Genomic DNA, 57,671 nt, shown 5'->3' with positions numbered 1-57,671 from the left:
AGTAGTTGTTTAAAAATGCAGCAGCCAAATATTATCGAACCACTGAACTTTGAAGAGATTTTTTCTCGGATGAAGGAAGAGTTAGTGCGTAGAGATGAAAGTTTTACAGCATTAGTAGAAAGTGACCCAGCGATGAAGGTATTAGAAGTAGCAGCATGGAGGGAATTGTTACTAAGACAAAGAATAAATGAAGCAGTAAAGAGCAATTTACTAAAATTTGCAACGGGAGAAGATCTTGATAATTTAGCTGAGTTTTATGGAGTGGAGAGGCAGAAAGAAGAAGAGGACGAACGATTTAGAAAAAGAATCAAAGCAAAAATAAAGGGGTGGTCAACAGGAGGAAGTAAGGAATATTATAGATATCATGCACTGTCAGCAGATAAAAGAGTAAAGGATGCGCTGGTTGAGTCAAAAGTGCCAGGAAGTGTAGAGATCTCAATTTTATCCACAGAGTTATCCACAGTGCCAGAAGACCTACTTGAAATTGTAAAAAAGCAGGTTACCAGAGATGATATAAGGGTTTTAACAGATACGATAACAGTAATTGGTTGCAATATTACGGAAATAGATATTCACAGCAGGATCAGTGTTAATTCACAGGCACTACCAGAAATTATTGAAATAGCAAAGAAACAATTTATCGAAAAATTTGAGTTAGCAAAGAGATTGGGGTGGAGTGTGACAAGATCATGGATAATAGCGAATTTATTTGTAGATGGTGTAGAAAATGTGGAATTAATCGAGCCAAAAGAAGATGTTGTGGTGCTAGGTAATGAGTGTGCTGCTTTAAGAAACTTAAAGATTGAGTTGAATTAATGTTATTGCCACCAAATGCAACAAAACAGGAAAAAGCGCTAGTAGATGCAACGGATTATAAAGTTGATCCAAGTTGCATCAGAGGGTTTAAGTTTAGTCTTAAAGAAGAAACATTGCCGTGGTTGATTGAGGAATATGAATTGGGGGAAATTCTACGCTGGGTAAAAGATAAAAGAAGGGCGATAGTAGAAGGAGTAAAATTTCAGCGTTTAAGAGGAACCCCAGAATCACTCAAAATAGCACTAAAGTGGGCAAATATAGAAGATATTACAATCATTGAGGAGCCACCTGGAAAACATTTTTTTGAACTGCAGATAGGGATAAGGGATGTTCCAAATAACTTTTTTGTGGATGCAGTAGTAGAACTTGCAAAACTATCGTTACCAGCAAGATCGCGGCTAATGAGGATTTTCAATGATCACTATAACGTTGATAGGTTTATTTTAGATGAAAGTTTATTTGGAAGTTTGTTATCAGACTACTCTGGTATAAAAGTTGAAAAAAATGGGCCAGTGTTATCGTTTGGAAGAATAAATTTTTTCAGTTCTAGAGGTCCGTTAGTAGAGATTGTAGACAACTATTTAAGAGAGCATTATGAACAAGCATTTAGTAATGACATATATCGGTTGAATGTAGCAGTACTTGGGGAAACAGAGCCTCACACAAAGGATTACAAAGGCATTTATGAAAGAAGTCATCAGTGGTATAACTTAAAAGCCCTGTATCCTCTAACTCAAAGCTTATTACCATCGATTAAATTTGCAAAAGCGCAGATTGTACTGTCAGATAGCTGGAAATTAGGAGAAATAAATAGCTGTTTTCCGGTTGGTAGAATAGAAGAAGAAGGAAATAAATTTGTATTGGGAAGCGATAAACTTTCAGGGCAATATTGGAATTTAAAACACAAGCTAATTTTAGAAAGGTTTAGCGTTACTCACCACTACAAAATAGAAAACTATACAGATCAGAAGATTACAAAATATGGTTTAGCAGAACACAACGTTTACTATAAAAATGATTTAGAGCAAAAAGACTCAATACACGAGTTAGAAAAGCACATTTTAGTATTTTACCCGGGAGTACTGAAGTGGCACGAACATCGACATTTGCACAGAAGTTGGAAAGATAGTCGAATAATATCTCTAATAAGTTAAGTACTTATATTTAGATACTCATATATTATATTAATAATAGGTAAAAGTGTATGAAATAAAAAGAAAAGGACTTGCTTTCTTATGCTAAAAAGGACATGACTTGAATAGCAGCAGGTAAATATAAGAAATTTGTCTGGCGCTAGAAAAGCTAATTTTGTGAGGTAAGTATGAAGTTTAGCAAAGAATCTTTTAGTAAGTTTTTTAAAGAAGTATCAAGTAATGATATTAATAAAAGAAATGAAGAAGGAGAGACGATCTTGCATCAAGCAGTAGAAATCTCCGATTACACAACAGTGAGGTTATTAATAAAAAAAGGGGCAGAGGTAAATGCAAGAGATAAAAATGGTTATACAACACTACACTGTGCAGTATTTGCAAAAAGCTTAGAAAATGTAAAAGTGCTGCTAAGGTCGGGAGCAGAAGTAAATGCCACTCAATATGTTACTGGATGTACGCCACTGCACTCTGCGTGCAAAATAGGAGGAGTTGAAATAATAAAAGAGCTAGTAAAGGCAGGAGCTGAAGTTAATCAACTGAATAAGTATGGTGCAACACCAATGTATTACATATGGGAAAGTGAAAAGTATCGTCTATGTGATAGCAAAGAGAGTGAAAAGGCGAGCAAATTTCTGAGAGAAAAAGGTGGAGTAACAAAAAGTAGAGAACTGACCTGCTATGGAATAGAGAGGCTAGTGGGAGAAATAGCAGACATGTTGAATAGGAGTTATTTACCGGAGTTAAAAATAATAGAGATAGGAGAAATAAGGAAGAGAGACAAGTCGCTAATAAAGAAAGAATGTCAAAATTTAGCAAGCAAGATAATGGGCCAAGTGAACGAAATGATAGATGAGATAGAAAATGTAGTGAGAGGGAAGGCTTAAAAAAGGGATTTAAATTTTTTAAAGAAAAGATGGGGTGGATTATGTTAAAGCTTGGCAAGAAAGAGAAGTCAGCAAAAGAATTATTAGAGAACTTATATAAAAATATTTATGCAAGAGACGAAAAAGGAAGAACAGTTTTGCATTATGTGATAAACGCAAAAACAGTGAAGTTATTAGTCGAAAAAGGAGCGAATGTGAATGCAGCAGATGCAAGAGGATATACAGCACTGCATCTAGCGGTAACGGAGAAACGTCTAGAAATCGTGAGAGAATTGATAAAATCAGGAGGGAATGTAAATGCGGAAGAATATGGAAATAAATGCACACCGCTGCACCTTGCATGCATGATAGGCGAAAAAGAGATAGTGAAAGAATTAGTGAAGGCTGGAGGAGAAATAGAACAAGCGGATAAATTTGGAATGACAGCAATGGATTATGCGAAAAACAGTAAGGAGATCACTGAAATATTGAAGAAAGAAATAGACAGAATTGAGAAGCTATTTATGAAGGGCTAAAAATATGGAGGAAGAAATAGAAAAGAAAGTAATGAATTTAGAGAAAAAACCTTTGAATGAGCTGAGAAAAATATGGAAGAAGGTATTTGGAGAAGAAGCACCTAGATACTCAAAGAAATATCTGATACCAAGATTAGCTTATAGAATGCAGGAAAAAGCGTACGGGGAGATGTCAAGAAAAGGTGCAAAAAGACTAGAATATCTGGCAGATCGGCTAGAGAAGGGAAAAAGAATAAGTAGTGACAAACTTCCAGTAGAAGGAACAGAGTTGATATTGGAGAGAGGTGAAGAGACGCATGCGGTAATGGTAACAGACAAGGGTTTAATCTACAAAGAAGAGTTTTATACATCATTGTCAGCAGTGGCAGGAAAAATAATGGGAATGAGCTACAACGGACCTTTATTATTTGGAATGCGTGATAAAAATGGAAGTTGAAAATGCTAAAAGAAGTAAGATGTGCGATATATACGAGAAAATCAAATGAAGACGGACTAGAACAAAAGTTTAACAGTCTTGATGCCCAGCGAGTAGCATGTGAAAAGTACATAAAGAGCAGAGAAGGCTGGGTAGCATTGGCCAAAAGGTACGATGATGGAGGCTTCTCAGGAAAGAATTTAGAAAGGCCAGCAATAAAGGAATTATTTGAAGATGTTAAAGGAGGAGAAGTAGATTGTGTAATAGTATATACGCTAGATAGGCTCTCAAGAGAAACAAAAGACAGCATAGAAGTTACATCATTTTTTAGAAGGCATCGAGTAAATTTTGTAGCAGTAACACAGATATTTGACAATAATACGCCAATGGGAAAATTTGTACAAACAGTATTGTCAGGAGCAGCACAACTAGAAAGAGAAATGATAGTAGAGAGAGTAAAAAACAAAATAGCAACATCAAAGGAGCAGGGATTGTGGATGGGTGGAACTTTGCCGCTTGGATATGATGTAAAAGATAAAGAATTAATAATAAATGAGAAAGAAGCGAAAATAGTAGGGCACATATTTGAAAGATATTTGGAGCTGAAGTCAATGGCAGAACTAGCAAGGGAATTGAATAGTCAAGGTTACAGAACGAAATCAGATATCTTTAAAAAGGCAACGGTGAGAAGAATAATAACAAATCCAATATATACGGGAAAAATCAGACATTATGAGAAAGAGTATGAAGGAAAACATGAAGCAATAATAGAGGAAGAAAAGTGGCAAAAAGCGCAGGAATTGATAAAGAATCAGCCATATAGAAAAGCAAAATATGAAGAAGCTCTGCTAAAGGGAATAATTAAGTGCAAGAGCTGTGGTGTAAATATGACACTGACATATGCAAAAAAGGAGAATAAGAGATATCGATATTACGTATGCAACAATCATTTAAGGGGAAAAGGTTGTGAATCAGAAAACCGAAATGTAATAGCAGGAGAAGTAGAAAAAGAAGTGATGAAGAGAGCTGAACAGCTATATGAAAATTGGACAGAAAAAGCAGAAGAATGGAAAAATTTAAGTTTTGGAAAGCAGAAAGAAGTAGTGAAGAAGTTAATAAAGGGAGTGATGGTAAAAGGAGAGGTGATAGAGGTGAGTTCAGAGAATAAGGTAGAATTTATACCAATAAAAAAGAAAGGAAACAAATGCACATTAATCGAACCAGAAGGAAAAACAAATAATGCGTTACTGAAAGCAGTGGTAAGAGCCCATTCGTGGAAACGGCAACTAGAAGAAGGTAAATACGCAAATATAAAAGAGCTGAGTACCAAAATTAATATAGGTACAAGACGTATACAGCAAATTTTGAGGTTGAACTATTTAGCACCAGAAATTAAAGAAGATATAGTAAGTGGAAGACAGCCAAGAGGTTTGAAGTTAGTGGAATTGAGAGAAATACCGATGCTGTGGAGTGAGCAGATGGAGAAGTTTTACGGGTTTAAGCAAGCTGTCTGCCAGTAAAAAATAAGATAATTTCTTTAAAAGAAGCTATAAATTATTAACTAAATACTCAAATCCCCTGCCATTTTCCCCTTAATTTAAGCTTATAAAACTTTTAGCATTCCAGAGAAATCCTTACCTATTAAGAATTTAATAAACTATCCAAAATAACGACAAAGAGGACACATAATATTACATACCATAACAAAAGCCTCTTTTCTGACCTCCCACATTAAAACTGTATACCATACAGATACACTTTCAAGTTTGGTATGGGAGGTACAGTAACTATTTATTTCCACATTCCAGTCTTGTTACCACTGATTTTCACTTCATCCATGTCAGTGTTAGGATCTCTAAGATCTTCTTCAGCCTGTTGTATAGATCTTATAATCATGTTCTCATCTATGTTATTCAACCTCATCGACTGTTCTCTTGGTGACAAAAGATTTTCATGAATTGGTTGCTTATGTTGTGTTTTGTTAAACAGACCAGTGGCTAGAATGCCTAGCATGATTGTGTTATTTACTACAGTAGTATTTATTTCCGGTACGGCTGTAACAGTAGTATTATCATGCCCTCTAGAAGTAAGTAGAGCTGGAGCTTCTGTAGAACCCTTAACCCAATTGACAATACTGCTCATCCATAATGGTAGCTTACTTGTCCCATTTATGGGCTGACTCAAGTCTTTAGATTCAATACTACGGCGGTTACGACTAGCACTTAAACCTCGTAGATATTCATCAATGTTGCTCTTCTTTACAAGGTCTAAAGGTGTTTTATTATCATCGTTTTTAGCATTAACATCAGCCCCTTTCTCTACAAGGTATCTCACTACATCTAAGCGGCCATTGTTAGCGGCGTTATGTAAAGCTGTGTTTCCATAGCTATCTTTAGCATTAATATCAGTACCATTTTCTATAAGATACTTCACCATATCTAAATTACCATTCATAGCGGATGAGAGCAAAGCTCTATTGCAATGCCCTTCTCGAACGTTAATATCAACTACTGACTCTATAAGATATTTTACTACATCTAAGTGACCTTTTTCAGCAGCTAAATGTAAAGGTGCATCTCTATATACATTCCTAGCATCTAAGTCAGCCCCTTTTTTTACAAGATATTCTACTACATCCAAGTGACCTTTTGCAGCAGCTAAATGTAAAGGAGTGTAGCCATAATCACTTTTAGCAGCCATTAAATCAGTGTTTTCTACAAGATATTCTACTACATCCAAGTGACCTTTTTCAGCAGCTACGTGTAAAGGAGTGTAGCCAACATTATTTTTAGAATAAATATAAGCTCTTTTTCCCATAAGATACTTTACTATATCTAAGTGACCACATCCAGCAGCTAAATGTAAAGGTGTATCACCATATCTATTTTGATCGCTAACATAAGTACGTTCTTTTTCCACAAAATATTTTACCATACCTAAATCACCTAGCGCAGCGGCTGAGTGTAAAGATACGTATCTATACCTGTCCGCAGCGCACTTTCCATCTGTAACACGTGGCGCTTCTGTAACTTGTTGTACTTCTGTCGTAACATGCTGTCCTTCCGTAGTATGTTGCCCTTCTGTAGCCTGTGGTACTTCTGTAACTTGCTGCACTCTCTCCGCAAGATATCCAACTATATCTAAGTGACCTTTCTGAGCAGCCCTTTGCATAGGAGTTTTGCCATTACTATCAGTAGCTTTTGGGTTAGCGCCCTTCTCTATAAGGTATTTTACTATATCTAAGTGACCTTTTGCAGCAGCCAAGTGAAGAGGAGTGCTATAACCCCATCCGCCTTGATAAACATCAACATCAGCCCCTTTTTCTATAAGGTATTTTACTATATCTAAATTACCTTGCTTAGCAGCCAAATGCAGAGGTGTGTAGCCCATTTCATTTTGAGCACCAATGTCAGCCCCTTTATCTAATAAAAACTTTGCTATATCTAAAAGACCTCTCCTAGCAGCTATATGCAAAGGTGTTTTACCATGATTATCTTTAGTATTTATATCAGCTCCTTTATTAATGTACTCTTTAACCTCATTAAGATTAGATCGTTTTACAGCATTAATTAGCTCTAAGTTAAGCTGTTCTAGAGACATCACTGTTTGGCTATTTTGAGTAGTAGCCCCCTGTGACGTTCTGTTGTAAATAAGTTGATCTTCATAACCATCAAAATAATCTGCAGCCTCGCCTACTATTTCCCGATCTCTCTCCCTATTCTTCTTCGTATTCCACCTATTCCGTACACGCTGTTTATTTAAACCTTTCTTACCTTTTTTACTTCGCTTTGAACGACTAAGTTTAACTGTATCATCTATTAGCCCACTTACCCCTACATCACTAATTTTATCACTAAGACTTTTTTGCTTTAAAGTGCTAGACCGTAACAACTGAATGGTATTATCTCTTGTAGCTGTGCCACCAGTTGACTGTTGCTGACCTATACCCATTTCACCCTCCCTTAAGTGTAACTAAAAAATTACCCCCACTATAAAACTAAATGATTGTAAACAATTTATGTAAATACTAAGTATAGCCTTACTTGTAACGCAGATATTTTTAATGTCAACAATTTTTTTTGACAAATTCCACATGGATTAGAAAATTGATTTTATTGCAAGAAATCACGTAGTTTATTTGGCATTGAAAGAATCACATCAACCACAGTAGGCATGTAACGTACAGCAAGGAGAAAAATTATCTTGAAGATTTGTGATATATTGCCACTGTCTTTGCAATTTTATCATGAAAAAACTGTTTACGTTGATCAGATATTGCACACATAAAAATTAGCATTATGGTCATAAGGATTAAATCTGGTAAAGGATCAAACCACCATTCATAAGCAAACATAACAGAAAATCTCCTCATAATGAATATGGATGAGCAAATCACTTCAAACGAAACGCACCGGATTATTGCTTGTGTTAGAGTGACATTTTCAATTGTATCTGCATCTTTTATACGAATACGGCACAGCAATTGTCCTGGAGTGCCACCAAATCTTTTCACCATTAATACTTCTAAAAGAATTGATAGCAAAATACGTAAACACATGATCAATACTTTAAATTTAAAGGGTAAAAAAGTCATTTCTGCAAGAAAAAAAACAAAGACTAAAAGAGTTCCCTTAATAATGAAATGATCAATAATATATGCTATAGCGCGTCTAGTGATCCCCACATATACACAGTTTAATTTTGGATAGCATTCTTCAGATCTATAATCCATTACTACTGTTTTTGCAATTTTATCGTAGAAAAACTGCTTACGTTGATCAAATATTACAGGCACAAGTATTAGGATCAATATTGGTAAAATTAAAAACCACTCATAAGTATCAAAAAATACAAACAAAAACGTCTTGAAAGTGCTTCTTATTACTACTTGCATAAAAGCAATATTTTTCAGTGTGGTTGCATCCTTTATGTATATACCAAATAGTAATTTTCCTGGAGTCCAACCAAGTTTTGTTATCATTAATACTTCTAATGCTATATATACTAAATCTTCCAATAATATATCTAAGTCTTCTAATATTTCATATCGCTCTGATATAAGGTCTGTATCAGTATCAGTATCAGTATCAGGAAAGATATAATTAAAAAAGTTAGTAAAAGATTCTTCTGGTAATATAAATGAAATTAATAAAAAAAAGAAAGAACAGCAGACTAGGAATATTGCTTGGTCAACTAAATACGCTGCAATACGTTTAGTAACTTTTGCATAGTTCATTCTAACACCCATTTGTGTACCCAACACCATTATCTAATGTTATTATGTTAGTGCTTAAATAATAGTAAAATTGCTGCTGGTTGAAAGCATGAAAAATATTTACATTCATATAGAGAACATGGGTTCCTTTAGCATCACAACAAATTGAATTATTTACTTCCTCCAAAAGACATAAAAAATGATCGTGTATTTGTGAGAACGCGTTGTGTAAAAATGGGGTTATAAAAGTAAAAGCTTGAAATTATTTGCACCGAAGCTAGGTAAATTAGTTCATATGTGAATTTAGCTGAAGTAGGCTATTATAGCTGGTTTTGCGGTATAGTAAAATTACTATATAGAAAAGTTCGCACGTATCGTTTGGTAGACCAACCCATCCCAAAAAAACTTGTTCTCGCGTATGCTGATTGTGGTTATTAGAAACAGCTAGATCACTTAAATTTTTAACACTAATTAGTTTTAAATTAACACAAAATTTATGATAATTTTCTACTTTAAATAGATAAAGTTTTTCTCCCGTTATCCTTCTCAAACTCTACTGAGAAATTTACTTGATCCAGAGTGCTGGTGTAATGATACATCCGTCACTTTTGTAGTACTTAACATACTTGCAATTCCCATACGTCCAGTTTCTCTAGCAAGATCTAAAGGTGTTTTGCCATTATTATCTTTAACTTGAGTATTGGCACCTCTATTAATTAGAAACCTTGCAGTGATTTCTTTAAAATACCCATCAACACCAGCAGTATAGTGTAGCGGAGTCAAACCATTTGCATCAATTTCATTAATGCTTACTCCCTTATTTAAGAATAGCTCTATAATATTAGGAGTTGTGCGTCCTCCTCCGCGAGCGGCAAGATGTATAGGCTTTTGACCATCAACAGTTTGAGCATGAATATCAGCCCCTTCATCTATTAGCAGTTTTACAGCCTCCAATTCAGCATGTTTAGCAGCATAATGTAGCGGAGTTAACCCATTTGTATCAGTATCATTAATACTTACTCCGCTGCTTAAGAAGCACTTTACAATATTAGCAGTATTAGCAGTTTTGTATCCTCCGCGGGCAGCAAGATGTATAGGTTTTTGACCCTTAATGGTTTTAGCATGAATATTAGCTCCTTTATTAAGTAGAAATTTTGTAAGATCTAAGTGATCAAATCGAGCAGCATAGTGTAGTGGGGTTAAACCATTTTTATCGGTATTTTCAATGCTTACTCCCTTACTCAAGAACAAATCTATAATATTTACGCGCCCTGCGTAAGCAGCAAGATGTATAGGCTCTTGACCACAAGTATTATTAGCATAAATATTAGCCCCTTTATCAATTAGAAATTTTGCCACTTCTAATTTATTCTCGGATGCAGCATAGTGTAATGTGGTCCTACCAATTTCATCAGCATCATTAACACTCACTCCCTTGCTTAATAAGAACTCCACAATATTTTTATGACCTCCAATGATAGCATCATGTATAGGTTTTCTGCCACCAATGCTATTCTTAAAATTAATGTTAGCTCCTTTGCCTACAAGAAACTTTACAGTATCTAACTGACCATATCCAGCAGCAAAGTGTAGTGGTGTACTGTCATTACTGTTAACATCATCAATACTTACTTTTTTGCTTAACAAAAACTCTATAATATTATTACGACCAAACTTGGCAGCTGAATGCATAGGCTTTCTGCCACTTACATCTCTAGTGTGAATACTTGCTCCATTTCTAACAAGCTCTTTAACCTTACTAAGGTTGTTTTGTTCTATTGCATTATGCATAAATCCTCCCAAAATATTATACTACTACTAAAATAATAAAATAAAGCAAGATGTTTTTGAAATAGCAAAGCCAATATCTTTCGCTTCATTTTTTGCTCATAAATTTAATATCTCCTCACGCTGACTTTTCCTTGATTCTTGTACTTTATCTGCCCAAGTTTTAGATGTACTATGAGATTGACTAGGTTTTCCATACCTTTTAAAATACCCCTGCTCAATAGCATCATAAACCGAATATCCACCAAGTAAACAATTCTTACCTAATTTTTCTCCACAATTTTTTAATTGCTCTAGCAGATCTTGATTATTTACTTCTACCCTTATTTGACCTTCATTTTGCTTATCAGGATATAATCTAACTTCTAACTCTCCCTGACTGGTAGGGAAAGTTAACACTATATCACTATTATCTGCAAGGTTAGTGTAATTCCTTATACCATTTTCTGTTATAATATCCACCTCGCTTTTTCCGATCTTTATTATACTTCTTCTATATCCTACCTCTTTCTGATTTAGCTCTAGATCTCTTACTTTATCTGTGATCATTGCAACATTTATTGTGCTATCTTTTGAATATTCCAAATAAAGAACAGAGTTATCCATTCTTACATCATTCAGCTTATTATTGGCTGCACTTCTTGCAATTTTAACAAGTTTATAAGCATTATCGACGTAGCTCGCATAAGCATCAAAGATATTATTTTTATGATACTTAAATTCTAATTCCAGTTCGTTAATTACATTAATACTATTTTCATTATACAATACTGCCCCTGCTGATACCAAATTATACACTATATCACTAGCAACTTCAGAATTCCTTTTTAACTTATTTAACTCACCAATTCTTTTTATCACATAATCTGTGAAACTATACCAGTTACATGCAATAGGGTCTTCTGGAGAAAAGTCTTTGTTAAAATTTAGCCGCACTCCAGATCTGATTGCCTCATCTACAACTTTTTCTAGTTTGTCCATATCTTCAGCTTTAGATACCCTGTCTAAAAAATCATCTAATTTTTTCTTTTGATCTGGCATTAAATGGTGCCATAAAACGAGGGGACGTTTTTCCTCTGCTATGCAATGAGGTACATCACATGATGCACCTGCCTTCAAAAATAAGTCTCTTATTTCTGCACCAATAGCTTCATTAACATCAGAAATACCTGCGTTACAATAACAAATATCATCAGCGTATTTAAGAAATAACGCTCCCCAAATATTTAATACCACTTTTAGGTCTAGGTTACTCTTATGTTCATCTAAAAACTTTTTTACAAGCTCTTTTAATTTATTTAAGGCAAAAAAATCTGAATGATTGAACCAAATGTTGCATAATTCTTGTTTCAATTCCTCTTGTTCTTTAGTTAAAAGAAGCCCTGCCACATTGTAATGACCATTATCAATTGCAACCTGTTGTGGAGTTTTTCCTTGTCTATCACATATATTTGGATTAGCACCTCCCCGAAGTAGTGAGCTTACACCTTTACTATTACCACTAGCAGCAGCATAGTGCAAAGGCGTCTCTCCTTCGATGTTTTTTGTGTTGGGATCTGCTCCTGCTGCCAAGAGCAAACTTACAGCTTGATCTTCCTGATTGCGACCCACTTCATATATATGAGCCCCTGAAACCGCATGCAGTACTGTTGCATCAGATTCCCCTCTTTTAAGGTTAAGAACAACTTTTAGATCCGGATTGCTTTTATTATTTTTTAAAAATTCTTCAAGCTCATAAACACCACCATTATCATAATCAAAGGGAACACTTTCATCATACCAGTCTAGATACTTTAAAATATTTAGTAGCTCTTTGTTTAACTCCTCTTCACTTTCTGTAAGTTTATGTTCTTCAGTAAACCAAACACACACTTGTTTACGTAATGAATCTCGACTATCCATCAAAGATGGTGGCACCATATTATAACTTTCAAATGGCGAAATGACTGTTTGAGTCCACCAAGAATCACCCTGATTGTATATTTCATCTATCTCACTCTCTGAGTATCCTCGCTTTCTTAAGGTTTCTAACGGATCATTACACAGAACTTGTGATAGATGTTCTGATTTAATTAACTCATATTCATCATCAAATAGTTCATCTGTTTCAAAATACTCTTGCTCAAGATTTAATTTATAAAAATACTCTTGCTCAGGATTTAATTCATAATTTAGTTCTTGTGCGTTAGTTTGTTTATTACCCACTGGCAAGATATGTTCCACAGATTCTTTAACCCCAACCATACTCCCCTCCTAGTATAGATAAATAATATATTGTATATAATATATAACATGAGTCAAGCTAATTTCAACATAATATTTTTATTATTTTGCAATGTTTGAGTTTTCATAGAAGATCAGCAGTCCATATGGCAAAAGTAGGCCAATTCTGCGTTATGCTGGATTACTACAAAGAAGAGCTTGTTGTGTATACTTAATCATTTGGATGAAGCCTGCAACGTTGTAGAATGCTTAGCAGTAGATATACCAGAAAGTGTACTCTTAACAATAGCCCATTTACCTACATTAGAATCCTTTTGCTTCTCTTTACTAATTTTTTCATTCCATTCCAAATCAAGAGAAGTAAGATTTGAAAGCTTACCATCTTTTAATGCTTCACTTAAAGCTTTTACACCTTCAGCACCAATTTCATTCCATCCCAAATCAAGAGAAGTAAGATTTGGAAGCTTACCATCTTTTAATGCTTCACTTAAAGCTTTTGCACCTTCAGCACCAATTTCATTCCATCCCAAATCAAGAGAAGTAAGATTTGGAAGCTTACCATCTTTTAATGCTTCACTTAAAGCTTTTGCACCTTCAGCACCAATTTCATTCCATCCCAAATCAAGAGAAGTAAGATTTGGAAGCTTACCATCTTTTAATGCTTCACTTAAAGCTTTTGCACCTTCAGCACCAATTTCATTCCATCCCAAATCAAGAGAAGTAAGATTTGGAAGCTTACCATCTTTTAATGCTTCACTTAAAGCTTTTGCACCTTCAGCACCAATTTTGCTACCCCTTAAATTAAGAGAAGTAAGCTTTGTAAGATTGCCGTTAGCTAAAGCTTTTACACCTTTATAATCAATTTCATTTCCTATCAAATGAAGAGAAGTAAGATTTGGAAGCTTAGCTAATTTTTTCAGATCTTCAGCACCAATTTTATTCCTTACCACATAAGAAGGAGCAAGATCTGGAAGCTTAGATAAAACTTTTGCACATTCAACACCAATTTTATTCATCAAATGAGCTGATTCCTTTGCGCTTTTATCATCGATTTTTACCTCTTGTAAACTAAGTTTAGTAATATTTGTTCTATTTTGTAAAAAGCGTACCAATTTACTTATATTTATTTTAGTACCTATTATGATTAAAGAATTACCTCTAACATGCTGGTCAAGAGTCATTCCAAAATCAAGAGAAGTAAGATTTGGAAGCTTACCACTCTTTGATGCTTCACTTAAGGCTTTTGCACCTTTATCACCAATCTTGCTACCCTTTAAATTAAGCGAAGTAAGATTTGTAAGATTCCCGTTAGCTAAAGCTTTTGCACCTTTATCACCAATTGTATCCCATTTCAAATCAAGAGAAGTAAGATTTGTAAGATTGCCCTTGGCTAAAGCTTTTGCACCTTTGGCACCAATTCTATTCCCTATCAAACTAAGAGAAGTAAGATTTGTAAGATTCCCGTTAGCTAAAGCTTTTGCACCTTTATCACCAATTGTATCCCATTTCAAATCAAAAGAAGTAAGGTTTGTAAGATTGCCGTTAGCTAAAGCTTTTGCACCTTTGGCACCAATTGTATTAAGTTCCAAATGAAGAGAAGTAAGGTTTGTAAGCTTAGCTAATTCTCTTGCATCTTCAGCACCAACCCTTGCGCTTTTTAAACTAAGTTTTGTAATGTCTGTTCTACTTTGTAGAAAGCTTACTAGCTCGTTTATATTGATTATAGCACTTGATACTACTAAAGCGTTGCCATTCACATATTGGCTAAAATCCTTTTGCTTCTCTTTACTAACTTCATCATAACCTACAACTGCACCAGCCTCTTGCTGCTTTGCTCTTTGTATAAATTTGTTGAAAGATTCTATAGATACTGGCTCTAAGGAAAACCTTCTATTTAAAGTATCTCTAGATGGCGTAGTTGCCCATTTTTTATTCTCTATTAAATGAAGAGAAGTAAGACTTGTACACTTAGTTAAAGCTTCTGTACCTTCATCACCAATTTTATTCCCTACCAAACTAAGAGAAGCAAGATTTGGAAACTTACCCTTCTTTAATGCTTTCCTTAAAGCGGTTGCACCTATATAACCAATTTTATTCCGTTCCAAATGAAGAGAAGTAAGATTTGTAAGATTGCCTTTAGCTAAAGCTTCTGCACCTTCATCACCAATTTTATTCCCTACCAAACTAAGAGAAGTAAGATTTGTAAGATTGCCGTTAGCTAAAGCTTTTGCACCTCTATGATCAATTCCATTCACCATCAAATGAAGAGAAGTAAGATTTGTAAGATTGCTGTTAGCTAAAGCTTTTGCACCTTCAGCGCCAATTGTATTCAATTTCAAATGAAGAGAAGTAAGGTTTGTAAGATTGCCTTTAGCTAAAGCTTTTACACCTATATAACCAATTTCATTCCATCCTAAAGCAAGAGAAGTAAGATTTGTAAGATTGCCGTTAGCTAAAGCCTTTGCACCTTCATCACCAATTTTATTACATTCTAAATGAAGAAAAGTAAGATTTGTGAGATTGCCTTTAGCTAAAGCTTCTGCACCTTTAACACCAATTTCATTCCCTACCAAAGTAAACGAAGTAAGATTTGAAAGCTTAGCTAAAGCTCTTGCACCTATATAACCAATTTCATTCCCTACCAAAGTAAGAGAAGTAAGATTTGTAAGATTGCCGTTAGCTAAAGCCTTTGCACCTTTATCACCAATTCTATTCCATTTTAGATGGAGAGAAGTAAGGTTTGTAAGATTGCCGTTAGCTAAAGCTTTTGCACCTTCATTACCAATTTTATTCCATTCCAGATGGAGAGAAGTAAGATTTATAAGATTAGCATTAGCTAATTCTCTTACACCTTCATCGCCAATATCTGAACTGGCTAGAGAAAGCTTTTTAATGTGTGTATTATTTTGTAAAAAGCTTACCAATCTTTCTATGTCCACTACAGTACCTTTAGTATTCATTATTAAGGAATCACCTTTAACATATTGGTCAAAATTCATTTTATCCTCCATTCAACATTACATAATAAATATACTTGTGCTAATACTATTATTAGGATAGAAAACCATAAATCAACCACTTTTTTAAAAAATATTTTCAGCAAAAACATCATGCTAATTAGCTTCACAAAAGATTTTATTGTTTACTTTTTCCAAAAATCACAAAAAAGTGAGGGTTTGCAAAGCTAATTGACAGGGTTTGAAAATATGTCTATTAAACTATTAGTTTTTTATGGTATATACAGTGTTTTTTATTCATAGATATAAGGGGTAACTATGCCAAATACTTCAAAACCTTCCTCTTCTTCCAAGGGAGATGAAGCATCTAAGCCGGTCAAAAAAAGGCAAAAATCTTCCAAGAAATCTGCTAAAGAAACTGGAAGTAAATCTACTGATAGATGTGAACCACTAGCTACAAGTTCTGCAAAAGTGGTTGCGGAAGGAGAACGTTGGTATGAGTTATTAAAAGAAAAAATAGGTTTAGATATTAATGCAAAAAAGTGGATGAAAGAACATCCAGAGTTGGCTTCCCAAAATAAGTCTGAACTACTAATAAGGCTAGCATACGAACTATGTTTAGCTAAAAATACAGAATATGATCCAGAAAACGAAAATGAAGAACAGGATAATAAATACGCAAAGTTTGATGCAAAAAGGATATTTGCATTATTTGAAGTGGCTAATGATCTAATAGAGCAATCAGATCGTAAGAATTTCGTGGAATTTGTATGTCAAAAGGGTAACGTGCAGTTATTGGAAATGATTTGTCAAAGAGAGGAGAAGGATAAAGGAGACAAGAAGTTAGAAAGGCAATACAAATGGAAAGGAACTTTTACTGGTTATTCAAAACCAATAGACTTATTACAATATGTACTTAAGCAGCCATGTCCTCCTGAAATAGTACTATGTATTGCAAAAAAAATATATAGAAGAGCACATATTTTGTGTAATGGAGAACAATATCTTGGTAGCAAACAAGCTGCAAGGATAAAAGGAAACTTGCATTATGCTGTACAAGATTCAAAAGAGGTTTTAAAGCAAGCAATAAAATTAGGTTACAAAGATACAGTATCAGTAATATTAAGTGGTGATATTTATCATTGTATTCGCTTCATGAGATGGAAAGTGTTTCAAGAGAAGCAAGAATTTCGTGAAGCCTACAATATGATAAAAGAAACAGTAGCAGATGTAATAAGTTCATGGGTGGAAGATAAACAATCTTACAAAAGTTCTATACAAGATTTGTTAGATCAAGGAATAGAGAAAGATATGAAAAAAATGAGCAGTGAAGATCTCGTATATCAACTAGAATATCTAGGAAAAAAGGTAATAAATAAAAACAGGATTAGCAAAGAAAAACTCATGAACGAGCTAGAGGAACTAAGAAAGGAAAAAGGAGAAGTAAAACTAAGACCAACTATATTAGGTGCTTTAATATCAACGTTGTTTTTTAAGCATCAAGATGAAGCGATAAAAGGCGAGTCATTTACACTAAAAAACACAAGAGTGGAGAAGAGCGAAAAAGAAAAGAAACTTAATGAATTAAATCAAAAGATAAATAGTGGAGAACGTATAGACGGCATAGTATTAGAGTTAATCAAATCATTGAACTTAGGTTCTCATTTGTCTAGTAACTGGTTCTTTAGAGAAGTGTTAGCAAAAGTTGTGAATGAGAATTTAGATCAGTTAAAGGCAGTTTGTGCTGCTATATGTAAAGAGCCAATGGAAGAATTACTAAAGGGTGAAGAAATTCATGAAAATGTGATTGATGTTTTACAGTTTTTTGATGTTGAAATATTATCCAGTCAAATTACAACGTCAGAAATTCCAAGTAGTTGTTGTTTAGCTAGTATTAGTGATCACTTTATGAGGGATGTAAATGAGATGTCCTCTGAGAAAAAAGCAAAAGAGGATTGTAGTAGTGATGAACTAGCTTTTAGTGGATTGACGAGAAGAACTATACTTGATCTCAAGCAAAAGAAGGGTGAAGGAGGACCTACAGATGAAGAAAAAGAGGATTTAATATCTAAGGCAGTGAGTGAGATAAAAAAAGGAATCAATATTCTTGCTGTTGGTAGTAAGACTTGTGTAGATGTAGAAGATACATTTAAACACTTTGAGCTTATTAACGACGAAATAACAAAAGAGAAGCGTAAAGAAATTGTAGAACTTGTATGTCAAAGGGGTAACGTACAGTTACTGGAAATGATTTGTCAAAAAGAGGAGAAAAATAAAGGAAAAAATATAGTAGAGAGTCAATACAAATGGAAAGGAACTTTTACTGGTTATTCAAAACCAATAGACTTATTACAATATGTACTTAAGCAGCCATGTCCTCCTGAAATAGTACTATGTATTGCAAAAAAAATATATAGAAGAGCACATATTTTGTGTAATGGAGAACAGTACCTTGATAAAAGCCGAGTTGTGCAGATGAAAAAAAACTTTGATTACCAAGATTCAGTTATAAAAGAGTTTTTAAAGAAAGCAATTAAATTGGGTTACAAAGATACAGTATCAGTAATGTTAAGTGGTGATATTTATCATTGTATTCGCTTCATGAGATGGAAAGTGTTTCAAGAGAAGCAAGAATTTCGTGAAGCCTACAATATGATAAAAGAAACAGTAGCAGATGTAATAAGTTCATGGGTGGAAGATAAACAATCTTACAAAAGTTCTATACAAGATTTGTTAGATCAAGGAATAGAGAAAGATATGAAAAAAATGAGCAGTGAAGATCTCGTATATCAACTAGAATATCTAGGAAAAAAGGTAATAAATAAAAACAGGATTAGCAAAGAAAAACTCATGAACGAGCTAGAGGAACTAAGAAAGGAAAAAGGAGAAGTAAAACTAAGACCAACTATATTAGGTGCTTTAATATCAACGTTGTTTTTTAAGCATCAAGATGAAGCGATAAAAGGCGAGTCATTTACACTAAAAAACACAACACAGGATAAGAGTATAAAAGAAAAGAAACTTAATGAATTAAATCAAAAGATAAATAGTGGAGAATCTATAAACGGCACAGTATTAGGATTAATCCAATTATTGAACTTAGGTAGTCATGTGAGTAATAACTGGTTCTTTAGAGAAGTGTTAGCAAAGGTTGTGAATGAGAATTTAGATAAGTTAAAAGCAGTTTGTGCTGCTATATGTAAAGAGCCAATGGAAGAATTGCTAAAGGGTGAGGAAGTTCATGAAGATGTGATTGATGTTTTACAGTTTTTTGGTGTGGAAAAAGATTTTTTACTAGAAAAAAGTATACCAGGAAATAGTGATGATACATTAGTTAGGAATTCACAAAGCGTTGTAGAGACTGTAAGCAATAGATCAGAGAAGAGTATTAGTTCATCAAGTCGACAATCATCTGCTGATCATGATCCACAAAGCAGTACAGTACCTATAAGTCAAGGAGGAAAATCTATACCTTCTGCCGCATCAAAAAAGAGCTGTTCTGCATCAAATCTACCTAGTTCAAGAGTGGCAGAAAAAAATAATGAAGGTGTTATGCAAAATAATTGTGTACAAGGTGGAAATCCTTGTTATAGTATAAATGTGGGTCAGGGGTCTTACTACCCAAATATACGAAATGATTTTATAGGAGGCAGAATGCATGGATCGAATCAATGGGAAGCTATATTAGCTGGTGGTTCTAAGAGGAAAATAAAGAAGTCATCTGATGATAAGTTACCAAAAATTAGTTACTTCAAAGATGCTCATTACGAAAGGTATAGAAAAGAATTACTACGTAGGATACTTGATTACAATCAATTGATTGATAGTCTTGCGATACCAGAGGAAAGTTCAGATAAAAAAATGGGTGACTTATCATTGGATAGTTCATTAGACATTTCAAGTATCTTAATGGATCAGTCAAATATTTCAATGGATCAATCTGACTTTGATGATGTTATTCAAGATTACGTTAGAGGAGTTGAGATGTTAAAAAAAGGGCAAGAAAGTGTAGGTAAGGATAAAATTTGTGAGGCGGCGAAGCAGCAACTCCCACATGCAATGTATGCACATGCAATAATAAAGTTCAAGGAAGTTATGGAAGGTAGTACCACTAATCAGCAAGAGCTGATCAAGGAAGCTGTCAAATATATGAATAATTCAGGGAAGTGTTTTTTCCCCTTGAGTAGTTTTGTACTTGGAATGATGGAGTTACACAATATAGAAACTTATGGCAGCTTGATTCAAAGTGAATCAGGAAAGTCATGGAAAATGCATTTTGCTGATGTCTTGCTGGCTACTGAAGGAACCAATTTTAGAGTTGGGATTGAAGCTTCCAGGGTCTTGAGTTGTATTGGATTAAGTAACCCGATTTTTTTTAAGCCAACTGAGTACTTAAATACAATGGGAGAAAAGAAAGCAATAAAAGAATTAGAATGGATGCTCCAGTATGTAAAATATGAGTTGGCGAGAGACATAGTATCAAATGAAAAAAATTCTCATACCGCACAATATCTGCTTCGAGAATTATCTTTAAGTGGTTTTGTTGATGCGAAATTTTTGTATGCGGTTGCATTGCTCAGCAATGAACTTGAAGAAATCAAAAAGGAAAAAAAAGTTTGTGATCTTCTTGAATCCGTTAGTCTTGAGCATCAAGAAGCAAAGCTTCTCTTGGGGATATTGCCTTTTAGAAAGGGATATGAATCTGTTAAGAGTAATTATTTTGATTATTTAAAAGAGTATGTAAATGTAACATGTGATAATAAGGATTTAAAGAAAACCCGTCTCAAAGAAAAGTTATCTATTTTTGTTGCTTATGAATATATTAACCGCTACAGTCCTTATGTACCATATAACGAACAAGAGGCTAGAAATATTTTGAAGATGAATGGTTACACTTTGGAATTGGACAAGTTAGAAAAAATAATACAAGAACGCAAAGCACCGTCTAAAAACGTATTACCTGATGTAGTAGAAACATTAAAAGGTGTCTATTCTATGTTTAAACAAGAGGATAATAGTAAGTCGTATATTCAACAATTATTACCTGTGCTAAAAGAGCTATATAAGGAATTAAAAGGTAGCAAAATAACTATTCAACAATCGGAAAGACTATCATCTATACTACAACAACTAAAGAGCGTATCCTTTCTTAAGGAGGAGGGTTTTTCTCTAATACAGCAACTATGTTATAATTTAAAAAAAGAAGTTAAAAAACAATCAAGTAGTAGTTTTAAAGAAAAAATATTGCCACTAATAGTAGATCTAGACGAAGGAGTGTTTTTAATAATGCAAGAGCAACGCAAAGTGAATGCTGATGTACAAAAAAGACGTACTTATAGTTTCTCATCTACCAGTACTACTAAACCAATTACTAGACGATATTCGACTGCTACAACAGTACCGAATAGGAGTGAAGGTGTGTCTGGCATTTTTACGTGTCCTTCAACTCCATCTTCAAAGGTAAAGAGATTGTCTTTGACACGAACAACGAGTAGTCCAGAGCTACCGTCTGTAATACGAGCTCAGAGTACGCGGCTTGATTTTGGAACTACGCTACCAGGAGATGATGATGTATTCTCAGGTTGCAAATTACCTTTCATTGTGAAGTGTATATATGATAATCTAGACGATCCTGAGTTTCTAAATGACATATTTAATTTGGCAGTAGACCATTGCGAGAAATATGAATACGATAAGGCTCTTCCCCTCTATCGTCAAGTACTTGAGAAAAGAGAAAAATGGCTAAAGTATGATAATTTCAATATTATAATGGTTCATCATAATATAGCACTGACGCTTTACGGACTAAAGAGAGAAGATGAGGCTTTAGAAATTTTTAGTGAAATGCTTTGCAAGTTAGGCAGGGATAGTTATCATACTAAAGCAATTAAGAATAATATTAAAGTGATATTAAATCAAGAGGATGAAAGATATTTCATGCAACTTGAGGAAGAACAAGAGCAAGTAAGGTCTAATTTCTCAGAGTCTGCATCAAGTCATTTTCAAAACACATCAACAGTAGATAACGATAAGGGCAGTTGTGGTTCAAGTTTGAGTTCATCATCTGGCTTCGATAGTGGTCTTTTTACTTTCTCAGATAGGCAGAGTATTAGTAAGAGAGGTAAGTCAGGTTCTAAATTGAGTAACTTATCCACTAGAACGGAACAAGAGCAAAGCTCGGGTAGTTCAAAACAAAATGTTTCTGAAGTGACAAAATCGAACAAGAGTAGTATTGGAGAAGTATTATGTTGGGATAACAGTACATCTGAATCCAGCCAATCGTTTTTGCGTAGTAGATCAGTCAGTGGTAAGCTTAGCGCTACAGGTATGTCTAGCTCTCTTCCCTCTACTAATATGGATAATTTACAAACAGAAAAGCATAGAATATTACAAAGGGATTTGAGAAAGTAGTAGAGCAAGCTGCAAGGGATAGCAAAATATCAACGCATCGATTGGATATTGATTTTATGGAAATACAGAAAGAAGTTACAGGAAAAATCATGAGTGGTAAATTTGATGAGATTTCAGGGATTTTAAAATCGTATGTAGAGAAAGCATGTCCTGATGAGGAAGCTGGTAAATTAAGTCCGAAAAAATTTGAAAAGTTTATAGCTCAATTTAATAAGGGGCCGCGAAATCAATCAATAGAGCAGGTATTACACAATGGAGATGATACATTAGAAGTTGATGGTGTAAAGCAAATGAGTTTAGAGCCTCAAAGTTATTTAAGAAATGCTTCAGTTCAAGGCCATTTGACTCGGGATAAGGTTAAATTAATTTCTTAATCTCATCTACCGAAAGGCCAGTGATTTCAGCGATAACATCAATAGAGACACCGGCCTTAAGTGAGTTTTTGGCAACTTCGATTTTTTCTTCTTGTCTACCTTCTTGTCTACCTTTGTGAGTAGCATCATCGAGTTTTTGAGCAAGGATAGCCTTTTCATCAAGAATACGCTTAATTTCTTGTTCATAGGCAATAAATTCTTTTTCTGACCAGTTGAACCTATTTAGTTCTTCATATGCTCTTTTAATTATTAGATCACTTCCTATTATTCTCTCTAGCTCTTCTTCACTAGTTTCGTCTGCATATCTAAAGAAGTAGACCCATTTTTCAACTATACTTGAAAGCTGATCTTCTTTGGTTTTTGGAAATTTAGGCAACTCAATAAATATAAAGTAAAAATCTTTTAGATCATGTTCATTAGTATCTTCATCGCGAATAGTATGCTTTGATTTGTACTCAGACTTGTCAGGGAATAAAATACAATCTGCTATAGCAATAAAGATAATTTCCTTAAGGTCATGGTATTGATCACCTTTATCAGACTGTCTTGAGTAAGCTTTAGCAGCATAGTATTGTGCACGTTTTTCAAAGCCCTTAGTTTTAGCGACCTGCATTTCAACTATGACTTGCAGCCCATTTTCATCTCTACAAAGAACATCAACAATGCTTTGTTTTTTAGAAGCAATATCAGGGTCTTGAATAGTACTTAAAAACTCTATATCCTGTATTGCGTTTTTTCCAGCAAAGCCGAGAATATCATTAAGAAAGTGAATAAGGATATCTTTATTTTTTTCAGTGCCAAAGATGCGCTTGAACGATATATCATTTTTTGGATCGAGAAACTTAGAAAGAGCCATGAGAAAGTAAGATAAAAAGCATTAATAATTATACACAATTGTGAAGAAATATTCAACTAAAATTCAAACATAGAAAGAAGTATCCCTTTTGTATATCTTTATTTGGTAGTATTAACCTGTATAATATTTATGGCAAATATCTCAATAAGGCATCAGATAGCACAAAAAGTAAGAAATCGTAGATTAGCAAAGGGGTATACTCAAAAAGATTTAGCAAAAAAAATCGGAACAACATATCAGGTAATACTGCAATATGAAAAAGGAACACGCAGAATTTCAATTAAGAAGTTATATGAATTAGCAGAAGCATTATCAACAACTGCTAGAGATCTAGCTTGCATACAAGAAGTATCAAATGAAAAAAGGTATGAGGAAGAGGAGGTACTAAATCTAGTAAGAAGACATAAAGAGATTAAGGATCAAGAATTACGTGAAACGTTTTATTTATTAACTAAATTCATCCGTATTAGTGAGGAAGAAAGTGGAAAGGCGGTAAAAATAGAAGTAGCAAAGGGTTTGGTTAAGGAAGGAGTTTCTGCTCATGTTATCTCTCAAACGACCAGTTTATCTATTGATGAATATGATGAAAAAAAAATTTCTATTCCGTATAAAGTAGGTCGAAGAATAAAAGAATGGAGGTTGAGAAGAGGATACACACAAGAAGATTTAGCAAGTAAAGTGGGCATAATAAATCAAAGAATATATGAATATGAACAAGGACGATCTGCTGTTTCACTTGAAATGTTAGATGAAATAGCAAAGGTACTATTAATTAATATTACAGATCTGCTTCCAGAAACAAGAGAAAATGAGAATAGTGAAGTGGAACTATCAAGGTTAATAAAAGAATACAAAAAGATTAAAAGCCAAGAATTACGTCATGTACTAATAAAATCTCTGTTTGAAAGCATACAAGTTTGCAAAGAGAAAGTGGAGAGAGTAGAAAGGATGAAAATTGCAAAGAATTTAGTTAAGGAAGGAATTTCTATCAATATTATTTTAAAAACAGTAGGTATCTCTTTAGACGAAATTCAACAAATTTAAAATAAAAAAATCAGTATCTATTAACATTTTTACTTTTTGATGAAAAAATAAGTAAAAAAGATTTAAAAATTGATTTGACTTCACTCAAAAGCTATGGCTTTATGCCAATGCTGATAAAAAACAGCAGTAAATAATTAAAAATATTTTGTTATTAGTGAAGGGTAATTTTTATGAATAATAAGAAAGATCGTAGAGAAGAAATAGAATTCAGAGCATTAGAAAGCAACGGTAAAGCACTACTTGATCGTGAAGTAATAGAAACGTTTCTAAGTGCAGTGCATGACAGGGAAGAAGCTCGAATTATTGCTAGAAAGCTAATAGATAATTTTGGAATAGGAGGAGTTTTAGGCCAGGAAATAGATGACTTGAAAACTATAGAAGGGATAACCGACTCTACAGTAGCAGTAATTTTATGCCTAAAGGAAGCTGCAAAGAGGGTACCAAGAGAAGAGTTAAAGAAAGGACCTGTAATGGATAACTTGGAAACCATCGTAAAATATTTAAGGGTGAGTATTGGTTATTCAGAGGAGGAAAAGATGAAAATAATATATTTTGATCAAAAGTGCCGTTTAAAGGGGGAAGAAGTGTTCACTGGTACAGTGGATAAGGTACCTTTTTACATAAGAGAAGTAACAAGAAAGGCATTAATAAGAAAAGCGACGTCAATAATAATATCGCATAACCACCCAGAAGGAAGGTTAAAGCCATCTGATGAGGATGAAGCTGTAACTAAAGACTTGGCTAAAGCTTGTCAGACTATAGGGATTAGGTTACTGGATCACATTATCATCACAAGTGTTGGGTATTTTAGCTTTAAAGAGCAAGGACTGTTATAAAGCAGATATTTGAAGATTTTCATGAGTTGTTTAACTACTTGAATGAAGAAAGTATTTGCAAGTGCATTAATCATTGCTTACAATTAATGAGAAAGTATATATTAAATTAATAATAAAGTAATAAAGTCGGTTATAGACTTAGTTAAATATATTTAATAGCGGAGGCTAATATGAGTAATAAAATAATTGTACCTTTTTATGATCAAGAAGGAGGTACTTACGAGTTAAACATTGATCTTGATAGATTATCAAAAGGTGAGGTGTTAAATGCTATTGTAGGAATTGGTCGTACTAAGGAGCAATCCACCTTTGTAAGCAAAATTAATAAGGCTAAAAAGCCTGAGGAAATAGCACCTTTCCCTGGTAGAGAAGTTCGCGAAAACAAAATCAACTGTGGGAAAGGATTTGACTATGTTTATGGCACAAAACCTGCAAGTGATCAAGAAGATAAAAATCCATTTACCTCTGCCTTGCAAAAAATAAAGCCAAGTATAAGCGAAAGTGAAAAGTTGAGCTGGTTTAAGAGTGGAGTGGTAAAAGCAAAAACCCCAAAAGAGATGAACAAAGTTATAGATGAAGTAATAGGTGATGGAACAAGGCTAAATGCATGTAATGATGGGGAATGGAGTTTCTCAGAGTATGTAGTATTAGGTACACATTTTCATAAATTTGATAAGGTTGATCGTAAAAAGCTAATACGTAAATTAATGTTAAGCGGTGCAGAGTTTCATGATACTCTACTACAGAATAAACTGATAGGTGAAATCTATGATGAGCTACAACCAGAAGTTCAGCCACAGATAGATAAGCAACTAGAAGAACTAGAAAAAGCTGGCGAAAGTGCTGTTCAAGAAGGATCCTTAATAGATCTCGAGATAGACAATACAACATCATATATAGAATTTTCTGATAATAGCAAGGTAGAGGTAGCCAAAATACTGGAAGCAAACAGAAAGTTAGGAAGTAATATTTTAAAAATTGGTAATGATGCAGTTGAGGTTAAAAGCGAGAAGGGAGGTATAAGAAACTATATCGATATGTCAGATGAAAGCTCTATTATATTACAATTTCCTACAAGCATTGGTCAGCTAAATATTATATTGTACCACGATGTAAAAAAATATGATCAAGTACAAGTCAGAGTAGAAAACAAGGAAATGTGGTCTAAATTACAAGAAAGAGGAGAAGAAATAGGAAAAAATTGTCTTTTTGGAGGAGTGAAACTTCAAGAAGCAGTAGAGAAAGGTAATTTCACTAGATGTGGCATATGGAATGAAAAGTATGCTATAAAAGAGGTTAGCAATAATGAAGTATTGTCTCCGTGGGTAAATAGAATACGTGCAGGTAGTAAAGAAACCTTTAGAGAACTTTAATGTGTCTATAGCCAACTGTAAGGTTCCAGAGGTTTTTTCTTACCGTTATATCTGAGCTATAGTAGAAAATATTATATATGGTTCTTTGTATGGAAAAAAGTCTAGACTATGAAGTAGGGCAAAAAGTGAAAAGTTGGAGGTTAGAGAGAGGGTATACTCAGAAGGATTTAGCGGAGAAGGTTGGTGTAAAGTACTGGGCAATACTGCAATATGAAAAAGGGAGTCGTAAAATTCCAATTAAGAAATTATATGCTATAGCAGAAGCGTTATCAGTAAATGTTAAAGGTCTAGTTTGTGGAGAGATGCTACCAAATGAAAAAAGATATTTTGAAGATGAAGAAATATTAAATTTAGTAAAGGGGTATAAGGATAAAGAATTAAGCGAGGTATTTTATTTATTAATCAAATTTATTCGTTTGAGTGAGGAAAGAAGCAGAAAAGCGGTAAAAATGGAAGTAGCAAGGGGTTTGATGAAAGTAGGAGTTTCTGCTCATGTTATCTCTCGAACAACTAACTTATCTATTGGTGAGTATGAGGAGAACAAAATTCCCATTCCATACAAAGTAGGGCAAAGGATAAAAGAGTGGAGATTGATACGAGGATATACACAAAAAGATTTAGCGAATAAAGTTGGCATAACAAATCAAGGAATATACGAATATGAACAAGGGAGAGCTGCTGTCTCACTTGAAATGTTAGATGAAATAGCAAAGGTATTATCAATCAGTATCATAGATCTACTTCCCGAATCAGATGAAGATAGTGAAGTGGAAGAAAAGCTATCAAACTTGATAGAAGAATACAAAAAGATTGAGAGTCGGGAATTACGAAATGTGCTAATCAAGTCTTTATTTGAAGGTATACATGTTTGTAAAGAAAAGGTCAGAGAGGAAAAGAAGATTGAAGTTGCAAGGAATTTAGTGAAAGAAGGAATTGCTGTTGATATTATCTTGCAAACGACAGGCTTATCAAATTATATGATTGAGAAATTTTTGTGATTTCATAAAAACTTAGCCAATAGTGGATTTTTTGTGATAGAATATATGTTTGCTTCTGTAGGAAAAACAGCTTTTAGAGGATTTATCTATGATAATTCAGAGCATGTTGGCTCAGTAAGCTACGAGCTAGGGAAAAAAATAGAAGGTTGTAGGATAGTACAAGGGTATACTCAGGCAAAATTAGCAAGAAAAATTGGTTTAACACATAAGGAAATACATAACTTTGAACTAGGGTGCAAGGCTATTACAATCAAAGAATCGTATATAATAGCAGGAGCATTGTCAGTTAATGTTATAGATCTACTTCCAGAACCAACAGTACTAAGAGAAAACAGTTGGTATGAAGATGAGGATAAAGAAATAGTCTATCTAACAAAAATACATAGAGAAATTAAGGATCAGGAATTACGCAAGAAGCTGTATCCATTAGTAAGGTTTGTATATATTAGCGAGAAAATTAGTCAAGAAGAAGCAAAAATAGAAGTAGCAAAGAATCTAGTGAAAGAAGGAGTTTCAGTTGATATTATTTCCCAAGTGACTCGCTTATCTACTTACGAATATGATGATATAGAGAAAGAAATTTGTACTGATTCTATACTCTACAAAGTGGGGAAAAGGATAAAAGAGCAGAGATTAATACGGGAATACACTCAGGAGGACTTGGCAAATAAAATCGGTTCAACACCTAAAGAAATACACGACTATGAACGAGGATATACAGACATTCCAATTGAAATATTATATAAGATAGCAAAAACATTATCAGTTAACATTAAAGCTCTTGGACTAACAGAATATGAAAATGAGCCAGTTTTGAGGTTTGTAGGTAAATGCGAAAAAATTGAGGATCAAGAATTACTGGATACGGTAGCCAGATCTTTATCTGAAGGAATGCAAACTGGTAAAGAAAAGGTTAAAAAAGCAGAGAAAATCAAGATTGCAAAAGATCTAGTTAAGGAAGGTGTTGCTATTGATATTATTGTGCGAGCAAGTGGCCTAACTGCTGATGAGTTGGGTGAGTGTGAAAATTGAATGTCTTTAAGATATAAGTAAAGTTAGTTAATGATTTAACCAGTAGAATTTGCTAACCAACTTTTTTGGCTCAGTTGAATTTTGCTTGGTATAAATTAAGATATGAAATCGCAAAGTTTATCTATTAATTTCTGGTTGTCCTCTATCATTGCATTTGCCTCTTGCTGAAGAGATTTGATATTTTTGAGTGTAATATTGTCCATCTCAGTCGATGCTACTTTCAATTGCGATTGTATTCTTATATATTTATCGTCTATTACTTGTTCTAGTTGATAATCAACGCAATCCAATCCAGAGGCAAACATCACATTCAGTAGTGGCTTGATCCACCCTATTTTGCCAAATTTCCTTGAGTTAGCATACTTTATACTTCTATCTGTTCCACCAGTGCCTATTGATAGCAGTATAATCTCATCATTTGGAAATAACCTCTTACCACTTGCATATGCACAAGCCGCTGGATTATTGGCAAACACCCCTCCATCCACTAATACCATTTCCTTGTGGTTGACTTTTAAATATTTAGGTGCAAAGTAAGTAGGTGCTGCAGTTGCTGCTCTTAATACATCCCTTAATTTAATAAAATTTCTATCCTCTTTCCAGCTTTTGAAAAAAAATGGGTAGTTATTGTGAATATCGTAACTCGTAATCAACACATTACTTAAAGTGTTTTTAAAGACATCATCGCCAAAATATTTATGAAGTACATACTCAATATTTTTATGTGGGTATTGTGTACAGTTAAACCAAGATAATATTGATCGCCTGAAGAATGAAGATTTAAAAATATATGACCCGTATTCTTGGTAAAACTCAACTAAATCATTGGCTGAATATTGAGGTTTATCTTTTTTACATAATCCTGCCACAACAATCCCACCGGTTGAAGTACCAGCCATTAGATCAAAGATTTCAGCTACTCTCTTTCTTGTTCTTTTTTCTATTTCTGCTAGAATGATGGCTGGTATTATGCCCCTTATGCCTCCACCATCTACTGAAAGGATATATTTAGTCATGTTTAGATATTTATTAATTTTATTAACTAGTTCTCTTTTATCAGGTTGTGTTTCTTGTCCAAGTACTACTGTATGTTTCACTCCTAGAGAAAATTGCACCAATCTAATAATTGATTCCGTAGAGCATGCTAAAGGGTCTGTATTGGTTCAAGCATATTCATTTACTTCTAAATCTATTGCAAAGTCGCTAATCGAAGCTAAGGAACGTGGTGTTGATATTAAGGTTATCCTAGATGAATCACAAACTAGTTCAAAACATAGTGTAATTAACGAATTATTTGAGCACAAAATCCCGATATGGATTGACTTTAAACCCGCTATTGCTCATAGCAAGGTAATTATTATTGATGATCAAAAAGTCATAACTGGATCATTTAACTTTTCAGATGCCGCTCAGCAAAGAAATGCTGAAAATCTACTGATTATAACAGGGGATCCTCCACTAGTTGAGCAATATGTTGAAAATTGGAGAGATCGTCAATTGCAATCTAGGCCTTATACGCCATTAATAGAAAATTGATTACCCACATTTTAAGTTGCTAGCTTTAAAATCATCCAGTTCTTCAGAAAGATTTTTTACCCTTTCCTCAAGTACTAACACTTTTTCCATTAAACCATATTCAATAAGTTTATCGTGAAGCTGTACCCTTGAGTCTAGCTTGGACAACCACCATATGAATCCTACAGTCTGTAGAACTATTGTTATTATTAACGCTATTGGGATTTTTTGCTTTTTCATGTGAAAGTATTAATCTATTATGGATAGTTTGAGGATTTATATAGAGATCATAGAAAACTTACAGCTTTAGTGATTACTTTTTGTTGATTCGTATTGATCCTCTGCTTTAGCAAGTAGCTTTATGATTTTATCGTAATGTTTGTTATTTTTATTGTGTCGCGATTCCACTACAGCCATATTTCTAGGTCTTCTTCCGTCTTGGGCTGTAGCTGTAGGATTTGCTCCTTTGCTTAGTAAAAACTCAACGATTTCCAAATGTCCCTTATCTGCTGCATGGTGCAAAGCTGTCCATCCCATATACCCACCTGTAGCATTTATATTTGCTTTTTCTTTCACTAAAAACTCAACAATTCTTAGACACCCAGAATCAGATGCATGATGTAATGCTGTTAACTTATTAATCTGTACGCTAGTATCTAACAAATTTTCTACTGAGAATTTAACAATCTCTAAGTTACAATTTTCAGATGCAATTTGTAATATTGTTTTATAATTATCTGTAGCTTTTGCTTTCATATAGCAATAAGTAATAATAACACATACTACTGTTACTATAAACCACCAAAAATGTAGCTTATTTCTTGAGTCTCTATTCATATTCAATACCTTTTTCAATATTAAACATTTGTTTTACTGATTTTTCTTTAACGTTGATGCTGATAACACAGTGCGATAACCTGAACTATCTAACACATGTTCTGCTCTGTCGATTACCCATTCACCATCTATGTCTTGATGAAATCCTAACAAGCTAAGTTTTGCCTCTGCAAATAGTTCTGGATTACCAGGCATAATGACATCCAATACTGCATTATTTCGCTTTAATTGTTTTAACTTAGCATTTGCTACACTTAATGCTGATTCTACATTAGAGTAAAGCGTTTGTATAGTATAACTTGGACTACCAGAACCAGCTATTTCTGATATAGTTTCACCTTTTTCATAGCTATGCCATTTTGCAATTACTGAGTTGTACCTACTCACGGTAAAGTGAACCTTCCAATTTATTGTGTCTTGAGGTCTAATAGCTGTTGTTCCTAAAGCTTTTCCAGTTGCCGACTTTGCTTTGCCTTTTGGAATAAAGAGTATATATCCGCCAGCTAGTTTTGCCATTGCTTCGCGTTCTATTGCTATTTTTGTTAGTAAACTTATATCACTTTCTTCTGTTTGGTTAATATGTGGAATCAACACATTTTCAAATTCTTCTGCAACTCTGCACCCATATCCGTGTTTTTCTGCTATTTCATTAACCAAGTTACCTAGAGTAATTTGATGCCATTCTTTAGATACTTTTTCCTTTAATGATAGTCTTAAATTTGTTGCATGAGCTTTGATTAGTAGAGTCTTAGGTGGACTTTGTATTGTAACTTCGTTGACTGTATATATGCCCATTGGTAAGACTCCAGTTTCTCTGTAACCTAGAGCGATATTTAATTCATTCGGAACATCTGTGTTTTCATCCCTATAATCAACATGTACTTCAACTACATCATCTATAGTTCCAGATTCATCTGTAAGGCGCAATGATATAACTCTATCTCTAATTGATTCACATTTATCTATTATAAAATCTGGCTGCATTTATTCCCATACTTTTAATTTTGACTTTTGTAGAGGTTTTTCTGTTACAGGCAATTTAATTTTTAGTCCTACCGGTAAAAAACTTCCATGTTCTGCAAGGCCTGGATTTTTAAGCAATACTTCCTCCACTATTCCATCGGTAAATCCATAATGTTTCCAGCAAATCAGATCTAGCATTTCTCCTTCTTTAGTTAAGTAATATATAGTCATCTATAGCTCTTCAAACTCAAACTAAATTCAACTTTTCTTGGTAGTCCATTAGGTAAAAAATACATCTGCTTTTCTTCTAACCTAGTAATTACGAATTGTCCTAAAATATTACCTAGACTATCTACTAAAACATGCGGTTTTTCAGCTTCTTTCGTATTCTTTAATTGATTTACTCTGTTGAGAATATTAAGGTAAATAACTCCTTCTATATCTACATTTTCCACTCCTCGACCAATATTTTGTAGTGACGGCATTTTATCGATACATTCAATTACACTCCAACGATTTTCTTTACTATACTTCAAACTTATCGGAGTAAATTTATATGGACCAAGAGATAACACAAATAAAAAATTTTTAAAAACATAGTTGATCAATAAAACGTCTCTACTGTATCAAATAAAACATCACGTGATTTTTCTCTTATCCTTTTTATTACTTCATCTGCAAGACTACGAACATCTTGATTTGGCTCTGCTTTAATGCTGATAGTGTAATTATTAGTGATGTTCTGAGTTTTATTTTGTTCTTTATTTTCAAATTTACTCCTTCCAAAATCTGCAAATATCTTATCATTATCGCTCTCTGTAAACTTTTTCTCCTCAATAAGGCTTTTGATTCTGAAATTATTCTGATTTCTCTTGGAAAATTCTTTAATTATACTGTTACTTAGCAAAGGATTTCCACTGTTGAGAATATTACTCTTTAGGGGACTATGTACTGCTTTTACTTCAGTTTTTCTTTTTTCAAACTCTTTCAGTGGGCTATTCCCTAATACTTTTCCAAATACACTTTCCCCTATCCATGAAAAAGCTTCTTCTATGGGTTTTATTATCGATTTCCAAAAGCTAGAGAAAAAGTCTTTCACCTTTTGCCAGTTAGTGATAACAAGAGCTGCGCCAGTAACAAGTCCAGCAATTAAAAGCCCTATAGGATTACTCATTACAGCAAGCGTTATTGCTCTTAGTCCTGTTACTACTGCAGGAAAAACTGTAGCTGATAAAAATGAAAATACTCCAAGTAGGTTTGCTTTCAGACCAAAAATCGTACTTCCTAGCAATGTAAATCCGTATCCTAGTCCTACTGCTGCAATTTTTAAACTTATCAAAGCTGCTACAGTACCCATGATCGTCGTGGTTAAAGTTGGATATTTTTCTGCAAAAGAAGCTATATGCTCTGTTATTGTTTTCAAACTTCCAGCTACATAATTCAAGGTAGGTAACATTACTGACCCTAGATTCATGCCAGCTTCAACTATTGCATTTTTAAGTAATTGTAATTTATTAGCTGTAGTGTCTGCACGATTTTTGAATTCTTCTTGCAGAGAGCTTCCGTACTTTTCTGTATTAGCCAGTAACTTTATTGCATCCTCATACTTATTAAAACTTCCAGCTAATAATGCAATATCATCTTGATATTCCTGACCGAAAAGTTTCATCAGGATTGTAGAACGTTCCTGATTATCCATTTTCTTTAGAGTTTGAAAAAAGTGAAGTAGTGCTTCTTCTCCGCTTTCACTGATCCTTTGTACCATTTCTTCCGCGGTTATGCCCATTTCTTCTAGTGCTGCTTTGAATTCTTTTCCTTGACCTTCAGCAGTTTGAAGTTTGCTAAGCAGTGCATTTATAGCAGTTGCAGCTTTTGCTGGTTGTTTACCTAAACTAATAAAAGCATTTACTAAGCTGCTTGTTTGTTCAAACTTTAATCCAAACTGCTTTGCAGTACCACCAACTATTGCTAGAGCTTCAACCATATCTTTTGCTTTAGCAGCAGTGTTATCTGATAAGTGGTTGATTACATTACCAACATGCTCCATTTCACTAACATCAATTCCATAAACGTTAGAAAGTTTAGCTATGGAATCACCTGCTTGCTCTGCAGACATATCAAATGCTGTAGACATTTTTGCTACTGTTTCTGTAAACTTAAAAAGATCTTCTTTCTTGATACCAAGTTGACCACCGCTTGCAGCTATTTGTGCTAATTCTGCGGCTGATAATGGTATTGTTCTTGACATTTCCTTTAACCCTTCAGCAAATTTAGTTACTTCATCTTTTTTATTATCAAACTTTACTACCTTCTTAACATCAGCCATAGCCGATTCAAAATCAATCGCAACTTTAACTGGAGCTGCAAGCGAAAGACCTAGCCCAATAGTCTCTATAATTTGTGACTTAAAATGTGCTTTACTTGCTAAAAAACTTTGGTGACTACGTATTGCAGACCCAAGCTTACCATACTTACCTTTTAGCACTTCAATAGAAGAACCAAGTTTATATTGATCACTTACTAATGACTTAATATTTCTTCCACTTTTTCTTACTTCTTCATTAAATGAATGTAAAGCATCTCTCTTTTTTAAGTATGCTTCTTTTGCTTTTGTTGCGGAGGTTTTGGCCTTGTCAAACTCTGCTTTTAAAGTTTTGCTTGGTTTCTCTATTGCTTTCATTTGTTTAGCTAAAGATTTTACTTGATCTTCAAAGCCCTTCCACGACCTCCTGCTGGTCAAAACATCATGACCTAACTGTTTAAACTTTGATACTGACTTTAAAGATGAATCAAGCTTTCTTATATTCTCACCAAGACGAGTAAGTTGACTGCTACTTCCTTTTATTACAGTATTAAAACTGCCATCTAAGACTGCTCCGATTTTTATAGATAACGTTGACATTTAGACCTCTTTGCTGTTTCTTCCCATAAGATAAATTCGTTAAATTCCATATCAAGAATGTGCTCAACTCCACCACCTATGATAGAGCTAAGCACGAGTACTTCTAATCTCAAGTCTTTTGAATAATTGGTGAAAAAAAATCCTTTAATACCTCTTGAATTTTCACATAATCAGCAATATCTAACTCTTCAATTGCTTCTTTTGCAACTGATGTCAGGTTGGCAGTCAAAGTCACTTCCTTATTTAGGTCACTACCATTAATGCGTTCTATTGCCAAATAGTCTCTAACTTTTGGACGTCTAATGGTAAGTTCTGAAACAGAAATTCCATCAACTGTTATTGGGTTATTAAGTGTTATAGCTTGCATGTTCCTCCTTAAAAAGTTAATTAAATAAAAGTCTATATCGGCTTTTACATAACTAATTTTTTTTACTATAGTTTTTGTGTTTGATTAACGATCCTTCATACTAAATTTCTCAATATAAAGATGATAGTAGGGTTTATTTTTCCTCAACTTGAATTAATTCTTGAACTTCATCGACAGAAAGACCTGTACACTTGACAATAGTGCTAATATCAACATTATTAGTCAACATCGCTTTTGCAACTTCAATCTTTCCTTCAATCTTTCCTTCAATCTTTCCTTCAATCTTTCCTTCAATCTTTCCTTCTTTTTTGGCATCATCAAGTTTTTGAGCAAGGACAGCCTGTTCATCACGAATACGCTTGGTCTCCTGTTCATATGCTATAAACTCTTTTTCTGACCAGTTAAACCTGTTTAGCTCTTCGTACGCTTTTTTGATTATTACGTCACTTCCTGTTATTCTTTCCAATTCTTCTTCACTTGTTTCATCAGCGTACTTAAAAAAATACACCCACTTCTCAACTATATTTGAAAGCTGATCTTCTTTAGTTTTGGAAAATTTAGGCAATTCAATAAATACAAAATAAAAATCTTTTAGATCATGTTCATTAGTATCTTCATCGCGAATAGTGTGCTTTGATTTATACTCGGACTTATCAGGAAACAGTATACAATCTGCTATAGCAATAAAGATAATTTCCTTAAGGTCATGGTATTGATCACCTTTATCTGCTTGTCTTGAATAGGCTTTAGCAGCGTAATATTGGGCACGTTTTTCAAAGCCTTTGGTTTTAGCAACCTGCATCTCAATTATCCATTGTACTCCTGTTGAATCTTTACATAGCACATCAACAATACTTTGTTTTTTAGCGGCAATTTCAGGATCTTGAATAGTACTTAAAAACTCTATATCCTGTATTGCATTTTTGCCAGTAAAGCTCAAAATATCATTGAGGAAGTGAATGAGGATGTCTTTATTCTTTTCAGTACCAAAGATACGGCGAAATGCTATATCATTTTTAGGGTCGAGAAATTTAGATAAAGCCATAGCACAAATGCTTAAAAAACATTAATAATTATACAGTATTATCAGTAATTTTTCAATAAAAAAGTGGTTATATGAAAAGGCATCCATCTATTCCATTAAATCCCTAAAATCGTTTGCAGCAAGGCCATTTGATCAACACCGTTTATCTTTCTTATCATATTTTCAGCATCGATCTCTATCAGTTCATTACCACCTATAGTAAGTTTATAGTAATGAGCAGCTACAGTACACTTCAGCGTTGCTTTTTCAGCAGGTTTCCAGCTACCAAAGTCAAATTCTTTGAATATGCCTCTAAGGTTGATAATTACTCCTTCAACCTCATTGCTGCCACTGCCTTGTAATCCGCCCCTTAGCGTCAAAGCTACTGAATTTCCATCTATCAAACCAAAAAGTCTAAAAAGTTCTGAATCATATTCTGCAAAAGTAAAATCTGCTTCAAGCTTTTCCATGCCCATGTCAATATTTATTGGAATATCCATACCACCAGCTCTATATTCTTCAGTTTTTATGGTAAGCTTCGGTAAGGTTATTTCATCTATTTTTCCTGCATAACCCCGACCATCTACGAATACATTAAAATTCTTTAAAATCTTCGGTAACATCTCTTTCTCCCATTTTTATAATATTGTACCACTCACAAGATGTGACCTGAAAGTAATCTGTTCTGCCGGATATGGTGGTGTAAACTCGAAGTCAAAATACACTTTCCCGCTTGCAATGTTTGCCGGTGTATTGAGCTCTGGAGTTGCGTAACATTTTCCGCTAATAATCGCTCCTTGTACTTTTAAATTGGCCAAATAAGAATTCACCCCCTCAATTACATCATCTATATAAGTTTTGGTGATATTGCGATCAACTGCCCATAAATGAGCTCGAAGTAAACTATCATTGATTAAATCTGCAGTCCTTCTCACTGACAAAAAAGCCCATTTTGAGTCATTTGAACATGTTCTATTTCCCCAAAGCCTGTAGCCATTTTGATGAATTATCGTTGTTACTTCATTTTCATTTAAGTGGTTTGCTCTGCAATTTGTATTACCGAGCGTAAAATCAATAGGCCTGCTTGTTCCAATAATACCATTTATCTCTTTATTTGAAGGTGAGTGCCAAAATCCTTGTTCGCTATCTACTTTTGCTATTAAACCAGCTACAAATGGGCTTGCTGGCAAGATTTCTTCTTCAATAAGTACCTTCACCCATGGATCAACTACGTAAACTCTTGAGCTGCCTACACTTTTTCTCCACTTGATTGCTTCTTCATCATTGGTATTTGGACCATCTGCTACTATTATAGCTCTTAATTTTTCTGCTATAGAAATTAATGCTGCAACCACTGGATTTTTGCCATCTTCTGGTAGTTGGTGAGTAAATTGAGGCGCAATGAGTATTCTTGGCGCAACATGAACTATGCTTTCACTGCTGAGAAATGCCTCAATTCCCTGATATTCTCCAGTTTCTTCGTCAACTCTACCAATTATATTCTTCAGCGTCTCTTCTTCTTTTAATTTTGGATCACTTTCTTCAACTCGAATAACTACTACTGTTGCACCAATTTGGGAAAATACTCCATTTACTGCTGAAAAAAGAGTCCCCTTTTTGCCAAGTTTTACCGCTTCTTTTAAGCTTCCTGCTATCAGTACTGGTTTATTTAGTGGAAACTTTTGCCCGTCAGCATCAGGTGCAGTACCAATTACTCCAATTACCGATGATTTAGCTGTTCGTACTGTCCTCGCTCCTGAGGTAACCTCGATAACATTTACCCCATGTAAAAATTGTTCTGTCATTTTTTGCTTTTTCCCCTTTAGCTTTCTAAAACCTTTTGCATTTTTTGCTTAAAATCGTTGAGTAAACTCTGCAACTCTTCTTTATCCCTGACTTCCTTAATTTTCTTCTTGGCTAAATCTTCAAGCTCTTCACATTTAATTATTGCTTTTACTGCTTTTTTCACTTTTTCCTCAATTATTCTTGCCATTTCAATAACTGTAATACCACGGACTTTTGCTAATGGTTCTATAATTTCTGTATCCTTTTCATCTATAGATTCTGGTGCTGCTAGAATGCTTTTTGCGGCTTCCGCTTGAATCTCATAAGATTTAGCTTTTTGGTGAGAATGACCTGCATATTGGTGAGTATGATTATCATAATAGAAACGCATACTATCAAATGCACAAAGCTTCGCATTATCCAGTAACTCCTTTTGTATATCTTCTTTAGTACGCTGAGCAATTTTTCCTCCTTCTGTTAAACAATAGCTTTTTTGCCAATCAAAATCTTCTGGTGCTTCATACCAATCATTTTCAGTTGGCTTGCTTTCAAGTGTTGTTGTTTCTACTTGTTTATCATTTTCAAATCTAATGTAGATAGACATTGTTTGTTACCTCCAAATCTCATACGTGTTAGATAATCCTGGACATTGCCAAGCTTTTAGCGTTCTCTCCACATCTACTTCAAGTCCTGTAGTTAGAACATTGCTACGTATGTTATAAATCCCCCACTGAATAAATTGACCATAGTTGTGTACATAATTTGATGCAAGCATACCTTGACTAACTTGTGTTCTGGAATACAGATAAGATGATGTGTAAAGTAATATTGCAACTGTTTTTCCTGCTGGAATCTCCACATTACCAGATCCGGCTAACTTGCTATCAGAACTCGTGTATTGGTAAACATTTTTCCATACTATTTTTGAAATACTTGATTTATTAGAATTAGTGTTATCAGGAGTTCCCACAAATAATCCTGCTCCCCCATACTCTGTACTCGAGTACGATGATCCAACAAATTCCATTGTCTTATTTATGTTCACATTGGTTGTATTTTTTACAAATACTACTCCAAGTGCAGCATACGGGTAATAGTATATCTCATCATAACTACCTGAAAAACTTTTTGTGCATAACTCTCCGTAAATAAATGTTCCTTTACTTCCCTCTATAAAACTTAGTTGTCTTGGCCGATAAAAACTAACGTAATCTGTATTGTACGTATGGCTACCTGCTAGTAGTTGTAACATATAGTCAGTTTTTGTTATATCACTACTCCACTTTCCAAGCTCTGTCGTAAAAGTTCCGTGGCCAAAATAATTATTTTTTCTGCCAAGTACACCAAATAAGAAAGGTAATGACCCTGGTTCAACCATGTTGCGCTTTCTTATTTCATTTATAAGAGACGCTTTTAACTGTTCATCCCGAGTTTTTACCTCATTAGAGATGTTTTCAATTCGAGTTTCTATTTCTCCTATAATTGATGAGCCAGATGGTACATTATTAACAGCACGAAAATCTTCTACTAAACCTTTAAGACCATCTTTATGACTATTACTAATGCTATTTATTGCTGCAATATTGGCATTCTTTCTCGTATCAAGTAGCGATAAATTTGTTGTTCCTTTTTCATCAATTCTCTTTAATAACTGCTTCTCTGATTCAGAGATCACTGCTAAAGAACTAGCTTTTTTATTATCCAGATCAGTTAAGTGTTTTTTTGCACTATCAAGAAGTTCTTTTAGCTTACCATCAGTCATCTGTACAATTTCAGAAACTGCACTTTTGTCGACTATTGATTCCAATGCTTTAGCAAGATATGCTAATTGATCTGGTGTACTGTTTGCTACTAAATCCTTAAGTCTTTTTTGTAGTGCATCAATTATCTCTTTTACCTCAGTCATCTGCACAATGTCAGCAATAGCTTTTTTATCTGCTATCAATTCCAGCGATTTTGCAAGATATGCCAGTTGATCAGGTGTGCTATTTGCTGCTAAATCCTTTATCCTTTGGTATATTGCTTCTTTCATTCCCAAAAATTTAAAAAAGTCTCAAAATTAAACCGCTCAAAATTACTCTTAAGTTGATTATGCTCATCTTCTCTTTCGGTAATATCTTCATCTATTTTTTCTATAGCTCTGCGAATACGTACTACATCTTCCACTGCAATATTTTCTGGATGTGGTAGTGTATATCCTCGTTTGCTTTGGTCATTTGGCATTGATTCAAGTAATAATCACTCGCAAATTTTTGACTTTAGGACGATAGACAACTGTTCCACTTAAAACCAATTTTATCCTTGTCTCATTGCCATTAAAGTTTGTCAGTATGTGTACTCTCTCTACCCAATTTTCTCCAATTGGTTTTCCTGATGTTAAATTTACTAATTGCCAATCCACATTTTTTTGCACATATGCTTTTACATCTGCAGTGCCAGGTATTAGCGCATCATATGTTATGGTGATCTTGGTGTTAGCTCCTGCTGTAATGCTTCTTGTAACATAATCTCCTTTTTCCCCTATATTACCTATAACTAGCTGTAACCCAGGATATAGCACTGGACTTTTTTCTTTTGACCCTTTTAAATTTGCCTTTACTGTTAGCTCTCCAGATAATCTTTCACGCAGTGCGAGCGGTAAATTATCAGACAAAAAGTTTTCTCTTCCCTCTTCATCTGTTAAGATAAATTCTACATTGGTATCAAATGCTACTTTTTCGACGTTCGTCAAAACAATTAAATCTGATACATTATTTACAGTAACTTTGCCCAGGTCAACAACATGAGAAACTTCACTAAATTTTGCAGCTAGTAGTCGAAACGTTAAATCTAAATTTTGATGTGGAGTCCAGGTGCTTGCATTGCTAGATGACAGTAATACTCCTACTTGATATGGCTGACTTGTTACCCAACGGCTATTTACTGCATCATATTTGCCAAGTTCTGCTATTTTGACTGTTGTCTCTGAATCATCGGTAAGTAAAACTATTGCATATTCTTGTCCTGCATGGCAAAACACTGGTGACCAAGTAATACGTGTTGCTGTGCCATCTATCTTTATATCTTTTGGCTCAATATAACTTTCAGCAATGACAGTCTGCGAGGGCATGCCCACTGCTGTTTCTCTAATCTGCACAACAACACGTTTTTTGCCGTTATTTACAAACCATAACTCTAGACCTCCTATGTGTCTGCTCTCATTTAAAGTAAATGTTTGCGCTAAAGGATCAACTCTTCTTGCTGCGATCACTCTTCTTCTTTCTTCTATAGTAATAGTTTTTTTACCAGTATAAGTTGCCTCTCCATAGCTTCCTTTATCCCCATAAAACTGTACTAATTTAGTACCTGCTGGAATGTTTGCTGGTACTTTCACCTTTCCCTTTAATTTTCCCTGGTTGTTAGCTCTTTTTTCCACTTTTTTTTCCTCTATGCCATAGGTATAATAGAAATGCCATCAAATTTTATTTCCTTAAGCTTTTCATCTGGCTCAAAACCTTCAATTTCAAAATTCTGTACTGCTTCTCTCATAAATTCAGTTTCGTATGAAGTACTTGACAGCAGCTCTGTCGTTTCTTTAACATTAAATACTCTTGTTACTGGACTTTTCCAATTCGTGGTAACCTCTGTCCAGTGGTCAATGTTTTTATTTAGAGTAATTTGTGCCGGAACTGGATCAAAAGCTTGATATGGATTGATCTTTTCTCCTTTGGTCTGTGAAAGCTGCTCCAGTACCGGTTCAAGTTCATACGGCAAAAGATATCTTTCCCCACCTTTTTCAATATCTGCAACTTCTACATCTATTGGCAGAACTAGCTCTCTATTTACTATTGCTGCAGACTGCGAAATTCCTTGATCACGCATATCATCATCAAAGAATGAATCAACAAATACTCCTTTTTTGGTGGTAGGTTCTCTTGAATTTGCATCATTGCGTAGACGTTCCTCTGCAACCAGCGCATAAAGATCATTTATTCCTTTTTTCATTGCTTCAAGCTCATTCATCGGTACAGCATGAATAGCATTATTCACTATTTTTACCCCTTCTTTTTCTCCGTTTTTCCATGTCTGATGAATGTAGCAGAGCAAAAGTTGTCCGCTAGGCGCTTTAGGCATCGATGGTCGCCAAGAGTGGGAAATTCCTTTTATTCTTCTTACCACCCCTTTGCTATCGATAGTAATTAAATCAAAGCGGGGCATTTTCCAGGTGTAATCAACCAGAACCAAGCTATTATCAACTGCTCCTTTCACTTTACATCCCTTTTCATTTATATCTTCAGGGCTTACATGAGTGCGGCAGCGATAGGTTATTAGGTAACTACTCCCAGGAGCTGGTTCTTTGCCAGGTAATGACCAATCGACGTTTCCTGCATTTAACTTATAGTCTATACTATTTTCATAAATAACATTGCCTTGTTTAACTTGAATAATCTCAAGTACTGCAGAGTCAGGTATTGGATCAACAGCTCCTGAATATGAACCGTGAGTAACAGTAATAGTTTTCTGAACAGTGATATCTACTTTTTTAATTTCACTTATTGGAAAATCATTAACCTTCAGTTCCATTACTCTTTGGCTATTTGGCTGAAAAGTATGTGGTTCTGATTCAACTGATTTTATATCCGGATCTTCATCAAAAGAAACACGAATACTGTGAGGAAGTTCAATCTCATAGCCATCAACATGAGCTTTGCCCTCATTAATCACAAATATTTTTTTTCCTCCTTCTCCCTCTTCCTTTTGCAGGAACATTACTTCAAGACCATTTACGACGTAGGAACCATTTGCCTCTTTGTCATAACGAGCAAGAGCGGTAGTTACTATATTTGCTTGTGGTGGAGGTGAATGTTCTATTAATACTCCATTTTCAATATTGTAAATTGGGTAAAATTCGCCATTTGTAGAGTTAACAGTAACACTTTCTACTTGGTATCCCCAAATGGTGGAAACTTTAAGCCTTGCTGCTCCTACTTCCTGATAATTTCTTGTACCAATTGCAGGATCACGAAGGTTTTCATCCTCAAGTTCTGTAATGGTAGATTCTACATAATAAACACCTATGCGAACTATAGTACTCAGTGGAATAGTAAATTCTTCTTTTTCGACTTTTCTAACTGCTCCACGAAGATAGATTTTTCCTGATTCAAGCGTAACTTTACCAGTTTCTCTATCTATAATACAATTGCTTCCTGTTATAACATCACCATCACGAAATATTGCATCGCCTATGCCTTTAAGCTTAGAGAGAGCATACTCCTGAGTCTCGTTTAATTCTGCTGACTGTAGACCTCTTCCTGCAAGAAACAAGCTTTTTTCGTATTCTTTATCAGGATTAAAGCGGTTATAATAGGCGTTTAAAGTCATTTTGTTTCAAAAAGTTACAACAAATGAAAAAGTTTCCCGAGTTGCAGATGTTCTGATAAGTGGTACGGTATGTTCCAAAACCAATAAAATCCCATGGTCTTCTATATCTTGAGGTTCAAAATATCTCTGTCCTTCAGGTAATTCTTTTTTTACTTTAGTACCAACCATAACCCCTAGCTCTCTGATTACTCGATTTGCTGCATCCGTGAAATCGAAAGTGAATTTGAGAAAAAGATTATTGGTTGGTACATCAGAAGGCCTAAACCTTCCAGAAGGAGTTATAAGTTCGCCGTTTTCATCACCTGTGCAGAATAGCACTTCATCTGCAGTACGTCTGCCAAATTCATTCAAGAGCTTTATAGAATTTATAGGTTCAGGTGGTGTGCTTTGAATGTACTCTATGGTAACTTTATCACTTACTGGAATAGAGCTATTTTCCGTACGTTTAATTACACCAGTACTGCTATCAACTGTATAGTCAACACTTGGCTGATGCATTGTTTGTCCTGTAACAACCTTCACATCTTTAACAGGTTGATGATCAAGTTTTATTTCACCCTTAACGAAAGTTTTTTCTACTTTATGGCTACTTCCAGAGCTTCCATCACCACTTCCCCAAGCAAGATGGATAGATTGCTTTTTTATGCTGGCTGCTATTGCTGCTCTGCCTGATTGCGTTAGAATTGACATTATCTGTTTTCAACCCTCCTATTATATATAATCGCTTTTTCTCTTCAATTTGTTCAATTTTTTTTTATTATTTTTTTATGGTAGTATTGACGCAACTGTTTAATATACTACAGTTGTCATAATATTTTTTCTTTTGGACAATGATTGCCAATCAAGAATTCTGGGAAGATGATCTTGAAGTTCCTGCTACTGAGTTACTATTGAGTTTTCAAAATCCTGATTTGTGCAAAAGTTGGATTAACTCTCTTAATAATAAGCAATTAAATGTTATTCTTAAACAACACTTCAATTATCAACAGCATTTGTTTGATAATAGTCCTTATTATGACTATAGGTCAGTTCAGCAAAAGCGTAAATTCCTTATCGACAGCAACCTTGATTATTTACCTAATTATTATTTAATCAGCTACTTTAGCCGTTTGAAGTCTGATTCAGCCATAATTGAGATAGCAAAGCCTATATTGAGTGGCGATGTAAAATATGATAAAAAATCTATACTATTTACTCTCTTTCTTATTGACCATAACTTGCTGAAGCACGTCTTTCTTTTTAATAAAGTTCAAAAAAGAAGTTTTTCATCATTTATTTTAAATAATCCTCCAAGACAAAGACAGAGCTCATTTAAAGATTTTTTGTCGAAAGAGGTACTGCGAGAGATATTAACTCAACATGATTCTCTAGCAAATGACAACTTTGAAAGTAAGTTCAAAGGTTTTTTTTACTACCAAGACCGCATTTACTTATTTATACGTCGTGCTAGTGATTCAGACCTGGTACTTAGCTCAAACCAAGTAATACACGGTTACAAACCTGACTGGATTATTCTTGACTTCTCTTTAAATAGCAATCAGGTAAATTTGTGTACTAAAAACCTCAAACGTGGCTTAGAAATAGCAAACAGCATTGCCAGTCGATATTTTCAACGTGAATGCTCATTTATTAATCTACGTAATCAGAATAAAGTTGCCCAAGTGCGTACATTCTTGACTGACTGTGTACATGAATTAATAAAAGACATCAAATTAATTGAATTAAAGTTTACGTCACCTGAACCAAGCACTTATTTTACATTAAACACAAATTCCATAGAAAAGTGGTTAAAGGTGTTAGAGCCTTCAATTGGCAGTATAATCTACAATATTAGTCTTGTTCAACATATAAAGGTGATATTTAGAAACAAAAAAGTTACTCTATCTTTTCATGCCAATACAGACTATATAGCGATCAATTATTCAGAACACGTACTTGATAAAAAAGAACGTGAAGATTTTAAGTTAATGTTTTCCAATACTTATGGACTTACCATTCTGTCAAAAGCAAAATCCAACTTTCTACAGGCAAATAGTTACTAATCTGCTACGGTGGAGTGACTCTTATGATACACCTAGCAGAGATTATTTAGAAGTTGCACAATACCTGTCAAGTCTTGGGTTTGTAAATTTAAGAGAATATTACTTTATAATCTGTGCTAATGATGAAGATGAGTTTGATTTTCATGTAATAAATCCTTTCTGCAACAATAGATTAGAAATTGTCAGCGATTATGATGAAGATTATGATAACCCAATAATGTGTGACCTCTGTGAACGTGATATTTTACCTGATACTTATAAAAAACAGCGTTACTTTTCTTTAGAGGTAAAAGTTAATCATTTGAAAGTTATAGAATGGTTTGAAAAGCAATTAGCAAGTTTAAAGATTACTTGTAATAAAGTAGCAACCGGAGTTTATTATGTTATTGTTGACACAAGCCTTATCAGCTTAATTATTCCCGAATGCTGTCCTGATAACTCATACTCTGCTGTGGATAAGTTAAAAACCACCCCTACTGCTTTAATAACTTTTAATAAGGAGAGTCTTAAGCCACCACTGAATCTACACATTGTTCCTATAGCAGATCTAATTTGCGAAGATCAAAGTTTAAATGAAGTATTGCATCAAACAGTAGAAAAAGGAGTACCAGAATTATTACCTAATGTTTCTTTTCAGGCATTCAATTGCTATTCTTACATTCCATTGCAACAGACTAAGTCTACTCCAGCAGAAAAGACTTTTCAGCTCCATATTAAAGGCAATGACATTTGTGTTAATGGTATAGGAGTTATCGAAACACAGTCAAAGTCTGGAAGAATATTTTTTATTTTCTTAGATCAATTTTTTCATGACTTTAAAAGTGGAATTTCTCCAGAGCAATACAAAACTTTAAACGTTGGAGAAATTGCAAATCGCTTAGAAAACATTCACGATGTTGAACAACAAATTCGCAAACCAATAAATAGAATGCAAAAAACTATAGCAGAGAAATTGGCTATAACTTTAGGTTTAAATGTCAAAAAAGACGATATTATTCAAACTCTGCCATGGTCAGGGATAGGTACTAAGGAATATGGCTACAGGCTTAATCCTTTTACTATTGTTCTTAAAAAATGAGTGTTATTAAATATCTCTCCTCGTTAAATGCTCAGCCATCAACTATGTTTTTTAAAATTTTTTGAATTTAGTCTCATTTGTTGATAATTTTGTATTTTTATTCAATTGAAAAATGTATTTTGGCAACAAAAACCCTAGTTTATACAGAAAGAAATTTATATCAAACAGCAAGCACTGCTTAGATTTTATGGTTAACGAATATGTGCTTTAAATGTGTGTAGACGCACATATTCGTTAACCTATTTTCTATACAGATTTTTTTTATTTCATATTAATTGCTTCTTTAAGTCTTGCATTGGCAATTACTATGATTTTTCGCATTAGAGCTGTTATAGCTACCATCTTCTTTTTACCTCTACCAATAAGATCAGAATAAAAAGCACCAAGTGCAGATTTAGATCTTGCAGCAGCCATAGCAGCTGTGAAAAGCTTTGCACGAACGTTGCTTCTACCACCTGTTATCCTTCGATAACCAATAGTTTTACCGCTTTCTTTTGGATGTGGAGCAACTCCAGCAAGACTTGCAACTTCTTTTTTGTTTAGGTGGCCAAGTTCTGGCATTAGACACACAAAAACTTGTGATAACTTGAGACCTATTCCTGGCACTGTTCTCAAGATTTTTTGACGCTTTTGTAACTCTGGATTTTTATCAATAATTCTTTGTATGGCATCGTTGAACTCATTTATCTGACTGGTAAAAAAGTCTATTGTTTTTTGGCAACTTTCCTTTATATAGTCGTTTTCAGGTGCTGCAAGCCTACATTTCTCTTGAGTTCTCATTTGCGTAATGTCATCACGACGTTGACAGAGTGCAACTAAGGCGGTTTGTTCTTTTGACATACGCACAAATAGAGATAGAGCACTATAGCGTTCAAAACCATATTGAGCAAGGGCTCTTGCATCTGATTGATCTGTCTTTGCTAAAGTTCCATGTGATATGATAAAACTTTTTACTTTACGAGTATTAGCTCGATGTACAGCAACATTCTTATCAACAAGAAAATGTGCTAAGCCAAGCTCATATTTTCCAGTGTTTTCTAAAGTTACTAGAGAATTAGGTAGGATATCTGAAAATTTTTGAAACAACTGTTGCCAACCAGTAGCATCATTGTCAAACTTGATAGCTCTCCTTTGGTTATAAGCTGCAGCAACATTTTTAAATTTTCCGATATCAATGCCAATGAAATTTTGATAAGATGTAATCATAATAAATAACCTCGATAGTTTAATTAATTTAAGATTGTAAACGGGTGCATACATATGTCCCATGCAACTATTCAAACGTATCGAGAGATGGGGCTAGTTTACCTTGATGGCTACGGTTGTAATACCAACTTTCATTCGGTCGCACACGCCCGTGATAGCCCTATTCCTATAGTGAGTAGGGTTATCTTTCCCTCTTATCTCTTTTATATCACATTTTTAACTTACAATCTTTCGTATGCTTCTTTTACTTTTTGGTGAGAGGTTAATGCATCAAAAAATTCAGGACTTACCAGAGCATGTACTCTTTCCATATACTCGCCACTTAAATTATCTTCAATATGCCTTAGTACTTCCATACACTTACGCTTTACATCCGTTGTTGCTGTGCCAAGAGCAAAGTTTACTGTTTTTGCTGTAATACCAAATTCTGTATATAGGTTAAGTAATTCAGACCCATCTGCATCTAAAATTATTCCCTTTAAAGCTCCCATACGAAGATGTTCTAGCGTGATTGCATGTTTGTTTCTCATTGTTTGCAAGTGATCTGTAATTACATCGGCAAACGCTACAAGTTCGTTTTCTGAGCCAAAAGCACGGATTCCTTGAACTTCTTCAGGTAAAACTACATCATCATGTGGAATATGTGGAATTGTAAATGTTCTTACCTTTCTTTTGCCGCGTTTTCCTACTGTTGCTGGTGCTCCGGGTAACTGCGTTGGTAGTAAACTTAATACTCCGTTTTGCTCTTCTATGGTAATATGTCTAAATCTTACTGACCTACTTGGAAACAAGTTTAAATTTTCAACCCGTCCATAATTTATCGGCAATATATTCATCGCATTTGTTAGTGCCGTCATACTAAATGCTGTATTTGTAAATGGATTTTGCATTCTTTTTCTCCTTATTAATTTAAGTTACACTCCCTTGCGGACAATGATCCCTCGTGCTTCAAGTTGCTTTATTGCTGCAGCTTTCTGCTCTTCAGTGATATTTGCTGGCCACACCACTGCATGATCTGCTAGCATTGCACCACGAGTAATAATTACTGCTTTGGTATTTTCCTTTGCGTTTACATCGCTTATTATCACACCTATCGCTGTTTGTGTACCATCTGTGGCAGTTGGATTTATTATCTTAATCATGTTATCTTTATCGAGAGCCACTACTGTACCAAGTTTAAGATTTTGTCCCTTGGCTACTGTTATCTGATCTCTTGAATATAGACTTGATGCCTCATATTTTAATAGGTCACCTAGATTATTTTGTTCGGTTATAGTACTCATTTTGCTTTTCTCCTTTATTTTCTACTTTTGTTATACTACGAATATTCTAAATGCCAGATTGCGCACGACTTCTTGCTACTTGCATCATCAAATCTTCTCCTGAATTCTGTGGTATTGCACTCAGTATCTCTGTCTTCTTCGTTCTCTCTGCAAGTAATTCCATTAAAACTTCCCTTGCTTGCTCAATACTTACACCCTGCTCAATAAATTCTCCTATTTTCTCTGGCATTCGTGATAAGTTACATAAACGTATTAATTCAACAACTTCAGTACGATACTTAGTTAAATTATCAGTTTCTAGGTCAGTTGTAGTTTGTTTATTCATAGTATTTTCTCCTTTGTTAATAAATTCAAAAAATGTTGTAACTCCATCTGCAAGACCTATTTCTACTGCTTTCTCACCAAAATATAGACCTGCTTCAGTATTTTTTATTGCTTGTACAGAAAGTCCTCTGTTTCGTGCTATAAGTTCAGTCAGAATTTCATATAAGCGATTTACTTCCTCCTCTAAACTTTTTAAGCTTTCTAAACTTATAGGTTCATGTGGATTTAAATCATTCTTTCTCTTGCCTGCAAAAATAGTTGTGTATTTTATTCCTTGCTTTTCATCAAACCTACTTTGATCTATATGACTTGCTATTACTCCTATACTGCCAACACCAGAAGTTCTGCTCACAAATACCTTTTCAGCACTTGAAGCTATAGCATATGCAGCAGAGTACGCATCATCATTTGCTATTGCCACAATTCTCTTTTTTGCTCTTGATTCGTAAATAAAATCAGCCAAGTCGAATAAACCGTTTACTTCTCCGCCTGGACTATCTATATCAAGCAGAATAGTTTCTATATCTTTGTTTGATGATGCTTCTTCTATTTCTTCTTGAATTTTCTCATATGATGTCATTCCCAGAAAATCGTCAAAAGCTCCTGGTTTTTTGGTTAAAATTCCATGTATTGGTATTATTGCTGTCTTTTCTATATTGTTCTTTACATAGTGTTTTACGTTTTTAAAGATAGGTTGTTTTCCGTTATATAGTGACAACAGGTCAAAGCTTTTTTGCTCTATCATCATCGGCCTAGATAGCCAGTTGGTTTGTAAAATTTCCATAAAGTAAACGAGATTTATTTTGTTTGTGTCCTGACATCAGAATCAAAGAAAAGGTTGAGAGAATCAGAACGCTTTTGATCTTCTGCTATTTCTTGGTCAATTTCTTCAACATCGTAACCCATTTCTGATACTACTTCCGATCGACTCTTAAATCCATTCCTTACTGCCATTTGCTGTGCTTGCTGGTCTTTCAGTGGATCCACCCAATCAAATCCCTGTGGTATCCATTTTACTTCTTCTTTCGCTGCTTTTACTACTTTTTCATCTATACAGAGTTCTCCAGAAAGTACTGCTAACTCTAGCCATCTACTCCATACTGGTCTGCAAAACTGGAATACCATAATGTTATGTTGCAGCATAGCGCATCGACGACGAAACTCTATTAATCCAGCTCTGATTGATGAATAATTAACGCCTGTTAAATCTCCTGTTAGTTGCTCATATGTTATCCCTGTACCTATTGCTATTGCCCTCAGCTGCTGTCTCATGAATGCTTCATAACTTCCTCCAACATCTGATGGCTCTGAAAATTTTATGTCCTCTCCTGGGTCTAAAAGCTGCATTGTTCCAGGTTCCAGGCCAGATAGTGCTACTCCTTGCTCACTTGCTTCACCTTCTCCCATGATATTTGCTTCTGGATCGAGTCTCGTAATAAATCCAGCAAACATTGCTGCAGTTTTCTTTCTCACCAGCTCTGCATCATCATATTGATCAAGCTCATAAAGCTTCAGCAGTATATTAGAAAGCCAAGGCTCTCCTCTGATTTGCCCAGGTCTTAATGGTCTATAAATATGTAAAACATCATTTGCTGGCACTCTCACTGATTCACCAAACGAGCCTTCACCAGGGTGTTCTTTAAATAGGTAATATGCTTCTCTTTGACCAAGTCGGTTAAATTCAATACCACTACGAATAATATTGCCATTTGCAAGAGTCTGATTGCTTTTGTTATCTAAATGTTCTGATTCTAATACTTGAAGTTGCAATGGTACAGAAAATCCATCTTCGAGTTTTCGATGTCGGAGGCGTATAAAACACTCTCCACCTTCTATCATACTTCTGCATACTAGAGCTTGTAATCCATAAAAATCACTTACTCCGCTACTGTCTGCTTCATCTGTCCATTTCAGCCATAATTCTTGCACCTTTTTCCGAAATTCTCCATCTCTTGCTTTTGATTGCGGTTTTATTCCTATTCCAATAGAGTTACTTACTATTGTATCAATTATATTTGCTGCATATGGATTTTTTCTTACCATATCCCGAGAGCGGCTACGTAAGTGCCCAAGGCTCTGAGAAAGTAAATTATTTATGCTTCCTAACTCTGGTTGAAAGTGAAAAAATCTTCTTCCTGAGCCTGCTGCATCCCACGCTGAGCTTTTTATCTTTGGTTTGTTAAATAATTGCTTGAAGGTTTTGAGCAGCATTTATAAAATTCCTTTACTCGTTGAAAAAACAATTTTCCTCTTTGGCCTCATGCCTGCAACTTTTAACCCCGCTTTTATTCGTTGCCTGAGATCCAATAAATCCTTTATTTGAACTTCCCCGTACCGCACAACATGGTCACCATATGCAATTGAGACAACTCTTTCTCCGCTTTGCAGTTTTTGAATTGCTTTCTCAACTTGAGTTAAATATTTTTCACTGTACATTTTGATTACCAAGCCACTTACTCTGTCTTACTTTTTTAGGTTTTTTACTTTCTGGTTTTTCACTTAAACTATTCCATTTACTCTCTGGCCATCTGTCTATTCCCAGTGCTATCGATGCTGCTCTTGCGTAAACTCGGCAATCTAGTACTTCATTTCTTTCTCTTACCTTTTGCCACTCTTGTTTGGTGTATCCTTTCACCACTTTGCTGACTAATTGCTCTGCCGTTAACTGCTTAAAATATTCGGGTGCATACTCAGGAAAATGACAATATCCAGGTAGAGCTTTTCCCTCTTCTTCTTTTAAAATATTAAGTAGCTGAAAAAGCTCTGACTTTAATATCGATACTCCTACTGGCCAGAGCTTTATTCCTCTTTTTAGCTTTTGACCACCAACTGTTATATCTACTCTACTTGGGCTGCTCAGTGGCACTAGGGCTTTATTTACACCTTTGACTGCCATTACTCTTCCAGATCCTTGATGACCTCTTACCCAGTTGTAAACTTCCTGCGTTGCATACCCTGCATCCACTGCCATCATGCTTATCATATATTCAAGCCCATTTTCACCAATAAAATGATGATTGAGGAGCTCCGAAAGCTTTCCCCATACTTCTCCTCTTCCAGTATCACCTTCAAATACTCGGTAATCTATTGACCAATTTTCTCTGCCTTTTCCCCATGCTACAACTTCTACTTCTAAGCGATCTTTTTGTACATCTACTCCTGCTGTAAGCACCACTTCTCTCCTAGGTACTGTGCCTACGGGAAAAAATTCTCTCCTGTTAAATAATTGCTTCCAATCTGGCACTTCTCCTTTATCTACCCAGGTTTCTCCTAAAGTGGTATTTATCCATACTTTTAGTAATTGTTCACTTTCTTTTGCATGTAAAAAATCTTCTACTGCTTGTTGCCAACTATACCAGCCAACTGGGCTATAAAGACTTGAAAGATGAAATCCTTTTTTCTCACCTTTTACTCTATTAGTAGCTCTCCATTCTCCACGTTCCAGCATCTCTGTCTTTTGATGATTTTCTATCTTTTTACCACATTCTATACATATATAGTGTGCTGTATTTGGATTTTTATCTTCCCATTTAATTTGTGACCATTTCAGAACTTGATAGTAATTACAATGCGGACATGGAACAAAAAAGTATCTCTTATCTGTTGCTTCAAATTCCTTCTCAATTCTGCTGATTCCATGAATCGTTGGTGTTGAAACTAAAAAAATCTTTCGCCGTGCAAATGTATTAGTTCGAGCAATACTGAGCAGTACTGGATCTCCTTCACCTCCTGAATCTCCTGGATACGCATCTATCTCATCAAGAAAGAGATATTTTACTGGCATAGATCGGAGGCCTACACTGCTATTTGCTCCAGTTATTACTACTATTCCACCTGGAAACTCCTTACTTTGTACAGTATTCCCTGAATCTCTTGACCTTGGGTCTTTTACTTTACTTTTTAAACATGGTGTACTCTCTATTAACGGTGCAAATCTTCCCTTCGACCAACGTTTTCCCATTTCAACTGTTGGCTGTACTACCAGCATTGGACCTGGTGTTTGATCGATGATATAGCCAATCCAATTGTTGCCAGCTTCTGTTCCCCCAATCTGCGCTCCTTTCATGAATACTACTTTTTCTGCAGGTGAAGATGGAGAAAGTGAATCCATGATTTCTTTTAAATAAGGAGTTCTTTCTGTTCTCCATTTTCCTGGCTCTGATGCTGCAGTTGGCGCTAAAACTCGATACTCATTCGCCCACTCTGATACTTTAAGGTGCGGATCTGGCCTTAAACCTTCAGAAAAAGATGTAGCGTATATCATATTGCTAGCTCTTCACCATCATTAGATGATACTTCAACATCACTTAAAATAGAACTGCACTCACTTGTTTTCTCACTTTCGAGTTCAATAAACATTTTCTTTTCAAGTGCTTCTTCTATATACTTCTGAATTAAATTACTCATTATTATTGCAGCTATGAGCGCAACTATTCCCACCATTACCGCAGCTATAATGTTAGGGTAAATTCCTACTATCGCTATTGCGCATATTGTTATAGTGACACAGATGATATTGGTATATTTCTTTATTTTTTTGTCTGCTATTTTCCTTTCTTCAAAATATTTATTGCTCAATAAATGAAATGTTGGAAAGTTCTTCTGTCTTCCAAATAACACTATTTCTTTCTCTTTACTCAGTAGTTCTATTAATTTTGCATTGTTCGTTATTATTGCATACTGAAAAACATCCGTGGCATCTGCTCCTCTCTTTAGCAACAACTTTACTACGTTAAAGTGACCATGCTTTGCAGCAACATAAATTCCCGTTTTTCCACTCTCATCTACAGCATCTATTTCAACTCCTTCACCAAGAATACCGTCTATTAGGTCTTCATATCCTTTTCTGGCAGCTAAATGAAGCAAACTGTTTTTATCAGCTCCGTATCTATTACTTGCTAAAATCTTTACTATATCTAATCTATTTGCTTCTTTTGCATAACAAAATGGTGTCTTGCCATTATCATCCTTAATTAAAGGATCTATATCTTCTCGAGTTAGTAAAACTTCTATTGTTTTAAGTCTTTCAGCGTAATGTAGAGGTGTTTTATTTTCATAATCTTGTAAATTAACCCCAGCATTAGGAACATTTATTAAGCATCTTACAATATCTAAACATAAGTCCCTTTCGTCGTAATTACTACTACTTATAGCTACGTGCAAAGAAGATAATTTCATTGCATTTCTGCCGCTACCAGCTATATTGACATTCGCACCAAGATTTGAAAGTAATTTTACTACTTCTAGCTTCTTGTTGTTCACTGCATAATGCATTGCTGCATGATTTCTCACGTCAAGAACATCCTTATCCGCGTTTCCTTCTCTAATTAAAATTTCTACTATTTCTTCATGTCCAGCTCCTGCCGCTAAGTGTAATGGTGTATGTAGTAAAGCATTCTGCTCATTAACATTAACTCCTTTGTTAAGTAAAAATCTTACAGCATTTGCTTCATTCAACATCGCAGCTAAGTGAAGCAAGCTATCTCCCTCTGATCCATATTTATGATTGATTAGTGCTTGTAATATTTCTTCTCTTGCACAAGAAAGCGCACTTTTACCATCATCATCAGCGATCAGTGGATTAATATTTTTCCTGTTCAGTAAGAGTGCAACCATACTAAGCTCGTTAATTTCTACTGCATAATGCAGCGGTGTCCTTCCATTTAATCCTCTAACGTTTACATCTACTCCTGGCTGATTAATGAGACACTTTATTAATTCTAAACTTAACTTAGCAGACATTATTAAAATTTAGCGTTAGATAATTCTTCAAGTGAGTTTGTAATCTCTTCAGTTAGCGTCTTATGAATCTTTTCAGTGTCACTCAGTGATGCAAGCAGTGCTGAAACCCTATTTGGAATATTAAGCAAATTATTACGGACAACTCTTGCTACATTAAATGCATCGCGCTTTACTTCCTCTACTGCTACAAGTTCACCAATCTCAGCTTTTGCTTTTGCCTCCAATAATCTACCCCGCTCCATCTCATTTTTTATTCGCGTTTTTAGCAACATTGTAGAAAGGTTATTTGTATTTTCTGGATTTTTCCTCCTAAGTGGCTGACTTGGATCTCTTATTGTTTCTATAGCCCTGTTTGCTTGTTCTCGGTCAATGAGTCCATCCTCCAGCTCAACTATTCCTTTTTTTACTAAATAACAGACATATTGCTTTGATACTCCTATCTCTCTTGCCCATTCTGTTTGTGTGATTTTTTCCACTCTTTTTGCTCCTTTTTACGAATTTTCTTCTTGAATTTCTGCAAAAGTTTTACCAGTACTGGCTAAAATGGCATCTCTTCCGGTATATATTTGCCAACGTTTTATGGTTACATCTACAAATTTTGAATCTAGCTCTATTGTTCTGCAAATTCTTCCTGTTCTCTCACATGCAATCAGTGTGCTGCCAGAGCCACTAAATGGATCAAGTACTATGTCTCCTGGTCTGCTGCTGTTTACTATTGCTCTCTCCATTAGCTCTACTGGCTTCATCGTTGGATGTAATGTATTGTGCGTTGGCTTATCATAAAACCACAGATCACTTTGATTTCTACCGCCATGCCACTCACGTTTATTGCCACTCTTCCATCCATAGAGCATTGCTTCGTATTGTCTTTGATAATCAGACCTGCCTAGCGTAAAATGATTCTTTGCCCAAATAATAAATGTTGACCATTTTCCTCCCGCTTCCTCAAATGCTTTTTGCAACGTTGAAAACTCTGATGATGATATACAGATATAAATCGCACCTTTGGTGTATGCTAAAATATTGGAACAGATGTCATAGAGAAAAAGTTCGTACTTTTCACCTTGATTATCATTTAATATTTTTTTATCTTCTCTCTCTTGACTACTACCATAATCAACGTTATATGGAGGATCACAAACAGTAATGTCTGCCATTTTATCATCTAACAGCGCTTTATATGATTCAACTACAGAGCTATCACCACAATAGATTCGATGATCACCTAAAATCCAAAGATCACCTGGTTTTGTTATTTCTACTTTTTTGTCATCAACAACTAAGTCAGAAAGATCTTCTTCTTCACCATCTAAATCATCAAGAAAGTTTTGAACTTTTTCTAATTCAAATCCAGTCATTTTAAGATCAAATTGTAAATCTTCTAATTCTTGAATTTCCACCTTCAAAAGATCATCATCCCACTTTGCCCAATTAGCTGATTGATTTGCCAGTAATCGAAAAGCTTTGGTTTGTGGTTCATTTAGATTATCACTTAAGACCACTGGAATACTTTCCATACCAAGTTTTCTTGCTGCTTTAAGTCTTAAATGACCATCAACCACAGTACCATCACTTTTTGCAACTATTGGAATACGAAAGCCGAATTCCCTGATTGAAGCACACATTCTGTTTACTACATCATCATTTTTACGAGGATTACGCTTATATTCGACGAGGTTTTCAACAGGATAGTAGTGGATTGCTAAATTCATATCTTAATAATTAAAAAGTTAATATTCAAAATATCTCTGACGCTAAAGAAGGCCTGAGGTCAAACCCACCAAACCCGCCATTATGGCCGAAAGGACCCACTTTTTATGGATTTTTCGTCTTGTTAATATTTTTCCATAACATAGAACATCAAAGCTAAAGCATCTGCTTGATTATCATCTCTAGGTGAAAAACCTTTTTCACGTATCGCTTCAATAACTTCACTCTTACTTGCATTGCCTTTGCCTGTGATAAAGCGTTTTATAGTCTTAACAGGAACACTCTGATAGGGAATATGATTCTCTTCACACCAAGCAGAGAGAACTGCAAGAAAACCACCATAACAATGCGCTGCATCAGTTCCAAGGTGTCTTCTCACTTCCTCAAAATAAACTGTTTCAATACTTGGAAATTTTTCTTTCATTTCATTCAACCACTTACGAAAATTTAGAAATACCATGCCACCTCCACTAAAACGACTAGTATGAAAACTCTCACTGCCACTTTGAACTATTCCATCATGTAGAATAGCCCATCCGGTTTGTTTCCCTAAATCTAGTGTTAGTATTGACATTCTGTAAGATATTTGTTTGGAGGTAGCCTAAGCAATAACATGGACACTTAAGTTACCTCTTGAAAATAGT

At 34.6% G+C, this 57,671-nt stretch carries 50 protein-coding genes and 1 pseudogene (1 of these 51 running past the window's edge); 17 read left to right on the top strand and 34 right to left on the bottom strand.

The annotated features are described in order from the left end of the window. The 7 genes from ABWU65_RS00255 to ABWU65_RS00225 form a co-directional block, all read left to right on the top strand. On the top strand, positions 1-13 hold the 3' end of the coding sequence (locus tag ABWU65_RS00255; protein WP_353280013.1) for a GPW/gp25 family protein. Its footprint begins 323 nt before the window's first position; 13 of the gene's 336 nt are visible here — the last part of the coding sequence; its start codon lies beyond the left edge, outside the window; its stop codon occupies positions 11-13. Between the two features lie 2 nt (positions 14-15). Further along, complete coding sequence (locus ABWU65_RS00250; RefSeq protein WP_353280012.1) at positions 16-816, top strand: baseplate J/gp47 family protein; 801 nt, start codon at positions 16-18, stop codon at positions 814-816. After that, positions 816-1,970 carry a phage tail protein gene (locus ABWU65_RS00245; RefSeq protein WP_353280011.1) on the top strand — a complete coding sequence of 385 codons (1,155 nt, stop codon included), beginning with the start codon at positions 816-818 and terminating at the stop codon, positions 1,968-1,970. The genes ABWU65_RS00250 and ABWU65_RS00245 overlap by 1 nt, the downstream gene beginning before the upstream one ends. Positions 1,971-2,137: 167 nt before the next feature. Then, positions 2,138-2,851 (top strand): ankyrin repeat domain-containing protein, encoded by a 714-nt coding sequence (locus ABWU65_RS00240; RefSeq protein WP_353280010.1) that lies wholly within the window; start codon positions 2,138-2,140, stop codon positions 2,849-2,851. Between the two features lie 41 nt (positions 2,852-2,892). Further along, entirely contained in the window at positions 2,893-3,366 is a 474-nt protein-coding gene (locus ABWU65_RS00235) for an ankyrin repeat domain-containing protein (RefSeq protein ID WP_353280009.1), read from the top strand. 4 nt (positions 3,367-3,370) lie between these two features. Beyond that, complete coding sequence (locus ABWU65_RS00230; protein ID WP_353280008.1) at positions 3,371-3,802, top strand: DUF2924 domain-containing protein; 432 nt, start codon at positions 3,371-3,373, stop codon at positions 3,800-3,802. A 2-nt stretch (positions 3,803-3,804) separates the two neighbouring features. Next, entirely contained in the window at positions 3,805-5,301 is a 1,497-nt protein-coding gene (locus ABWU65_RS00225) for a recombinase family protein (protein ID WP_353280007.1), read from the top strand. Between the two features lie 271 nt (positions 5,302-5,572). Here ABWU65_RS00225 and ABWU65_RS00220 read toward each other — a convergent pair whose 3' ends face one another. The 5 genes from ABWU65_RS00220 to ABWU65_RS00200 form a co-directional block, all read right to left on the bottom strand. Continuing rightward, a complete protein-coding gene (locus ABWU65_RS00220) occupies positions 5,573-7,732 on the bottom strand; it encodes an ankyrin repeat domain-containing protein (RefSeq protein ID WP_353280006.1) in 2,160 nt (719 codons plus the stop codon). Between the two features lie 247 nt (positions 7,733-7,979). Beyond that, positions 7,980-9,017 (bottom strand): RDD family protein, encoded by a 1,038-nt coding sequence (locus tag ABWU65_RS00215; RefSeq protein WP_353280005.1) that lies wholly within the window; start codon positions 9,015-9,017, stop codon positions 7,980-7,982. 525 nt (positions 9,018-9,542) lie between these two features. Next, positions 9,543-10,787 (bottom strand): ankyrin repeat domain-containing protein, encoded by a 1,245-nt coding sequence (locus ABWU65_RS00210; protein WP_353280004.1) that lies wholly within the window; start codon positions 10,785-10,787, stop codon positions 9,543-9,545. 96 nt (positions 10,788-10,883) lie between these two features. Further along, complete coding sequence (locus ABWU65_RS00205) at positions 10,884-13,028, bottom strand: ankyrin repeat domain-containing protein (protein ID WP_353280003.1); 2,145 nt, start codon at positions 13,026-13,028, stop codon at positions 10,884-10,886. 194 nt (positions 13,029-13,222) lie between these two features. Then, positions 13,223-16,006 (bottom strand): hypothetical protein, encoded by a 2,784-nt coding sequence (locus ABWU65_RS00200; RefSeq protein ID WP_353280002.1) that lies wholly within the window; start codon positions 16,004-16,006, stop codon positions 13,223-13,225. 276 nt (positions 16,007-16,282) lie between these two features. Here ABWU65_RS00200 and ABWU65_RS00195 point away from each other — a divergent pair, with 276 nt between their 5' ends. Together ABWU65_RS00195 and ABWU65_RS00190 are read left to right on the top strand one after the other, a co-directional pair. Continuing rightward, the gene (locus ABWU65_RS00195) at positions 16,283-22,375 is read left to right on the top strand and encodes a tetratricopeptide repeat protein (RefSeq protein ID WP_353280001.1); all 6,093 of its coding nucleotides are present in this window, start codon (positions 16,283-16,285) and stop codon (positions 22,373-22,375) included. Continuing rightward, entirely contained in the window at positions 22,351-22,749 is a 399-nt protein-coding gene (locus ABWU65_RS00190; RefSeq protein WP_353280619.1) for a latrotoxin-related protein, read from the top strand. Before ABWU65_RS00195 ends, ABWU65_RS00190 begins: the two co-directional genes overlap by 25 nt. Here ABWU65_RS00190 and ABWU65_RS00185 read toward each other — a convergent pair. After that, complete coding sequence (locus tag ABWU65_RS00185) at positions 22,733-23,605, bottom strand: Rpn family recombination-promoting nuclease/putative transposase (protein WP_353280000.1); 873 nt, start codon at positions 23,603-23,605, stop codon at positions 22,733-22,735. The genes ABWU65_RS00190 and ABWU65_RS00185 overlap by 17 nt on opposite strands. Positions 23,606-23,734: 129 nt before the next feature. Between ABWU65_RS00185 and ABWU65_RS00180 the strand changes: the two genes are divergently transcribed. The 5 genes from ABWU65_RS00180 to ABWU65_RS00160 all read left to right on the top strand — a co-directional run bounded on the left by ABWU65_RS00180 (position 23,735) and on the right by ABWU65_RS00160 (position 28,888). Continuing rightward, positions 23,735-24,649, top strand: coding sequence for a helix-turn-helix domain-containing protein (locus tag ABWU65_RS00180; protein WP_353279999.1), 915 nt, complete (start codon positions 23,735-23,737; stop codon positions 24,647-24,649). A gap of 170 nt (positions 24,650-24,819) precedes the next feature. Beyond that, entirely contained in the window at positions 24,820-25,485 is a 666-nt protein-coding gene (locus tag ABWU65_RS00175) for a RadC family protein (RefSeq protein WP_143688756.1), read from the top strand. Positions 25,486-25,655: 170 nt separating this feature from the next. Next, the gene (locus ABWU65_RS00170) at positions 25,656-26,858 is read left to right on the top strand and encodes a hypothetical protein (RefSeq protein WP_353279998.1); all 1,203 of its coding nucleotides are present in this window, start codon (positions 25,656-25,658) and stop codon (positions 26,856-26,858) included. A gap of 89 nt (positions 26,859-26,947) precedes the next feature. After that, entirely contained in the window at positions 26,948-27,856 is a 909-nt protein-coding gene (locus ABWU65_RS00165; protein WP_341823998.1) for a helix-turn-helix domain-containing protein, read from the top strand. A 45-nt stretch (positions 27,857-27,901) separates the two neighbouring features. Then, positions 27,902-28,888, top strand: coding sequence for a helix-turn-helix domain-containing protein (locus ABWU65_RS00160; protein WP_353279997.1), 987 nt, complete (start codon positions 27,902-27,904; stop codon positions 28,886-28,888). A gap of 95 nt (positions 28,889-28,983) precedes the next feature. Here ABWU65_RS00160 and ABWU65_RS00155 read toward each other — a convergent pair whose 3' ends face one another. Further along, the gene (locus ABWU65_RS00155) at positions 28,984-29,904 is read right to left on the bottom strand and encodes a patatin-like phospholipase family protein (protein WP_353279996.1); all 921 of its coding nucleotides are present in this window, start codon (positions 29,902-29,904) and stop codon (positions 28,984-28,986) included. On the opposite strand from ABWU65_RS00155, the gene ABWU65_RS00150 reads away from it, so the two are divergent. Next, the gene (locus ABWU65_RS00150; RefSeq protein ID WP_353279995.1) at positions 29,903-30,424 is read left to right on the top strand and encodes a phospholipase D family protein; all 522 of its coding nucleotides are present in this window, start codon (positions 29,903-29,905) and stop codon (positions 30,422-30,424) included. The two genes, ABWU65_RS00155 and ABWU65_RS00150, sit on opposite strands and share 2 nt — an antisense overlap. Here ABWU65_RS00150 and ABWU65_RS00145 read toward each other — a convergent pair whose 3' ends face one another. The 16 genes from ABWU65_RS00145 to ABWU65_RS00070 form a co-directional block, all read right to left on the bottom strand. After that, positions 30,425-30,643, bottom strand: coding sequence for a hypothetical protein (locus ABWU65_RS00145; RefSeq protein WP_353279994.1), 219 nt, complete (start codon positions 30,641-30,643; stop codon positions 30,425-30,427). It abuts the gene before it with no gap. A 66-nt stretch (positions 30,644-30,709) separates the two neighbouring features. After that, the gene (locus ABWU65_RS00140) at positions 30,710-31,240 is read right to left on the bottom strand and encodes an ankyrin repeat domain-containing protein (RefSeq protein WP_230609188.1); all 531 of its coding nucleotides are present in this window, start codon (positions 31,238-31,240) and stop codon (positions 30,710-30,712) included. A 33-nt stretch (positions 31,241-31,273) separates the two neighbouring features. After that, positions 31,274-32,224, bottom strand: coding sequence for a phage tail protein (locus ABWU65_RS00135; protein ID WP_353279993.1), 951 nt, complete (start codon positions 32,222-32,224; stop codon positions 31,274-31,276). Continuing rightward, positions 32,225-32,434 (bottom strand): tail protein X, encoded by a 210-nt coding sequence (locus tag ABWU65_RS00130; RefSeq protein ID WP_064085527.1) that lies wholly within the window; start codon positions 32,432-32,434, stop codon positions 32,225-32,227. Further along, complete coding sequence (locus tag ABWU65_RS00125) at positions 32,431-32,778, bottom strand: phage tail protein (protein ID WP_309166947.1); 348 nt, start codon at positions 32,776-32,778, stop codon at positions 32,431-32,433. Before ABWU65_RS00125 ends, ABWU65_RS00130 begins: the two co-directional genes overlap by 4 nt. Before the next feature lie 29 nt (positions 32,779-32,807). Then, the gene (locus tag ABWU65_RS00120; RefSeq protein WP_353279992.1) at positions 32,808-35,105 is read right to left on the bottom strand and encodes a phage tail tape measure protein; all 2,298 of its coding nucleotides are present in this window, start codon (positions 35,103-35,105) and stop codon (positions 32,808-32,810) included. Between the two features lie 109 nt (positions 35,106-35,214). Further along, the gene (locus tag ABWU65_RS00115; RefSeq protein WP_017532593.1) at positions 35,215-35,472 is read right to left on the bottom strand and encodes a phage tail assembly protein; all 258 of its coding nucleotides are present in this window, start codon (positions 35,470-35,472) and stop codon (positions 35,215-35,217) included. Positions 35,473-35,605: 133 nt separating this feature from the next. Then, positions 35,606-36,517 (bottom strand): Rpn family recombination-promoting nuclease/putative transposase, encoded by a 912-nt coding sequence (locus ABWU65_RS00110; RefSeq protein ID WP_172758475.1) that lies wholly within the window; start codon positions 36,515-36,517, stop codon positions 35,606-35,608. A gap of 95 nt (positions 36,518-36,612) precedes the next feature. After that, positions 36,613-37,119: a phage major tail tube protein gene (locus ABWU65_RS00105; protein WP_353279991.1), complete on the bottom strand. Its 507-nt coding sequence runs from the start codon at positions 37,117-37,119 to the stop codon at positions 36,613-36,615. A 15-nt stretch (positions 37,120-37,134) separates the two neighbouring features. Further along, the gene (locus tag ABWU65_RS00100) at positions 37,135-38,301 is read right to left on the bottom strand and encodes a phage tail sheath subtilisin-like domain-containing protein (RefSeq protein WP_353279990.1); all 1,167 of its coding nucleotides are present in this window, start codon (positions 38,299-38,301) and stop codon (positions 37,135-37,137) included. Positions 38,302-38,318: 17 nt separating this feature from the next. Further along, positions 38,319-38,885, bottom strand: coding sequence for a hypothetical protein (locus ABWU65_RS00095; RefSeq protein WP_353279989.1), 567 nt, complete (start codon positions 38,883-38,885; stop codon positions 38,319-38,321). A 6-nt stretch (positions 38,886-38,891) separates the two neighbouring features. Further along, positions 38,892-40,313, bottom strand: coding sequence for a hypothetical protein (locus tag ABWU65_RS00090; RefSeq protein ID WP_353279988.1), 1,422 nt, complete (start codon positions 40,311-40,313; stop codon positions 38,892-38,894). After that, a complete protein-coding gene (locus ABWU65_RS00085; protein WP_264735741.1) occupies positions 40,310-40,504 on the bottom strand; it encodes a hypothetical protein in 195 nt (64 codons plus the stop codon). Before ABWU65_RS00085 ends, ABWU65_RS00090 begins: the two co-directional genes overlap by 4 nt. A gap of 4 nt (positions 40,505-40,508) precedes the next feature. Then, entirely contained in the window at positions 40,509-41,696 is a 1,188-nt protein-coding gene (locus ABWU65_RS00080) for a hypothetical protein (protein WP_353279987.1), read from the bottom strand. A gap of 11 nt (positions 41,697-41,707) precedes the next feature. Further along, on the bottom strand, positions 41,708-43,642 hold the full coding sequence (locus tag ABWU65_RS00075; protein ID WP_353279986.1) for a DUF4815 domain-containing protein: 1,935 nt from the start codon (positions 43,640-43,642) through the stop codon (positions 41,708-41,710). Positions 43,643-43,648: 6 nt separating this feature from the next. Beyond that, positions 43,649-44,332 (bottom strand): hypothetical protein, encoded by a 684-nt coding sequence (locus tag ABWU65_RS00070; RefSeq protein WP_264336571.1) that lies wholly within the window; start codon positions 44,330-44,332, stop codon positions 43,649-43,651. 140 nt (positions 44,333-44,472) lie between these two features. Between ABWU65_RS00070 and ABWU65_RS00065 the strand changes: the two genes are divergently transcribed. Continuing rightward, entirely contained in the window at positions 44,473-45,684 is a 1,212-nt protein-coding gene (locus tag ABWU65_RS00065; protein WP_007301877.1) for a hypothetical protein, read from the top strand. After that, entirely contained in the window at positions 45,626-46,762 is a 1,137-nt protein-coding gene (locus ABWU65_RS00060) for a hypothetical protein (RefSeq protein ID WP_007303017.1), read from the top strand. Before ABWU65_RS00065 ends, ABWU65_RS00060 begins: the two co-directional genes overlap by 59 nt. Positions 46,763-47,023: 261 nt before the next feature. On the opposite strand, the gene ABWU65_RS00055 is transcribed toward ABWU65_RS00060, so the two are convergent. The 11 genes and pseudogenes from ABWU65_RS00055 to ABWU65_RS00005 form a co-directional block, all read right to left on the bottom strand. Beyond that, positions 47,024-47,968, bottom strand: a complete 945-nt coding sequence (locus ABWU65_RS00055; RefSeq protein ID WP_353279985.1) for an IS110 family transposase — start codon at positions 47,966-47,968, stop codon at positions 47,024-47,026. Between the two features lie 227 nt (positions 47,969-48,195). Beyond that, positions 48,196-48,858 (bottom strand): annotated as a pseudogene (locus tag ABWU65_RS00050) (major capsid protein); the annotation flags it as partial. A 24-nt stretch (positions 48,859-48,882) separates the two neighbouring features. Further along, positions 48,883-49,251: a head decoration protein gene (locus ABWU65_RS00045; RefSeq protein ID WP_172758369.1), complete on the bottom strand. Its 369-nt coding sequence runs from the start codon at positions 49,249-49,251 to the stop codon at positions 48,883-48,885. Between the two features lie 46 nt (positions 49,252-49,297). Next, positions 49,298-50,359: a S49 family peptidase gene (locus ABWU65_RS00040; RefSeq protein WP_264685443.1), complete on the bottom strand. Its 1,062-nt coding sequence runs from the start codon at positions 50,357-50,359 to the stop codon at positions 49,298-49,300. Positions 50,360-50,373: 14 nt separating this feature from the next. Further along, positions 50,374-51,786: a phage portal protein gene (locus ABWU65_RS00035; RefSeq protein ID WP_353279984.1), complete on the bottom strand. Its 1,413-nt coding sequence runs from the start codon at positions 51,784-51,786 to the stop codon at positions 50,374-50,376. After that, positions 51,787-52,011 carry a gpW family protein gene (locus ABWU65_RS00030; RefSeq protein ID WP_264687029.1) on the bottom strand — a complete coding sequence of 75 codons (225 nt, stop codon included), beginning with the start codon at positions 52,009-52,011 and terminating at the stop codon, positions 51,787-51,789. Continuing rightward, positions 52,001-53,839: a phage terminase large subunit family protein gene (locus ABWU65_RS00025; RefSeq protein WP_353279983.1), complete on the bottom strand. Its 1,839-nt coding sequence runs from the start codon at positions 53,837-53,839 to the stop codon at positions 52,001-52,003. Before ABWU65_RS00025 ends, ABWU65_RS00030 begins: the two co-directional genes overlap by 11 nt. Beyond that, positions 53,836-55,317: an ankyrin repeat domain-containing protein gene (locus ABWU65_RS00020; RefSeq protein ID WP_353279982.1), complete on the bottom strand. Its 1,482-nt coding sequence runs from the start codon at positions 55,315-55,317 to the stop codon at positions 53,836-53,838. Before ABWU65_RS00020 ends, ABWU65_RS00025 begins: the two co-directional genes overlap by 4 nt. A 2-nt stretch (positions 55,318-55,319) precedes the next feature. Beyond that, on the bottom strand, positions 55,320-55,793 hold the full coding sequence (locus ABWU65_RS00015; RefSeq protein WP_353279981.1) for a hypothetical protein: 474 nt from the start codon (positions 55,791-55,793) through the stop codon (positions 55,320-55,322). 15 nt (positions 55,794-55,808) lie between these two features. Further along, a complete protein-coding gene (locus tag ABWU65_RS00010; RefSeq protein WP_353279980.1) occupies positions 55,809-57,029 on the bottom strand; it encodes a DNA modification methylase in 1,221 nt (406 codons plus the stop codon). Between the two features lie 122 nt (positions 57,030-57,151). Then, positions 57,152-57,601, bottom strand: a complete 450-nt coding sequence (locus ABWU65_RS00005) for a crossover junction endodeoxyribonuclease RuvC (RefSeq protein ID WP_353279979.1) — start codon at positions 57,599-57,601, stop codon at positions 57,152-57,154. Positions 57,602-57,671: the final 70 nt, after the last annotated feature.

The organism is Wolbachia endosymbiont (group B) of Silvanus unidentatus, from assembly GCF_964028615.1.
GTDB lineage: Bacteria > Pseudomonadota > Alphaproteobacteria > Rickettsiales > Anaplasmataceae > Wolbachia.
Note: the sequence above shows the minus strand (reverse complement) of the source record. Positions and strands in the feature narration are given on the sequence as shown.

Bases quoted from the DNA above. Each gene is read 5' to 3' on its own strand.
- ABWU65_RS00040 (WP_264685443.1), bottom strand. From the start codon at position 50,359: ATGGAAATTTTACAAACCAACTGGCTATCTAGGCCGATGATGATAGAG.
- ABWU65_RS00195 (WP_353280001.1), top strand. From the start codon at position 16,283: ATGCCAAATACTTCAAAACCTTCCTCTTCTTCCAAGGGAGATGAAGCA.
- ABWU65_RS00100 (WP_353279990.1), bottom strand. From the start codon at position 38,301: ATGACAGAACAATTTTTACATGGGGTAAATGTTATCGAGGTTACCTCA.
- ABWU65_RS00205 (WP_353280003.1), bottom strand. From the start codon at position 13,028: ATGGTTGGGGTTAAAGAATCTGTGGAACATATCTTGCCAGTGGGTAAT.
- ABWU65_RS00140 (WP_230609188.1), bottom strand. From the start codon at position 31,240: ATGAATAGAGACTCAAGAAATAAGCTACATTTTTGGTGGTTTATAGTA.
- ABWU65_RS00030 (WP_264687029.1), bottom strand. From the start codon at position 52,011: ATGTACAGTGAAAAATATTTAACTCAAGTTGAGAAAGCAATTCAAAAA.
- ABWU65_RS00020 (WP_353279982.1), bottom strand. From the start codon at position 55,317: ATGTCTGCTAAGTTAAGTTTAGAATTAATAAAGTGTCTCATTAATCAG.
- ABWU65_RS00235 (WP_353280009.1), top strand. From the start codon at position 2,893: ATGTTAAAGCTTGGCAAGAAAGAGAAGTCAGCAAAAGAATTATTAGAG.
- ABWU65_RS00115 (WP_017532593.1), bottom strand. From the start codon at position 35,472: ATGCAAGCTATAACACTTAATAACCCAATAACAGTTGATGGAATTTCT.
- ABWU65_RS00095 (WP_353279989.1), bottom strand. From the start codon at position 38,885: ATGTCTATCTACATTAGATTTGAAAATGATAAACAAGTAGAAACAACA.
- ABWU65_RS00245 (WP_353280011.1), top strand. From the start codon at position 816: ATGTTATTGCCACCAAATGCAACAAAACAGGAAAAAGCGCTAGTAGAT.
- ABWU65_RS00180 (WP_353279999.1), top strand. From the start codon at position 23,735: ATGGCAAATATCTCAATAAGGCATCAGATAGCACAAAAAGTAAGAAAT.
- ABWU65_RS00165 (WP_341823998.1), top strand. From the start codon at position 26,948: ATGGAAAAAAGTCTAGACTATGAAGTAGGGCAAAAAGTGAAAAGTTGG.
- ABWU65_RS00240 (WP_353280010.1), top strand. From the start codon at position 2,138: ATGAAGTTTAGCAAAGAATCTTTTAGTAAGTTTTTTAAAGAAGTATCA.
- ABWU65_RS00025 (WP_353279983.1), bottom strand. From the start codon at position 53,839: ATGATATACGCTACATCTTTTTCTGAAGGTTTAAGGCCAGATCCGCAC.
- ABWU65_RS00120 (WP_353279992.1), bottom strand. From the start codon at position 35,105: ATGTCAACGTTATCTATAAAAATCGGAGCAGTCTTAGATGGCAGTTTT.
- ABWU65_RS00200 (WP_353280002.1), bottom strand. From the start codon at position 16,006: ATGAATTTTGACCAATATGTTAAAGGTGATTCCTTAATAATGAATACT.
- ABWU65_RS00045 (WP_172758369.1), bottom strand. From the start codon at position 49,251: ATGAGTACTATAACCGAACAAAATAATCTAGGTGACCTATTAAAATAT.
- ABWU65_RS00170 (WP_353279998.1), top strand. From the start codon at position 25,656: ATGAGTAATAAAATAATTGTACCTTTTTATGATCAAGAAGGAGGTACT.
- ABWU65_RS00105 (WP_353279991.1), bottom strand. From the start codon at position 37,119: ATGTTACCGAAGATTTTAAAGAATTTTAATGTATTCGTAGATGGTCGG.
- ABWU65_RS00185 (WP_353280000.1), bottom strand. From the start codon at position 23,605: ATGGCTCTTTCTAAGTTTCTCGATCCAAAAAATGATATATCGTTCAAG.
- ABWU65_RS00065 (WP_007301877.1), top strand. From the start codon at position 44,473: ATGATTGCCAATCAAGAATTCTGGGAAGATGATCTTGAAGTTCCTGCT.
- ABWU65_RS00005 (WP_353279979.1), bottom strand. From the start codon at position 57,601: ATGTCAATACTAACACTAGATTTAGGGAAACAAACCGGATGGGCTATT.
- ABWU65_RS00135 (WP_353279993.1), bottom strand. From the start codon at position 32,224: ATGCAGCCAGATTTTATAATAGATAAATGTGAATCAATTAGAGATAGA.
- ABWU65_RS00160 (WP_353279997.1), top strand. From the start codon at position 27,902: ATGTTTGCTTCTGTAGGAAAAACAGCTTTTAGAGGATTTATCTATGAT.
- ABWU65_RS00070 (WP_264336571.1), bottom strand. From the start codon at position 44,332: ATGTCAATTCTAACGCAATCAGGCAGAGCAGCAATAGCAGCCAGCATA.
- ABWU65_RS00055 (WP_353279985.1), bottom strand. From the start codon at position 47,968: ATGATTACATCTTATCAAAATTTCATTGGCATTGATATCGGAAAATTT.
- ABWU65_RS00035 (WP_353279984.1), bottom strand. From the start codon at position 51,786: ATGCTGCTCAAAACCTTCAAGCAATTATTTAACAAACCAAAGATAAAA.
- ABWU65_RS00145 (WP_353279994.1), bottom strand. From the start codon at position 30,643: ATGAAAAAGCAAAAAATCCCAATAGCGTTAATAATAACAATAGTTCTA.
- ABWU65_RS00230 (WP_353280008.1), top strand. From the start codon at position 3,371: ATGGAGGAAGAAATAGAAAAGAAAGTAATGAATTTAGAGAAAAAACCT.
- ABWU65_RS00225 (WP_353280007.1), top strand. From the start codon at position 3,805: ATGCTAAAAGAAGTAAGATGTGCGATATATACGAGAAAATCAAATGAA.
- ABWU65_RS00175 (WP_143688756.1), top strand. From the start codon at position 24,820: ATGAATAATAAGAAAGATCGTAGAGAAGAAATAGAATTCAGAGCATTA.
- ABWU65_RS00130 (WP_064085527.1), bottom strand. From the start codon at position 32,434: ATGACTATATATTACTTAACTAAAGAAGGAGAAATGCTAGATCTGATT.
- ABWU65_RS00150 (WP_353279995.1), top strand. From the start codon at position 29,903: ATGTTTAGATATTTATTAATTTTATTAACTAGTTCTCTTTTATCAGGT.
- ABWU65_RS00220 (WP_353280006.1), bottom strand. From the start codon at position 7,732: ATGGGTATAGGTCAGCAACAGTCAACTGGTGGCACAGCTACAAGAGAT.
- ABWU65_RS00010 (WP_353279980.1), bottom strand. From the start codon at position 57,029: ATGAATTTAGCAATCCACTACTATCCTGTTGAAAACCTCGTCGAATAT.
- ABWU65_RS00215 (WP_353280005.1), bottom strand. From the start codon at position 9,017: ATGAACTATGCAAAAGTTACTAAACGTATTGCAGCGTATTTAGTTGAC.
- ABWU65_RS00085 (WP_264735741.1), bottom strand. From the start codon at position 40,504: ATGCCAAATGACCAAAGCAAACGAGGATATACACTACCACATCCAGAA.
- ABWU65_RS00210 (WP_353280004.1), bottom strand. From the start codon at position 10,787: ATGCATAATGCAATAGAACAAAACAACCTTAGTAAGGTTAAAGAGCTT.
- ABWU65_RS00075 (WP_353279986.1), bottom strand. From the start codon at position 43,642: ATGACTTTAAACGCCTATTATAACCGCTTTAATCCTGATAAAGAATAC.
- ABWU65_RS00155 (WP_353279996.1), bottom strand. From the start codon at position 29,904: ATGACTAAATATATCCTTTCAGTAGATGGTGGAGGCATAAGGGGCATA.
- ABWU65_RS00060 (WP_007303017.1), top strand. From the start codon at position 45,626: ATGGACTTACCATTCTGTCAAAAGCAAAATCCAACTTTCTACAGGCAA.
- ABWU65_RS00250 (WP_353280012.1), top strand. From the start codon at position 16: ATGCAGCAGCCAAATATTATCGAACCACTGAACTTTGAAGAGATTTTT.
- ABWU65_RS00110 (WP_172758475.1), bottom strand. From the start codon at position 36,517: ATGGCTTTATCTAAATTTCTCGACCCTAAAAATGATATAGCATTTCGC.
- ABWU65_RS00090 (WP_353279988.1), bottom strand. From the start codon at position 40,313: ATGAAAGAAGCAATATACCAAAGGATAAAGGATTTAGCAGCAAATAGC.